This is a genomic window from Neomoorella sulfitireducens (assembly GCF_024733845.1).
GTDB classification, from domain to species: Bacteria; Bacillota; DSM-521; order Neomoorellales; family Neomoorellaceae; genus Neomoorella; species Neomoorella sulfitireducens.
Genome location: NZ_JANRHG010000002.1, coordinates 113,233 through 170,903 on the forward strand (window position 1 = coordinate 113,233; position 57,671 = coordinate 170,903).

The window sequence follows — 57,671 nt, forward strand, 5'->3', positions numbered from 1 at the left end:
TATTTATAATGGAGCTTGCTCGCCTGGGCAAGATGTTCGCGCATTGTGCGTATTTTTTGGGCAAACGATTTTATCTGCTCAAATAAAGTTTCATCTTCCAGTTCCTGCATTATTTCCTGGCGATAGACGATCGCGTCGATATCGTTTAACGGAGTGTAAAAAAACGGTTTTAAATTATATTCATCTTTCCCGGCCGTGATGGCGTCTATAATCTGGTCCAGATTTAAATCACCAAAGAAACCGGGCACCGTGACTGTTTCTTTTACATCTTCAGGATTTTTAAATAGTATGCTCTGGAAAGTCATGAGAAAACCCACCTCGATATTAAGAGGGGATTCAACGCATAGCCTTTTTACCGACATAAAGCATCAGTAACACGGAAAACAACTGGGTTGCTACTGAAAAGGCCACAACGTATCCCGCCGAAAAATCGTAAAGCATTCCCATCAATGCACTGCCCGCGAACCAGAATATACCATAAATGGTGTTAAAAACCCCGTATGCTGTACCCCGCCGGTCAATGGGGATCATATTGGCCACGGCGGCGCGTAAGACGGATTCCTGGGCCCCCATGCCAATGCCCCAAATTACCATGCCGACCAGGACCATGGCGAATCCCCCGAAAAATACCAGGGGGGCAAACATAGAGGAAACCATGGCAGCTATAGCCAGGACGTAAATACCTATAAGGTCATACAAATACCCAAAAATCAGGGCCGCGAGGGCATCCGCCCCCATGGCGACGGCATAAAGTACGGGGATCCAATTACTTGCTACCAGCGACCCCTTGCCTAAATGATAGGCAATCAAGGGATAATCAACATACCCTGCCGCTATGAAAGTAACTGCTACCAGGTAGAGCCAAAATGTTCTTGGTAATCCCTTGCCCGCAGGGATGGCTTGGGTCGCTTCAAGCTCCTTTGGAGTTGGGTATAAAAGCCTGGCAACAGCAAGGACTGTAATCGCTAGGAAAGCCGGAATAAATAAGATGGCAAACCCTGTTTTATAACCGCCTCTTAAATAAAGTACTAAAGCTATAATCAGAGGACCGGCAATGGCCCCGATTTGATCCATAGCCTCATGGAGGCCAAATCCCCATCCCCTTCCCACTTCCGAAGTAGCGTGGGAAAGCATGGCATCGCGGGCAGGAGTACGAATAGCTTTCCCCACGCGCTCAGTAATCATCAAGATTGCTGCTAGCTGCCAGTTACCTGCCAGGGCCAAAAGGGGTACCGCAAAAAGGTTGAGAATATATCCCAGAATAGTAATGGGCCAGTATTTCCCTGTACGGTCGCTTAAATAACCGGAAATCAACCGAACGCCGTAACCCAGCAATTCACCTAGCCCGGCAACGAACCCAACCACTGCCCCGCTGGCTCCCAGCACCGCCAGGAAAGGCCCGGTAATGCTGCGCGCCCCTTCATAGGTCATATCGGAAAAGAGGCTGACAATCCCGAGTAAGATAATAAATTTAAATACCTTTTTTTCCGCCATCAGTAAACCTCCGCTATTTCCATCAAGGAAATGGAGATCCCTGTCCAACCGGCCAATAAACCGCCTACTAAAGCTAAACCCAGCCACTCGGCCGCCACGAGCCACATGTTTTCCACTATAAATTCAAACCCCCTTTTTTATGCTAGACCAGGGATCGGTTTGAGCTTTCAAAAAAGCCCGTGGCAGAATAAAACACTAAAAAAGCTCCTACCGATCACTGGTCGCTTTCGGTAGGAGCTATTAGCTCACTGAGCATTAGGCGAGCTCCATCGCCGTTTTTTAATTTCAGGTTAAAAATATGTTTTATTTTACCCCACGTGTTTCGTCTAAAGAATATTATAGCAGCCGCGTCTAATATTACAAGTCTTTCTTTGTACATTAAGATTAACCGGCATCAAAGCCTACCTTCTGCCAACTTCAGCTTACCCAAAAGTTTGCTTATTTCCACAGCCACCAGGGGAACAAGACTCAGGCCCAGGACTACCGCCCAGTCGCCGGTACGCAGCAAAACCGTCTCAAAGATACCACGCAAAAAAGGAATGAAGACTACAGCGGCGCTTGAAGAGATATTGAGGCCAGGATAGCATATGTCAAACTGCGGTTGGTTCCCAATCCTATCGACAGGAGGGACTGTTCCATGCTCCGGACATTGAAGGAGTGAACCAGTTGCGACAGAGCCATAGTTACAAAAGCCATGGTACGGGCTTCCTCCAGGGTCCGTCCCCAGCTAAGGGCTAGCCAGTATGAAAACAGGGTTAGCAGCCCGATCATGGTCCCCTGCCAAACAATTTTTATGCCCATACCCCCGGCAAATACTCCTTCCCTAGGTTTACGAGGGGGGCGATCCATAACGCCTTTTTCCGGTGGCTCCAGGCCCAGGGCCAGGGCAGGAGGGCCGTCAGTAACCAGGTTTAACCACAGTATCTGGATAGGTGTCAGGGGACTACCCAAGCCCAGTAAAATGGCAGAAAAGATAGCAACAATCTCACCGGTGTTGCAGGAAAGGAGATACTGGATAGACTTGCGAATATTGTCGTAGATGGTTCTCCCTTCTTCAACCGCATTGATGATGGTGGCAAAATTATCGTCTAACAATACCATATCTGAGGCTTCTTTGGCCACCTCGGTACCGGTAATCCCCATAGCAGCACCAATATCGGCCCGTTTGAGGGCCGGGGCGTCATTAACGCCATCGCCGGTCATGGCCACAACATGTTTGTGTTCCTTTAGGGCTGCTACGATGCGGAGTTTATCCTCAGGGGATACCCTGGCGTAGACGGTGACGCGGTTTACCACCTCTTTCAGTTGTTGGTCGTCCATCTGGTCCAGTTGCGCACCGGTCAGGACGTCGTCACCCTGCTGCCAGATACCCAGTTCTTTCGCGATGGCCATGGCTGTTTCCTGGTGGTCACCGGTGATCATTACCGTCCGGATACCTGCCCGGCGGCTGACAGCCACCGCTTCCTTGACCTCGGGACGCGGTGGATCCTGCATGGCATAAAAACCGACAAAGGTAAGGTCCTGCTCGGCGATATCCGGTGAGAGGCCAGCCGGAATTTCAGGCCACCGGCGGACAGCCAGGGCCAGTACGCGTTGCCCCTGGGACGCCAACTGAGAGTTAATTTGCAAAAGCCGGGTACGCATTTCAGCAGTTAGAGGTTCAATTCCTTGCCTGGTCATTACTCTGGTAGAGCGGGCCAGCAATAGATCGGGGGCTCCCTTGGTAAAGGATTGAATTGAGCCATCTATATGGTGAAAGGTGGTCATCATTTTACGGGCGGAATCAAAAGGGATTTCGGCCAGCCGGGGGTAGGTCTTCTCTACCTTCTCCTTTATCAAACCTGATTTGGCTGCTACCACTACCAGGGCTCCCTCCGTTGGATCGCCGATTATGCGGTATCCCCTCTCTGTTGCCTCTAACCTGGCGTCATTATTTAACAATCCGCCCAGGAGCATTAATTGCAGGTTACGATCAGTTAAAGGAGCTATTTCATTCCCCTGCTGGTTCAGGAACCGGCCGTCAGTCTGGTAACCATTACCAGTTACCTGCAGGAAGTTACCGGCTGTATAAATTCGGGTAACAGTCATTTCATTTTTGGTAAGGGTACCCGTCTTGTCAGAACAAATAACAGTTGCCGTGCCCAGGGTTTCAACCGCCGGCAGTTTTCTAATAACAGCCTGCCGCCGGCTCATCCTGGTAACCCCCAGGGCAAGTACAATGGTCACTACGGCGGGCAGGCCTTCCGGAACTGCTGCTACTGCCAGGCTGATAGCAGTCATAAACATTTCCAGAACATCTTCGCCCCGCCATAACCCGGTGACAAACACCAGGGCCACAATTATTCCTGCAGCCATTCCCAAAAATTTACCAAGTTCAGTCAAGCGCCGTTGCAACGGTGTAGGTTCCAGCGGCGTTTCCTGAAGCAGCTGCGCGATACGGCCCAGTTGGGTGTTCATCCCTGTTTCCACCACCAGGGCCTTACCGCGTCCGCTGGTAATAATAGTACCCATAAAGAGCATGTTTTTCCGATCGCCCACCAGGACTTCACCGGCCGCTATCATGGCAGGGTCCTTTTCTACCGGTACCGACTCGCCCGTTAAGGCGGCTTCGTTTGCCCGTAGGGAAGCTGCCTCGATCAGCCTGGCATCAGCCGGTACAGAATCTCCTGCATCTAATAATACTATATCACCAGGGACCAGTTCGCCTGCGTCAACCTGCGTTACCATTCCATTCCGGACAACTTTGGCTGCAGGTTTGGTCATCTCCTTTAAAGCTTTAAGGGCCTGCTCAGCCTTATTCTCTTGATACACGCCCAGAACGGCATTCAACACTACGATCACAAGGATAACAATAGAATCTTCCCATTCGCCCAGTATACCAGAGATGATCGCCGCTCCTATCAGGATTAAAACCAGAATTTCCTTTAGCTGCCCTATAAACATGGAAAAAATGCTGCGTGGGGGCGGCTCCTTTAAAACATTGGGGCCGTAGATCTTTAATCGTTCGTTAGCCTCCTCTTGATTCAGCCCCTGATGCAGGTCTGAATTGAGTTCCCGGCAGACCTGCTGGATCTCCATGGCATACCATTTCTTCTCTGGCAAATTATAATCCTCCTCCCGGTTTGTGTTGAGCTTTAACATTACCATCACCCATAACCCGTTAGAAAATGTAAAATAAAAGACCTTTGTCCAGTGCAAAAAGCACCAAACAAAGGTCTTGCTCCCAAGTTAGCTCCTGGGACCAGGGCGGCTCTTACAGATGCGTACTGTCGCCCTGGTCAACAGGCTAAAAAGCCTACGAGCTACTCCCCTTTGATTTAGTTAAATTTTATACGAGAAAAACCTTGGTGTCAACTTCGGATTAAGCTAAATCAGCTTTTCTCCAGAAATTATCTTCCCCTTTTCCCCTTATCTAAAGTCCTGCAAGACTTACCAGGAAAGGAACGGCAACGGCTGTCAGGATAATAAGAAACAGTGTTGGCAACCACCCGGCCTTGAATAAATCCGTCGATGTATGGTATCCCTTGCTGTAAGTAATCAGCAACACCATATCTATTGGCAGTAAAAAAGTTATACTGGCCCATACAACTACTATAATTGCCATAACTACCGGGTTGACCCCTATGCTTAATGCCAGGGCGGCCATGGGAGGAACCGCCATTCCCACAATCGCGGGTCCGGCCGGCACCAGGAGGTGGAGTAATGCCATTATAGCCGAAGCCATTAGAAGTACTACGAAAGGATGCCATTGCTGGGCACCGGCCAGGGCATTGTTTACTACCCAGGTCGCGCCGCCGGATTTCAAGATGCCGGCAGTCACAGCCTGGATGCCTCCTATCATAAGGATTAAATCCCACCCGGCGTCCCGGTTGAATTCCTGCCAGGTTAGTAAATCCATCCCGGGCAGGAACATTACTATAAGGCCGCATATGGCAACCAGGGTAGTATCAAAAACCGGGTACCAGGTGCTGGCTATCCACAAAATAAACATCGCTGTAATAATAATAACTGCTTTCTTCTCTTCCATTGAAAAAGGACCCGTACTCGCAAATGTTTCATTGAAAGCAGCCATCGTTTGCGGGTTGACAGTCTCCGGCTTAAAGACCCTGATAATCCAGAGCCAGCAAAACAATACAGTGAGCAAACTAAGAGGAACACCGACGATCATCCATTGCAGGAAGGTAATCTTGATATGGATGGCTTCTTCTAAAAGATATATAGCCATAATGTTGTTCGGTGTCCCGGCGGGTGTCATAAGACCTCCCACTGCCGCGGCAAAGGGAACGCCTATCATTGTCGCCTTGACCAGGTTTGACTTATACATATCGGGTACACTTTTCTGAAGTGCGGAAATGGCAATTGCTGCAACCAGAGCTGTTGTCGGGACATTTGATAGAACTGAGGACAAAACGGCAGTAGCCATCATAAACCCCAGAACTATCTTCTTAGAATCACCCCTGGCAAAGCGAAAAAGTGTCGCAGTTAAACGATTGGCAAGGGGCGTTTTCATAATTATGGTTGTCAGGGCGAAAGTGGCGATTAGAAAAAAGATCGTAGGGCTTACGAAATCCTTGAAGACATCGGCCAGTTTTGGGGTAACCCCGTATAAAGGTAATAAGATCATTAGTAATAAGGCTGTAACGGCGATCGGAAATACATCCGTTATCCACAGAACGATGCCGCCCAGCAAAATTCCGAATGCGTTTTTACCGGCAGCGCTCATCCCGGCTGGCGGCGACAAGAAAAACGTAAGCAAAAATATTGATATTCCTATCAGGAGACCAATAATTCTTTTCCTGTTACTCATTTACTAGACCACCTTTTTTATATACGTCCTTAAAATTAAATAAAGCAGCCCTCCAGGGCTGCCGTTAATGGATTTTTACCTTATATTAAGGTTCTATATCCATAGTAGTAATTTTTTCGGCAAACAGCAACCTGGCCCCGGTACGCCTTTGAACTTCTTCTACAGTAGTGTTTGAGGCAATTTCTTTAAGAAGCAAGCCTTCAGGAGTAACCTCAATTACCGCCAGTTCCGTAACTATGAGGTTTACCTCGCCTGCGGCAGTAAGAGGTAGTGAACAGCGCTCGACAATTTTAGGACTGCCGTCTTTAAGGTTATGCTCGGTGGCCACAATTACTCTTCTGGCTCCTACCGTCAGGTCCATGGCACCGCCCATACCCGGCACCAGCTTGCCCGGGATCATCCAGTTGGCAAGATTACCTCTTTCATCAACCTCCAGGGCGCCAAGAACAGTAACATCAATATGCCCGCCCCTGATCATCCCGAAAGAAGTAGCGCTGTCAAAACACGCCCCCCCGGGAAGAATAGTTACCGGCCTGCCCCCGGCATCAACTATATCCCTGTCCTCTTTCCCTTCTTCAGGCGCCGGGCCCATCCCGATCAGGCCGTTTTCCGATTGTAACCAGACTTTTATCCCGGAAGGAATATAATTGGCTACCAGGGTTGGCAACCCTATACCAAGATTAACGACATCCCCGTCTTTTAGTTCACGGGCAACCCTTTTAGCTATAATGGCTTTGTTGTCATTGGCCATATAACCCACCCCCCATGATGTTTAGCTTCTTTGTACCAATAAGTCCACAAAAATTCCCGGCGTAATAATTTCATCCGGGTCAAGTTCCCCGATTTCAACAATTTCTTCTACTTCAGCGATTACCAGCCCGGCAGCCATGGCCATAATCGGGTTAAAGTTCCGCGCCGCCCGCCTGTACGTTAAGTTGCCCGCTTTATCGGCTTTGTAGGCTTTGAGTAGGGCTATATCCGCCTTGATGGGCAATTCCAGCAGGTACTGGTGCCCGTTGATTGCGATAACGCTTTTATTTTTTTCTACTTCAGTACCTACACCCGTAGGCGTCAATATGCCCCCCAACCCCACACCGGCCGCACGAATCTGTTCTGCCAGGGTACCCTGGGGAACAAGGGTAACTTCCAGCTCACCACTGGTCATCAACCTGCCCGTGACAGGATTGGTGCCAATATGGGAAGCAATTACTTTTTTAAGGCATCCTGCATCTACGAGTTTGCCGTTGCCCTTCCCCGGAAAGCATGTGTCATTGGATATGAGCACCAGATCACGGGCTCCTTTTTCTACCAGGGCATCTATAAGGCTTTCCGGTGTCCCTGCCCCCATAAAACCGCCGACCATCACGGACATGCCATCCTTAATGTTTGCTACTGCTTCTTTTGCTGTCATTATTTTAGGCATATAATCCACCTCCAGACATGTCTTCTATTGTAAATTCAGACCCGGTTCCTGTGGTACTGCCAGGGGATTAGATTTTTTCTATAACGGCGGTAACTCCCATTCCCCCTCCTACGCAAAGGGTTGCCAGGCCATAGCGGCTTGCGCGCTTCTGCATCTCGTGCAGGAGGGTTACCAGGATGCGGGTCCCGCTGGCACCTATGGGGTGTCCCAGGGCTATAGCTCCTCCGTTGACGTTGGTCCTGTTCATGTCCAGTCCCAGTTCCCTGGCTACTGCCAGGCACTGGGCCGCAAAAGCCTCATTGGCTTCTACCAGGTCAATATCGGCCAGGGTTAAACCGGCAATTTTCAAGGCCTTGCGGGTGGCTTCTACGGGCCCGATGCCCATGATGCTGGGGTCCACACCGGCAACACCCCAGCCACGCACCAGGGCAAGGGGTTTCAGGCCCAGGCTTTCCGCTTTCCAGGCGGAGCACAATACTACTGCTGCGGCAGCATCGTTAATACCCGAGGCGTTCCCGGCAGTGACTGTCCCGTCCTTTTTGAATGAAGGCCGCAGTTTTGCCAGGGATTCTATGGTGCTCCCAAAACGGGGATGCTCGTCCTGGTCAAATATAAGCTCTTCTCCTTTTGGCCGTGGTATGGTAACCGGTACGATCTCTTCACGGAAACGTCCTTCTTTAATCGCTTTTTCAGCCCTTCTCTGGCTTTCCAGGGCAAATATATCCTGTTCTTCCCTGCTGATGTTGTATTTTTCGGCCAGGTTCTCGGCAGTAATTCCCATATGGTAATTGTTAAAAGCGTCCCACAGGCCATCCTTGATCATGAGATCCACAACTTGCTGGTCACCCATTCGCATGCCCCATCGTCCCCCGGGCAGGGCGTAGGGTGCCTGGGACATGTTCTCCATACCCCCGGCAACAACAACATCGGCTTCGCCGCCGGCAATAAGGCTGGCTCCCATGGTTATCGCCCGCAGGCCGGAACCGCATACAATATTTACAGTCATGGCCGGGACCTCAACACCCAGGCCCGCTTTTAAGGTCGCCTGCCTGGCCGGGTTCTGGCCCTGGCCTGCCTGCAGTACGTTGCCCATAATCACTTCGTCAACCTGTGCCGGTTCAATCTTCGCCCGCTGCAAAGCCTCCTTAATTACCACGGCTCCCAGTTCGTAGGCCGGTATGTCTTTTAATGTACCCCCGAAACGGCCTATGGCTGTGCGTACGGCGCTTAAAATAACTACTTCGGTCATATGCCTTAAAACACTCCCTTAATTTTGTTGAGCCGGCTTTGCTGCTAGCAGTATACTTTGGCCTGCTCCTCACCGGTTAATACCCGGTAGCACCCTGAAGCCAGGGCTTCCAGTTCAAAAGCACCAGGGTATACTTGTACAGGGGCGATAAATGATACTCTCTCAATAATCCATCCCGTCAACAGCTTGGAGTGGGCCAGTCCTCCTGTTATCGCTATCCTGTCCACTTTACCTTTTACTACCGTAGCCAGTTCCCCGATTGCCTTGGCTATCTGGTAAGCCATTGCCTGATATACCAAACAGGCGTAATCATCGCCGTTTTTTATCCTTTCTTCTATTTCCGGGGCATTGCTTGTACCCAGATAGGCGATCAGGCCCCCGCGTCCCCTCAGTTTCTTACGCATGGTTTGATGGTCGTACTGGCCGCTGTAACAAAGATCTATTAATATGCGGCATGGTACACGGCCGGCCCTCTCCGGGGAAAAAGGCCCCTCATCATCAGAAACTACATCGATAATCCTCCCGCCCGAATGGATGGTGATAGTAATACCTCCACCTAAATGGGCCACGATAACGTTTACATCCCTGTACTCTTTATTGAGGCTACCGGCCACCTTCCTGGCTACTACCCGGCTGTTCAACACGTGGCTCAGGCTGGGGCGTTCTATCTCCGGCATTCCTGATATACGGGCTATTTCGTCCATTTCGTCTGTCGAGACGGCGTCATAGATCATGGCCGGGATCCCCAGGGGTGCGGCAATTTCATAAGCGATCAGGGCTGCCAGGTTAGAAGCATGTTCCGGTATCTTATCTGATCGCAGTACTTCAAGCATTCTGGCATTAACTGTATAAGCGCCCCCGGCTACCGGCGGGAGGGCCCCGCCCCGGGCGGCAATAGCCGATAGTTCTTTCACCTCAAAGTTATGCTCCGCCAGGACCTGTAATATCGTGTTCTTGCGGAATTCTATCTGGTCAATTACCCTCGGGAACCTGGCCAGTTCCTGAGCCGGGTGCTCGATCTCCCTGCGGAAAATTTCATTTTCGTTTTCAAACAGGCCGATCTTGGTAGAAGTCGAGCCTGGATTTATCACCAGAATCTTATATATCTTTTGGGTCACGCCAGTTGTCTACCTCCTTGCCTGCATAAGGGCGGCTAAAGCCAGGGCCAGGTATTTCTCTTCATGGGAGGCCGAACGGGATTGGATTACCAGGGGCACCCTGGCGCCAACAACGACTCCTGCCGTTTTGGCACCACAAAATTGTATTAAAGCTTTGGCCAGCATGTTGCCGGCTACAATTTCGGGGACAACCATAATGTCTACATCTCCGGCGACCTCGCTCTCAAAACCCTTAATCCTGGCGGCCTCTTTGCTGACGGCCAGATCCAACGATATAGGACCTTCGACGATGCAGCCTTGAATTAATCCCTGCTTATTCCATTCTTTCAGGGTGGCTGCGTCTATCGTCTCCGGCATTTTGGGATTTACTTCTTCTACCGCAGCCATTAAGCCTACCTTGGGATTGCTTATCCCCAGTGAGTGAAATACATCTACCGCGTTGGCTATTAGTTCCTTTTTCTGTTCTAACGTCGGGTAGGTCACTATGCCAACGTCGGTAATAGCAAATAATTTATGGTAGGCCGGTACTTCCATAAGAGCTACCAGGGATATAAGCCGTCCCGTCCTTAGATCGCTTTCCTTATCCAGCAGCACTTTCATTAAGGCACCCGTCTGAATCTTGCCCTTCATAATGCAGTCCGCCTGGCCTCTATTTACCATCCGGGCCGCTTCCCTGGCCCCCTCTTCAGGACTAGAGACCGCTATGATTTCAAAATCCCTTTCTTTTTGTCCATATGTTTCTAGTACCTTTTCAATCTCTATCCTGTTACCCAATAAAACGGGATGAATAAGGCCATCCTGCCAGGCGTTTATAACGGCATGCAAGGTATGGTCGTCTTCCGCCCCTACTACGGCAACTCTTCGCTTTTCCTTGTCTGCTTTTAGAGTATCAAGTATTTCTTGAAATCGCTTTACAACCATTTCCGGCACCTTCCGTTGCTATAAATAGGCAATTATTTCCCTTATTTCTCTATCTTGCCTTTTTATAAACTGTTTCGTTTCTCTTTTGGAGCCGGGGTTCTACATAGAAGCCGTTGTTCCCCCGTCAACGACAATGTATTGCCCGGTAATAAAATCAGAGGCAGCAGAACTTAGCAGCACAATCACGCCTTTCAGGTCATTTTCGCCGCCAAACCTTTTAAGCGGTATTCTATCCTGTAAAACCTCCCGGTTCTTATTTAAAGCTTTTTCGCTCATGTGGGTTGGAAACCAGCCGGGGCATATGGCGTTAACATAGATACCGTAACGCGCCCATTTTACGGCCAGGTCTCTGGTCAGGGTTATCACGGCGCCTTTACTGGTGCTGTAGGCTATGGCGTCGACGAATTCCGGTTTATCCCCGAGCAGGCCACCGATTGAAGCAATATTTATTATCTTACCGCCTCCCTGCTCTTTCATCACCCGGGCAGTAAGCATCGACAGGTAAAAAAGCCCGGTAACATTCGTTTCCATAACCTGGTGCCATTTGTCCATGGGGTAGTTCAAAGAATCGGCACCCCAGCTCATACCGGCATTGTTTACCAGGATATCTATACGGCCGAAATGGTCAGCAGCTTTTTTCACCAGGTTCTCACAATCTTCAGGTTTGCTTACGTCGCATGCTACTGCCAGGGTGCGGACGCCATATTTATCTTCAAGTTGTTTGCCCATATCAAGGCAGCGCTCGATTTTCCTGGCAGCAATTACTATATCGGCCCCTGCTTCAGCCAGGGCTTCTGAAATCTGGACGCCTATACCCGCCGCGCCGCCGGTAACGATTGCCGTTTTTCCCGCCAGGGAAAACAACTCGCGAATATGCAAGGTTAAGCCCCCTCCTACTAATAGAATTTTTCTACCGGGATGCCGGCAGGTGGACCGGCATCCCGGTATGGTAACTATTTCTTTTTCATTTGTTCAAATCGCTTCATAATTTCCCTCGGCGTCACGGTCGGCCGTTCATAGCGCGGCAGTTCCTGGGTTATGCCGGCCAGGTACTTGGCAATATCCTTAAGGCTTTCAAGATCATAACGGGACATCATGGTTATAGTCTCCATCTGGGGTGAGCCACCGCCGTGCAGGCCGGCTATAATCTGTGCCGCGCCAAAGTGAGAACACAGGTGCTCCTGGATCATTCGCAGGGTACGGTGGGTTTCCTCGGCAGTATATTTAGGGTTCCTCATGATATACTTGTTTGCCAGTTCCCTTGTCTCTTCGGCAAAAAACTCCTCTTCCAGTGGCAGGGTCGCGCTCAGGCCACCGGCCAGGTCGGCAAGGGTTTTATATTCCTCATAGATGTTTTTCCCTGCCAGGCGCCTGCCGGCGTTGGTCAGGATTTCGTCAGGTACATAGGCCCCGCTGGCGGACTTAACCGCGCGGTATGCCGAGGCCTGCCCGGCTGCAAAAACCAGCTCGGCGGTGGCAATAATATCGCATATTTTCTCCTTGACGTGATCTTCTTTTTCGATGCCGTTGACGTCCGCTACGAGGGCCGCCTGGCTGGCTATCACTTCGGAAACTGCGGTCTTGCAGCCGGTATAGGAATGGCGGTGGAAATGGGCAAACATCAAGGCAAGATAACCGGCATACGGTACAGCTCCTGGATTTTCCTTGCCGTTCATGAAAATCCTTTCATTTGGTACAAAAACGTCGTCGAAAACGGTCATGGACTCTACATCGCCGACTTCACCGATAGGCGATTTTAGATACTTGCGTTCGCCGTGATGGCCGGGCAATGCCAGCAGTTTTACGCCGGGCCAGTCACCCGGGATGGCAAAGGCTACGGCATAATCACCGTCATTGGGGGTCATGAAACGTGTGGGGACAACTATAATTTCATCGGCGTACGGCGCTATTGAATTGCAGCATTTCGCACCGCGGACAACAATCCCGTCCGGCCGGGTCTCAACTATCCTGACATACAGGTCTGGATCTGCCTGTTCATGGGGACGCAATTTCCGGTGGCCTTTAACGTCGGTCTGGGCACAGCAGGCAACCAGGTCATTGGCCTGGCTGTACTCTAAATATTTGAGCAGCCTTTTGTGATAGCTCGTTCCAAGTGCTTCATCCATTTCATGGGTTACCACGTAAAGTGCGTTTAAAGCGTCTATTCCCATGCAGCGCTGGATGCAGCCGCCTACCCGGTGGCACAGGAGCCGGGTCATCATTTGTTTCTTGAGCAGGTCTTCGACGCTCTGGTGAATATGGGTAAAACGGTTGATCTTTTCACCGGTTAAATGCGAGGTAGCCACACAGACATCCTGGTATGCCGGGTCATGGGCACAATCAAAGGTCTGTTTGATACAATAAATGCCGCCGTTGATCCAGTCCCCGGACCTGTCCAATTTCTGGCCGTTTATATAAACATTGGCCCGCATTTTTCTCAGCCGGTTTACATAAGCTTCAAAAGTGCCGATACCCATGATATAACCTCCTATTTTATTTTTTTATTATTTAAGCCTTCTGGGTAGTTGCCTAATTTTGAGATACATTTTTGCTGTTTTATTTCTGGTAATTGTACCACCCTGCGCCGGCCTTGCGCCCGGTACGTCCGGCTTTTACAAGGGATTTAAGGGTATGCGGGGGATTCCATCTCATATCCTTGGTTTCCCTGAAGAAATACTCCCCGATATATACCGCCAGGTCCAGACCGCCGAAATCCATTAACTGGAATGGTCCCATCGGGTAATTCAATCCCAGAGTAACCGCCGTGTCGATATCTTCCGGCGTGGCCACCCCTTCTTCCAGGATGCGAATGGCTTCAAAGAACTGGGCAAACAAGATCCTGTTTACTATAAATCCCGGTGTGTCTTTCTGGCAGACCACCGCCGTCTTGCCCAGCTTCCCGGCCAGCTCTTTTATTTCTCTTTTGGTGTCTTCGCTCGTCTGGTAACCGCAGACTACCTCTACCAGGCGCATTACCTGCGGCGGGTTAAAGAAATGCATGCCCGCCACTCTTTCCGGCCTGGATGTTGCTGAGGCTATATCCGTAACCGATAATGATGAGGTGTTGGTTGCTAATATTACTTCCGGCCGGCAGATCGCATCCAGCTTTTTGAACAGGTCTTTTTTTAGTTCCAGGTCTTCAGTTACTGCTTCGATGACGAAATCTACTGCGGCAAATTCTTCAATTGTGGTAGTAGTGGTAATCTTCCCGAGAACCTTCTCTTTATCTTCGGCAGTCATTTTCTGCCTGGCTATATCTTTGTCCATCTGGGCTCCTATACGTTGCCTGGCAGCGTCAAGAAAACGCTGGTCTACATCAGTGAGAATTACTTCAAATCCTTTCGTTGCTGCCAGGTGGGCTATCCCTCCTCCCATGGAACCTGCGCCTATGACGCCTATCTTTTCTATTTCCATTGTTCACACCCCCGTGTTGTACCTGCTGGCATGGTTTTATTTATGAACAAAACTGGGCTTCCTTTTTTCTACAAAAGCACGCATGCCTTCTTTTTGGTCCTGGGTGCAAAAGGCCAGGGCAAACTGCGCCATTTCAAACTTCTTGCTGCTTTCCAGGTCTTTATCGCGCCAGAAGTTTATGGCGTTCTTGGCCAGTTTAAGGGCTATCTTCGGGCGCTCGATTAGTTTCCCGGCCAGTTTCTTTGCTTCTTCTAATAGTTCCTGGTCGTTGACTATTCGGTCTACCAGGCCTATTTCCAGTGCTTTTTCGGCATTAACCAGACTGCCCAAAAAGATCATTTCTTTGGCCCGGGGCAGGCCGACCAGGCGCAGCAGCCTCTGGGTTCCCCCGGCACCGGGAATTATCCCCAGGGTGATTTCCGGTAATCCGATGCGCGCGCTTTCTGCCGCAATCCTGAAATCACAGCACAGGATTAACTCGCACCCCCCGCCCAGGGCCGGGCCGTTAATCGCTGCTATGGTGGGAATGGGAAGGGTTTCCAGGCGATCGAAAACCCGGTGGGCCCTGGTGCAGTTTTCCAGGGCTCCCCACGGATCGGCTTCCATCAACTCGGTAACGTCAGCCCCGGCAGCAAAAGCCTTGCCGCTTCCGGTTATGATAAGCACCCTTACCTTATCGTTATTTTCCAGTTCTGCTAATACCTTCTCTAATTCACCAATAAGCTCGCTGTTAAGGGCATTATAATATTTCGGCCTGTTTAGAGTAACTATGGCAATATTATCTTCCAGCGTGAAATTAAGGTTCTTGTATTCCACTTTCTTCACCTCACTTACGCCCTCGTCTAGTCAAATGAGTAAAACCTTTTATATCTCCAGGGCGTAATTGAACCCTTCGTGAATTGCTGCTTTCAAATTGCGAGGTTCTTTGCAATCACCTATAGCGTAAACGTCGGGAGCCAGGTCGATATATTTTTCTATAATTTCATCCCGTGGCACAAAACCCAGGGATAGGACCACAGTATCTGCAGGCACAACGCGCCTGTTCCATTTCTTGTCAATCACAAGAGCTCCCGCTTCGGTAATTCCCTCTAGTTTAACCTCGGTAATAAACTTGACATTGTGTTTTTCCAGCAGGAGCATCAAACCTATGCGGTTAATAATGGGGCAATCGCCCGCTATTTCCTGTTCATTTAGCATATCAATTATTGTTACCTTCTTGTTTTGCCCGGCCAGGTATAAAGCTGTCTCGCAACCGGTCAGCCCGCCTCCGGCCACTACCACGTTTTCGCCCACCGGTACCTTCCCCGCATCTACGTCACCGAACCAGACAACATTTTCCCTATCAATTCCAGGCATTTGGGGAATAAAAGGCTTTGCGCCGACGGCAATAAACAATACATCGGGCTTCTCGGCAGCGACCAGCTCCGGCGTTGCTTCCGTATTCAACTTTACTGTTACACCGCTGGCCTTCATGGTTTGCCTGATTAACCATTCAAGATACTTTTGCATATCTTCTTTAAAGGGGTAGGCAGCTGCCAGCCGCAGGTTGCCACCCAGGTTTTCGCTTTTCTCCAGGAGAATTACCTCGTGCCCTCGCTGTGATGCGGTAAGAGCCGCCTGCATACCAGCCGGGCCGCCCCCAATTATAACCACTTTCTTTTTTCTTTTTGCCGGGGCGATGTCGACAAACTCAGTCTCGCGCCCGACCATGGGATTTACCGCGCAAATTACCGGGTAAAAGCGGGCGGTGTTATGGGTACAGGTATTGCAACGTAAACACGGGCGCACATCCTCAATTTCGCCCCGCCGCATTTTTTCGACGTAGCGGTTGTCGGCAAGAACATTGCGCATCATGCCGACCATATCGGCTTTTCCCTCTTTGAGGATTTCTTCCGCCATCTCCATCGTTATTGAACCGACCGTTGTAACCGGTACTTTTACTTCTTTCTTAATCTTTTCTGCCCAGTGTACGTTGTGACCGCGAGGGTAATAGGTCGGCTGGATAATATCTGGGTTGGTCTCCGGCTCACATATAACCCCGGCCGAGACATGCAAAAGATCAATTTTGTCTTCAATCATTTTGATAAATTGGAGTGTTTCTTCAAGACGCATGCCTTCAGGCACCAGTTCATCGGCACTGATACGATACTCGATAATAATTTTATTGCCGACTTTTTTCCTGATGGCCTCCAATACCTGGATCGCAAATCTTGCCCGGTTTTCGAGACTGCCACCGTAAATATCCCTGCGCTTGTTGGATAAAGGCGAAAGAAATTGGGCCAGTAAATGTCCATGGGCACCATGCAGCATCACCATCTTAAAGCCGGCCTGGTAACAGTTATAGACGGCGTGGGCATACTGTTCTATTGCCCTGTCTATATCTTCCTGGGTCATCTCGCGTACCGGTACCGCCCGTCTCCCCTCGATCCCGGCGAACATTAATTCCGCCCGTGAGGGAATAGGTGAAGGCCCGATTGGATTTCTTCCTTCCAGGAGTCCAGGCGCAGAAAAACGACCGCCATGGTTAATTTCAATCGAAGCTACAGCCCCGTGCCTCTCAATAGCCTGCACCAGGCGGTATAGTCCCGGTAAAATCCGGTCGTCGCCCAGGTTAAGCTGCGCTTCGTGTTCTTTGCCTTGATAAAAATCGATGACACTGTCGCCTATGGTAACTATGGCCGCGCCGCTGCGGGCGAGTTGCTGGTGATAGGCTATCATGGCTTCGGTAACCATGCCGTTTTCCGACGCCAGGCATGCTACAGCCGGTGTAATCTCGATCCTGTTCTTAAAAACAATATTACGTATCTTGAAGGGAGTAAAAACATGTTTAAAAGCGCGCATCCGGTCTCGCTCCTTTGTTGAGCTATCTAATATAGTTCACGATGTTACTTTTCCTCGGCGCAGCCTGTGGTTTATCACCGCGGCGATAGCCTAAAGTCACTGAAAAAAGAGGTTTATACCCCCCGGGTATTCCTAACTTCTCCCGGTATATATCACCTTTGTATCCCTCGAATACCAGCAAGCCGAAATTAACCCAGCAAGCGCCCAGTCCCAGGAATTCTGCCGCCAGCAGCATATTCTGGGTAGCCGCCGCGCAGGCGGCGGTAGCAAAAGGTTCCCTGGCGTCACCTGATACTATGATTACGGTAGGAGCGTTATGGAAAGCATGAAATTCCGGATTATTACCTAAAGCCTTCAAAAACTCGATATCCTTATTCCTGGCAACTTCTTTGGATGCCTCGCTCAATTCTTTTATAAGTTCCCGGTTTTGAATTACCGTAAAAAACCAGGGCTGGCTTCCTCCAGGACTCGGTGCATACATGGCAGCTTCAAGAATAGCCTGCAGGTCACGCTCCTGGACCTGTTCTCCGGTATACGCCCTTATGCTTCGCCTGTCTTTAATGAGCTGTAGTTTTGCACTCACTATCATCGTCCCCTTTTGGAGAAGAAGGGGGTGAATAGCCCCCTTCACTATTCTCGTTCCAGGACAACGGATACTCCCTGCCCGCCGCCGACACAGAAGGATATCAACCCCGTTTGTAAGCCCCTGCGTTTAAGCTCGTAAACCATTTTCGTGGTCAGTATGGCACCGGTTCCCGCCAGGGGATGGCCCAGGGCTATAGCGCCGCCGTTTACATTTAATTTTTCCATGTCGATGTTCAACTCACGGATGCAGGCAATGGCTTGGGAAGCAAATGCTTCATTTAATTCAATTAGATCGATGTCTTTCATGGTCATGCCCGTCTTCTGGAACAGCTTCCTGGTTGCCGCTATCGGGCCGACCCCCATTATGCGCGGGTCAACCCCCGCAGCTGCATATGCCTTGAATTTGGCCAGGATTTCAAGACCCAGGGCTTTGGCCTTTCCCTTTTCCATAATTACTACTGCTCCGGCGCCGTCGCTCATGGGTGAGCTGTTGCCTGCCGTTACTATGCCGTCTTTCTTGAATACCGGCGGTAAGGCCGCCATTGCTTCAAGAGATGCATCCGGCCTGTAACACTCGTCTTTCTCTACTACAATTGATTTTTTCTTATCCTTCACTTCTACAGGTACTATCTGGCCATCAAATACTCCTGCTTCCCAGGCCCTGGTTGCCTTCTGGTGACTTAGCAGGGAAAACTCGTCACACTCGCGCCTGGTAATGCCGTACTTCTCGGCGACATTTTCCGCGGACATGCCCATGGTAACGTTTAATTCACCTGGCGCCGTATGAATCACAGCCCACTGGGGCGGCGCTACCTGGTACGGCTGCGTCGGTTTTTCCATCACGTAACAACGCCGGGAATCGCTTTCTACCCCGCCGGCCACGATGATATCGGCATAGCCCGCTTCAATTAAAATAGAAGCATAGGCAACGGCGTTCAGTGAGGCGGCACATTGCCTGTCCAGGGTTATCCCCGGTACGCTTATGGGGAGACCGGCACTGAGGGAAACCATTCGCGCCATATTGTTGATCTCATTATTCATCAGGTTGGCAAATATAACCTCGTCAATTTCTTCCGGGTTGATACCGGCTCTCCTTACTGCTTCTTTAACCGCCAGGGCTCCCAGTTCATGGGCGGGTACCGGGGCCAGCACCCCCCGGCACCTGCCTACCGGTGTCCTTACTGCCGCAACAATTACTGCTTCGCGCATTTTTTCCACCTCTCAGTTCGTTTCCTATTTTGCACCTTTGAGATTTAATATTCGCCTTGCTTCATCCGGTGTCGCTACTTCTTTATTGGCTTCTTTAACCAGCCTTACCGCTCTTTCTACCAGCTCGACATTGCTGGTCAAGCGACCTTTGGCATAATAGATGTTGTCTTCCAGGCCTACACGAATATGGCCTCCCATGGCTATAGTCGTGTACAATATTGGCAAGTGATCTTTGCCAATACCGAAAGCAGACCAGGTAGCATCAGCAGGTAGCAGGTTACGCAGGTAAACAAGGCTATCAACCGTTGCCCGCGCTCCTCCCAGCACACCAAGGCAAAGCTGGAAATGCGGGGGGCGTTTTATCAAGCCTTTTGCCATATAATACTCTGCTATATGGATCATGCCGGCATCAAATACTTCAATTTCGGGTTTTACTTCGTTTTCCAACATAACCCGCGCCAGTTTCTCCAGGAACTGCGGGGAATTCATAAATACTCCCGCCGGCATCCAGTTGAAACTTCCCGAATCAAAGGACGCTATTTCAGGTTTCAGCTCTATAATATGGGCCATACGTTCGTCATCAGTTGCCCGGTGATCACCGGAAGTGGTTAAGTTTATGACTACATCGCATCTCTTTTGGATTAATTCTACAGTCTTTTTAAACCTGGCTACGTCCATGGTGCCCATGGCATTTTCATCACGCATGTGCAGGTGTACCACGGCCGCACCTGCCTGCCAGCAAGCATAAGCATCGTCGGCTATTTCTTCAGGGGTAATCGGTATATTGGGATTTGAAGATTTTGGTGTAACGGCCCCGGTAAGGGCTGCTGTTATTATCACTTTATTGCTTAGATCCGGCAATTTGCACACCCTTTCAGATAAAATACTTATTTATTGCCAGGTTATATTTTCCGGTGCAGTTTCAATAATTCCAGAAGAACTGTGTCCCTGAATTCTGCAATCTCACCTACCGTCTTGCCCAGTTCAGGTGGCCTGTTTTCTATTTCCCGGAGTACACCCTCATAAGCTACATCAGGCCAGCCCTCCGGTTCCTTGCTCCAGGTCGCCATATCGCGCAGGCGCATCTCGGTAGATTCTTTCAGGGCACTCATCAGGCCTTTGATCCCTTTCTCGCCGCCGCCAAGATGGAAGGCCAAATTGGGTCCAAGGGCAGCATAGCGTAAACCGGGCCCGTACACCACCGCTTTATCAATATCTTCTACCGAGCATACGCCTTTGGTCACCAGGTCGACTGCTTCGCGATAAAGGGCCAGCTGTAAGCGGTTGGCAATAAAACCGGAAACTTCTTTATTTAAGACTACAGGTTCCTTGCCGATACGAACATAAAATTCATAGGCGGCCTGTACTACAGCATCGCTTGTCTTTTCTCCTTTAACAATTTCAACCAGGGGAATTAGATGAGGAGGATTATACGGGTGCCCACCTACCAATCTTTCCGGGTACCGCATGGGTTTCGCAATCTCTGTTATTAATAAACCGGAAGTGCTGGTGGCAATTATGGCGTCTGGTTCAGCATATTTTTCAACTTCAGCCATGACCGCGTGTTTTAAATCATATTCTTCAGGAAGGGACTCTTGAATGAACTGTACACCTGTAACTGCTGTCTTGAGATCAGTAGTATATTCAACCATTTCCAGGGCTCGATTTTTTACTTCTTCATGCAGGAAACCTTTCTTAACGAGAAAATCGAGGTTTTTCTCTACGGCATTTTTTACCCGCTGCAGGGATTCCTGCCGTCTTGTATATACTTTGGTAGGAATACCTTTCATCAGGAAGTTAGTTGCCCAGCCCGAACCTATTACCCCGGCTCCAAGGCAGGCTATTTTTTTTATCTCGTTAGTCATTTCTTTTCCCCCTCGCTTTAAAACCTGCCCAAGGCTTATCAGTCTTGGGCAGGTTTTATGGCTTTAATTTCTTCTTAATACGGGATCCAGCATTCAATAAGCTCGTCAATCGGGAAGCGCGATATTACCTCATTGCCGTTTTCTGTTATTACTACCATTTCTTCCAGGCGGACGCCGTCTTTCTCTCCTACTTTTCCTGCATAAGTTTCTATGGCTATAACCATACCGGGCTGGAATTCTATTTCAGGTTGACCAGAACGCACATAGCTCGGCGTGGCCAGCGGTTTGTCGTGCAAGCCCAGGCCAAGACCGTGGGCAATGCAGTAAGGATCTACCTGCCCCCAGTCGTTGGGACCCCAGCCCCAGACTTCGGGAGTTTGCGGGAATGCTTTCATCAGATCATAATTGGTCTTCCCGGGTCTTAAAACTTCAATACCGGAACGGAGAAAATCTAAAGCCTGGGCGTAAATTTCTTTTTGCCTGGGTGTGGCCTTGCCGCAGCAGAAGGTCCTGTACACGCATGTCTTGTATCCCTGATAGGAAGCCCCGTTGACATCGACGTAGACTAAATCGCCGGGACGGATCATTTTATCGGTAAAGCACCAGTTGTAGGGATTGGTGTTGTACCCGGACATGACTACCAGGGCTTCATTATGGTCAATTCCTTCTTCGTACAGGGCTTGCAGGGCCACACCCACCAGGTCGTGCTCTTTCACGCCTGGCCGGATGGCGTCTACTACCGCTGCGAAAGCTTTTTCCGTAAGTGCGGCCGCAATTTTAATCAACTCGATCTCGTCAACGGTTTTAATCATGCGGGCGTTGTCCAGGGTTTGCTTGGCATATACCGCTTTAACCCCGCGCCTGGCAAAAGCCTCGGCATAGAGCATCGACAGGGCGGTTCCCTCAATACCAATAGTTTCACCCTTAATACCAAATTCCTCCATCAATTTAATTACAGTATCTACATGAATTTGAACCGCAGGGCTATCCGCGCTGCTGGAAGAAATATAGGCATTGGGAAGGGAAGGGCGAATACGTCCTTTCATCCATGGCATCCTGCGTTCTACTTCACTCGGTGTTCCCCCGCCGAACAGGATCGGCTCGCCGTTGGCCGGGCAAAATACCATCTGGAATTCAGCCTGTCGCAACGGGGTTGTGACCCAATAAGAAGTTAAATAGCGTATGGTATCGGCACCAAAGGACATTATGGCCGCTATGCCGTCCTTTTTCATTTGTTCCTGGGCCCTTGCCAGTCTTTCCCGGCGCAAGCGGTCATAATCAATCCTCTGCTCGTAATCTACTGCACTCCTCCCGAAAGCACCGTAAACCATGAAAGAACCTCCTTGCGAAATATATCCTGTTTTCATTTTTTAATTATTACTGCCTTATCCTTAAATCTTTATGTTAATCTCTTCTCTCTAAATCATTTGTGTTTAACCTACCGCCGTGAGCCCCCCGTCGGGATATAAAACCTGGCCTGTTACAAAGTCCGAAGCAGGAGACGCCAGGTAAACGGCCGCGCCTATTACATCCTCGGGCAGGCCAATGCGCTTCAGGGGGATATTGCCGATATACTTTTCTTTTCCAGCCGGGTCTTTTCTTATCAAGTCGGCAACCATTTTTGTTTCGGTTAAAGCGGGCCCGATGGCATTAACAGTGATGTTGTAAGGTGCCAGCTCAACTGCCAGCATGCGTGTCATCATGTCCAGGGCTCCTTTGCTCGCGCCGTAAGCAGTATTCCCGCCCCCGCAAGCCCGGGCACCCCTTACCGAGGAAATGTTAATTATTTTTCCGTATTTCTGCTGGGCCATTAATTTAGCGAACTCTTTACAGCAAATCATCACGCCGCGTACATTTACTTTGAATACGTTGTCCCATTCCTCCATGGGAAATTCGAGGGCAGGGTACTTTACGTTATACCCCTGGGAATTTACCAGGATGTGTACTGTACCCATCTCCGCCACAACTTTAGCCACGAGTTCCTGGATGCTTTTCTCTTCGCCGGAATCGACCTGGAAGTATTTAATATCCTTGCCGATCTCGTTTTTAATTTCTTCAGCCGCCCTCTTTAGATTTTCCAGGTTCCTGCTGGCAATGCCTACACCGGCACCATAAAAGGCCAATCCTTTAGCAATAGCCTGCCCGATACCACCGGCCCCGCCGATAACGATGGCGTTTTTACCTTTTAAAGAAAATATGTCCTCCATCCTTTTTTCGCTCCTTTTACTTTTTTACTTCCCTTTGGCGGGAAGCCTTTTCCCTGTTTTTATTCGGCGATTATGACCAGCATGGTAGCCGGTTTGTTGGTTTCGTTAATGAGTTCTCGTTTCTCCCCGGGGCCAATGTAAACGGAATCCCATTCCTTTAATACCATCTTGCCGGACTCAGAAATAACCGTCATCTCACCCTCCAGGACAAAATAAACCCTTTCTACCGGGGCACTGTCATACTCTGCTCCACCACCCGGCAGAAAATGAGACATACCCATCCAGAACTTCTGGGCACCGCTTTCTTCCTTCCCGTGTAATTTCAGCGACACCATTTTGAAATGCCTGGGAGCCTCATACGGTTTTACATCTTTTAACTCGATCTTTTTCAAACCCGTTATCCTCCCATCAAAAAAATTTCCCGCCATAAACCAGGCTCTCTAAGTAAAATGTTAGAACAAACATTTTTAAATGTGAAATACAGTATTAAATCGCCGATTATGCACAAAATGCATAATAGCTACCTTTTTCTAAGGCTGCCCGTTGTTATTGCCTGGCTGGTATTCATAAAACCCCTTCCCTGTTTTACGCCCCCATTCACCCCGGACGAATTTTTCTACTACAGCCGGTGAAGGTTTATATGCCGGGTTGCCGGTTTCACGGTAACGGTTCATGCGGGCACGGTAAAGCAGGTCAATGCCTATAATATCCATTAGCCTGAATGGACCCAGGGGCTGGCCCAGGGCATGCCTTATGGCCAGGTCAATATCTTCATAAGAAGCGACACCCAGGTCGTATAAGTGTGCCGCCTCGTCCATCATGGCATCCATGATGCGATTGACAACGAACCCTTCGATTTCTTTTTTAATCAGGATGGGTATCTTATCCATACTTTTACTGATCTCCATTACCTGGTTAATGGTATGCTCCGATACATGCGGGCCTTTAACTACTTCCACAACCTTGACTACCAGGGGAGGGTTGAAGAAATGTAAATTGCACACCTTGTCCGGGCGGGAGGTGGCACTGGCTATTTTGGAACTGACAAAATTGGAGGTGTTGGTTACAAGAATGGCATGGGGAGGTGTTAGCCTGTCCAGTTCGGCAAAAAGCTGCCGTTTTAATTCCAGGTCCTCGGTAATTGATTCAATTACCAAATCGGCCTCCCGCGCCCCTTCCTCGAGGGACGAGGTAAAGGTTATACGAGCAAGGGCTTGCCCGGCAAATTCTTCCTCCATGCGCCCTTTTTTCACCCTGCCGGCAAGATAGTCTTCAACCAGTTTCCTGGCTTTATCAAGCATTGCCGTATCCTTGTCCATGCAAAAAGCCTCGTAACCTGCCATGGCCGCGCAGAGGGCGATCTGGTGCCCCATTACGCCGGCACCGACGACACAAATTTTTTTAACAGCCTGCATTCATATATCCCCCTTGAATGTAAACGATAACAGTAATAACCATTTATTCCGGGGCCGTCTTTAGCAACCGTACCTGCCTGACAATATTCCTGCCCAGGGTACGGCATTCGTGCAAGGCCAGGGTATCCTCGTCCACCCTGTTTTTCCAGGTTATTTTTTCGTTGACAAGCTCTTGAAATAGCGTGCCAATTGCTCCTCCATTATAAAGGCGTCCTTCCTGGTCGCGGCTGTCAACGACAATCATACCGTTACTTATCAGGAAGCGTTCCAGGATCACCTGGGTTATTTCCTGGCCGCCGTTGCGTAAACCCGCATGGACTACTGCCGCACCGACCTTACCACGGAGGACATTACAGCACATATGCAGCCACCGCGTGCGATCCATAAAAATTTTCATCAGGCCGGTAACATTAAAAACATATACCGGCGATCCTAATACTATTGCGTCGGCAGCCTTCATCTTCTCGGCAATAAAATCCATGTCATCATCTTTGATAGAACACCCTGTCACCTTTAAGCAATGGTTACAAGCCCGGCAGGGTTTTATGTGAAATTCACTCAGCTCAAGCAATTCTGCCCCGGCTCCCATGTTTTTGACTTCCTCCAGCACCGTCTCCAGCAACCTGGAGGTATTGTAACCCTTGCGATGGCTGCCATTTATAGCCAAAACTTTCATAACTTTACCATCACCTGTCAGCCCGTTATTTTCACCGGTCGTGTTGTTTTAAAATTACCCGCCTATCTGGACGGGTAAGCCGTAATTGCGGAAAAAGGCCAGTAACTCCTCTTGCCTTTCCCGGGATAAAGGTTTCACATTTAACGCGTAGTCCTTTTCCAGTTGTTCGTATTTCACCTTACCATACTCATGGTAAGGCATCAGATCCACTCTTTCGACACTCCTGAGTTGTGCCAGCAGTTCTGCCGTGGCCTGCAAATTTGCCGTGGAATCATTGTATCCAGGGATGACCGGCAACCTTATTATGATTGGTTTCCCTTTGGCGTTAAGGTTTTTGAGATTTTCCAATATCCTTTCATTGGAAACCCCTGTGGCTGCCACATGCCTGCGCGGGTCCAAACCTTTCAGGTCAAACAACAGCAAATCCGCTTCTTCGAGGACTTTTAACCCTTCCGCCGTGGTAGTATAGCCGCAGGTGTCAAGGGCTACATGGATATAATTATCCTTGCATTTTTTTATGAATTCCCGGGTAAAGGCCGCCTGGAAGGTCGGTTCTCCTCCCCCTACCGTTACCCCTCCCCCGGAGAGGCGATAAAACTGTTCATCCTTTTTTACGATCTCGAATAACTCATCGACTGTATAATACCTGCCAAAACAATCTAGCGCCCCGGTGGGACAGGTTGCGATACACTGCATACAACCTGTACAAAGCGACCTGTTAATTTGCACCCTTGATCCTGTTTCACCTGTTAAAAGGGTTATTGCATTTTCCGGGCATCCGGTGATGCAGGCGCCGCAGGCTTTGCACAACGCTGCATTAAGCTTGACTTCAGGATGCAGCAGCTGGCCCTCTGGATTGCAACACCATACACACCTCAGGGGACAGCCCTTCAAAAATACCGTCGTCCTTATACCCGGCCCGTCGACAAAGGAACCATGGATAATATGAAATACTATACCGCGGGTATTATTCACTTTTATCCTGCCTTTCCTGGAAACACTATTAAAAAGTAACTGCCGTCCCGCCATTCCAGGCAGTGGTATTGCCGGCTATGATCCAGGCTGGAACCCTGCGGGGCTCTTCCTCGCATTACAAATTTCTAATAGACTTCGCGGAACTCCATCCGGGCAATTATATCGTCCTGGAGTTCAGTGCTCAGCTCGACAAAGTAGGCGCTGTATGTGGCCACCCTGACCAGAAGATCCCGGTATTTCTCCGGATTTTTCTGCGCCTCCCTCAAGGTGTTGCTGCCGACAATATTGAACTGGACGAAGAACCCCCCGGCTTCAAGATAGGTCCTGATCATGGATACAAACTTCCGCATCTTCACTTCATCTTTTAAAGTATCCGGGTTAAACTTCATATTCAGTACCGACCCGTTTGTCGCCCGGATGTGATCCAGCTTGGCCACCGACATCAGCGTTGCCGTGGGGCCGCTTATATTCCTGCCGCGGTGGGGAGATATGCCGCCGTCGGCTACCGGTTCCCCGGCCTTTCTCCCATCCGGCAGGGCCCCCACCATAAATCCCATGGGAATGTTTGCCGTAATTGTAGCAAGGGCTACATTGGAGACCGCGCCGGCAAAACCCTTAAACTTTCCTACTTCATTGCTTAAAAGGAGGATCACTTCATTTACAATGGAATCAACATAATCATCATTGTTGCCAAATTTCGGTGCACCCTGGAGCAGGCGCCATGTATCTTCATAACCCTCAAAGTTATTATCCAGGGCATCGATCAAACGGGCCATGCTAATCTTCTTTTCCTCAAACACCAGCTTTTTAATGGCCGCAAGGGAATCGCCTACATTGGGTATGCCGCCCAGGGAGATAGCCGTGGTTATATACGGGGCGGTTCCACCGTTTATCACGTCACGGCCCTTTTCAATGCAGGCGTGGTACAGGGCCGACTGGATGGGACTGGGAAGAAATTCGGCAAAAAGCTGTTTGTCGACGTTTCTAAATAGCAGGCATGCCGGGATAAGGGCTTCTACCTGCTTTTTAAATGCCTCCCATACTTCCTGGTAGGATTTAAAATTTCGCGGGTCACCGGTCCGGGGGCCTATCTGTTCTCCCGTTACGCGGGACCTGCCGTCATTTAACGCCAGTTCCAGCATGAGGGGGATATTAGTCAACCCGCCGGGCAAGTCCAGGGAATAGCCGGGAACAGTAGGGCTGTTGCACCCGGTTATAGCGTAGTTACGAGCGTATTCAATGGGTTTGCCGTCGTGAAGCAGTTGCTGGATAACGGTTTCATCACCTACGAATTTCAACTTGCCGCGGAGGGCCCTGGCTACCTCGCACGCCTTCATCACAAAAGCATCCGGGGTCTTTTTATGGACCCTTATGATAATATCCTCGGAATTTAAAGCCACCTCTTTTTCCGCTTCCAGGAAAAGATAAGAGAGCTCGTTTACTGCATCCCTGCCGTCTCTGGTCAGCCCTCCAAGGGTAAAGTTGGCCGTCAAGGTAAAGCCACCAAAGACTTTAGCCGCTTCCATGGGATACGGTATAACAATCCCGTTAACCTTGATGTAAAGCAGGGCCAGGAGTTCAAGCGCGTCCTCTTTTGTAAGAATACCTTCTTCGATATCTTTCTTGTAATATGGATATAAATACTGGTCGATTCGCAAAAAGCCCAGGCCCGGCCCCGGAGACTCCATCATAATAGCTAGATACATGAACCATATAGACTGCAAAGCTTCATGGAAAGTCCTGGCCGGGTTTTCAGGAACCCGGCTGCATATTGCGGCAATCTTTTGCAGTTCGGATTTGCGCCCCGGATCTGGAGTTCTTTCTGCCATGCTGGCTGCAAGGGCGGCATATCTCCTGGCGAAGTATTTCGTGGCTTCCAGCTCAATATTCATGGCCGTCAGGAAGTGGTACTTCTCCACGTCTTCCAGCACTGCCATATTGAGCCCGGCCAGCTTATCCTCGATTTCTTTCTGGATGCCGTTAATCCCCTTGGAAAGGACTATTTCATAATCTATACTATTATGCCCGTAATACTGGTTATTGGCGCAGTAGGCACCACCAAACTGGACAATGCCGTGCAACTTCAACAGGTCTTTAGGTATGCGGGCACACCAGCGATCGTATAAAGCCTTCCCCTTCCAGTAAGGCAGGCATTGCCGCAGGGTTTCTTTCTCTGCCTCTGTCATCGGCGCAAACCTGTCCCACGGCCTGGTAGATAGGGTTTCCATTTCCTCCAGGTACCACCGGGAATTAATCTCCGGTGCGATGATACCACCGCGTTTCTTGCTCGTTCCCCGCCCTACGATAAGTTCGCCGTCTTCAATGCCGATAGTAATTTCTCTTAAAATTTTGTCCAGCGCTTTTGCCCTCCTGATAACTTCCGGCTCGCCCTCACTTTCTTTGTAGGCCTCGGTCATCAGGTAAGCCCTCTCTACGCATATCTCCGGTGGGGTTAACATGGTTTCCCGTAATTTTTTTATCTTTTCCAGCGCCCCTGGTTTCATTTCGGTTCCCCCCATTTATTAATTCGAGGAATTTAGGAAACGAGTTCTCAACCGTATATATTTAATAATAGAGCAGTGATTTATTATGGTGAAATACCATATATAACCGCCCTTTATACACAAAGAGTATAATTACTTTGTTACCCAACAAACATTATGCTTCCCGGTAGTTTGTACCCGGGGCTAATGTCAAGAAAATCGTCCCTGTATGAAAACTACTTTTTAATTCAAATTCAACCGTATTTTTCTCCCGGCCAGCAAAAATAACTTCGACAATGTACCTGCCGCTATTTCCCGGCAAGCCGTCAAACTTGAAATCACCGAAGCAGTCCGTTGTCGTTGCGGCGATTTCCTCTTGACCCTGACGCAGTATTACCTTCGCACCCCCGGCGCATTCGGTTTTTCCTTCTATTTCTACGGCTACGCTGCCGGTTATAAAGCATTTGTTGTAGAGGTACAAGTTCTTGTAATATACTCCCGGAATTGTATTGTGTTCGGGGTCCAGGACTTCCAGTTTTTCTTCGTTTATCATTAGTTCCATTTCTTCTTTAGTTAAATACTCCAGCCTGAGGGCGCCGGTGGGACAGGCCTGGACGCAGCGGGTCTTTTGCCATCCCTGGTCGATCAGGTGGGCGCAGAGGGTGCATTTCTGGGGTACTTCTCTTTCTTCGTTCCACAAGATCATGCCGTAGGGGCATGTTGCGGTTAGTTCTTTCTTTCCCATGGCTTTAACAGGGTCTATTATGACGATGCCGTCCGGCCTTTTATATATCGCGCCGCCGCCTGCTTTGATACAAGGTGCGTCATCACAGTGCCGGCAGAGCAGGGCTATATATTTGACGTCGATAAGGGGGTATTCCCCTCTTTCTATCCTGTGGATGTTTATCCATTTATGCCCGTGCCGCGGCTGGGGCAGGGAATACCCCGGCCATTCGTTGTCGACATGTTCGTCTTTGCAGGCCATCAGGCAGTTGTGGCAACCTATGCATTTTTCCAGGTCATGGATGAGGTAGTACCGTCTTGTCACGCTGCTTCTCCTCCTTCCCATTTGCTTACTTCGACCAGGCAGGAGTTGGCTGCCATGCCGTGGGACTTGGCGATGATCATCCGGCTGGGGGTAAGGAGGTTGACGCAACCGCCGCGGTCCGGGGCTTGCCCGGGTTCTCCTAAGGGTTCGTAGAGGGCCGATGATTCGTAGGCATGGACGGTGCCGGGGCGTACTCGTGCCGTCACCTGGGCCGCGCCTATTACCGCCCCGCGGTCGTTGTATACCTTTACCAGGTCGTTGTTTTTTATCCCGCGTGCTTCTGCGTCTTCCGGATTTATTCTTATTACCCAGTAGTAGTGCCCGTCTATTAGTACCCGGTGGTCTTCGATTTCATTTATGAAGCTGCCTTTGCCGTCTCCCATAGTGTGAAAACTATAGCGCGGGTGGGGGGTTATCAGCTGCAATGGGTATTTCTTGTATAGCTCACTCGTGTGCGGGCCTTCCCACGCCGGGATATATTTACAGATTACCGGCCGTTCCGGGTCGTCCGGGTCGAAGCGTTTCAGGCTGGAGCATTCAAATTCTATCTTGCCGGACTGGGTCTGCAATCCTTTGCCGTACTCTTCGGTATAGTCTGCCGGCAGCGGCGATATTTCCGGTGTGTCTTTGGGCCGGTCTTCGGCATACCAGCGGTAGGCTACCGGGTCTCTTAGCTCTTCCGGCGGGTTGGGTACGACAAAGTACCCTTTCTTGAGAAATTCTTTCCAGGTAATATATTTCGGTAAATCGCTGGCGTCAAACATCCTCTTGCACCAGTCTAATTCCGTCATGCCTTCGGAATATGGTATGGCCAGCCCCAGCCGCTTGGCCAGTTCTAAAAAGATTTGATAGTCGGATCTGGATTCGCCTAAGGGTTCGATGCACTTATGCTGCAGCACTACCACCCGGTGGTTGCACTGGGTGTAGGAGTGGTTGATATAGCCCCCGCAGTTGGCGAATTCGCCTATGTCCCAGCGCTCGAAGCTGGTGCAGGCCGGCAAAATTATGTCGGCAAATTTGGCTTCTCCTTCAAACCAGATGGACTGGTTGACGACGAATTCCAGTTCTCCGGAGCGGTAGGCCCTGGCGTAACGGTTGGTGTCTACCATGGTGCCGAAATGGGACCCGCCGTACTTGTAGTACATCCGGACTTTCGCATAACCGGGCGCCGGGTACTCGTATTTAAAGAACTGGCCTTCTATTGTCTTGGCGTCAGCCTGATAGGCCGAACAACTTCCTTCTAGAATGGCTTCGGGGATTTTCAGACGGGGGACCCTCTGGTACACCGTGTTTACAGTCGGCAACTGGGGCATGCGCTGGTACAGGCTCACTGCCATCCCCGTCCCTGCCAGGTCTCCCGAAAGCCCCCCTTCTGCATATCCCGGGAAATAAAATTTGGTGTTTACCGGTGTGCCCTGCTGCAGGCAGCCCATGTTGACGCCGGGCTTGCCCAGGCCCTGCATGGCCATGAGGCACACCATGGCCCGCGCCCACTGCGTCCCCGTGGCCGTGCGGCAGGCGCCGCCAAAGCCGATGATGCCCCCGGCCGCCAGGTAGGTCTTCTTTTTCCCCCATTCCCGCGCCAGCGCCCGCACGTCTTTGGCGGGGATACCTGTTTCTTGTTCCTGCCACTCCGGCGTCTTGGCAACCCCGTCTTCTTTTCCCAGGATATAGTCCTTCCATTTTTCAAATCCTACCGTGCGGGTCGCCACATATTCTTGATCGTACAGGTTTTCCGTTATCCAGACATAGGCTATGGCCAGGGCTAAAGCGCTGTCGGTCCCGGGCTTCGGGGCCAGCCATTTGCCTCCCAGCCATGCCGCTGTATGGTTATAGTAGGGGTCGATGTGCACCATCTTGATGCCGAGTTCTTTTAGCCACTGACGCCGTATCGTCCCTTCATGGGCTCCATATACGCCGCTGGTGGCCTCTGGATCGCTGGACCAGAATACTACCATCTCGCAGTTCTTCAGCAGGTCTTCTACCGTGCCGTAGGTTTCCGCCCCGCCCAGGCGCATGGTATGACCCCAGTGGTGCACCGCTCCCCAGAACCAGCCCTCCCAGCTGTCGGGGTTGTGGTCCACGGGGGTAAAACCGATTGAGTTAAAGAAGCGCAGCCTGGTACTGAGCCAGTAGCCCAGGTTCCCCCAGGTGTGGTGGGAACCGCTGCCGTTCATTATGGCTCCCGGTCCATACTGGCGCTTGACCCTCTTTATCTCGCCGGCGACGATGTCCAGGGCTTCGTCCCAGCTTATCCTTTCATACCCTGATATCCCGCGGTTCTGGGGGTTCCTGTTCCCGTTGGGGTCGAAATCCACCCGCTTCATGGGGTATAACAGCCGGTCCGGGGAGTATACCATGGACTTCCATGCCAGGGTATACGGGGATACCGTCGTTTTCCGCGGCGGGGTGAAGTTTTTTCCTCTCGCTGTTATCGTCCACGACCGGGCATCCTTTTCGTCGAATTCTATGGGGGTGATGCGTATGATTTTCCCGTCCTTTACATATACGAATACGGGCCCGCCGTTGGTATTGCTGGTATATCTCCTGACACCGTTACCCATATCCGTCCCGTACTCCAGCCCCAGGGTGAATAGCTGGTTTAATGTTTCTAAAAACCACATTACCAGGTCGTCGGGTCCCTGGATCGCCAACTGAAAATTTTTCCCGGCATTAATGAAATCCAGCTGGTTCCTGTTGGGTTTCAATATCCTGGCGGCTACTTCTGCGTCTTCAAAAGCCATACAGACGTCCGGGTTGGGATGGATCCCGCTTTTTGAGGTGACGTTGCCGTTTTTAAATATATAATACCTTCCTGCCGTGTTGTCCTTTAGTTTTACCTGCACTGTAACATCCTTCGTCGCTAAATGCCTTGCGTACGATGGGTGGCGCTTCGCTTTAAGGCGGATAAGCTTTTCTAACCAGTAAAGGGTTGCCGTAAAATGGTAATTTTTTAAGGACATATCTTTTCCTCCCCGCAGTTCCTGCTGGAAAAAGGAAAACGGTAAATCTCTTATAAAACATCCATCGCCGCGCAGAAGCCCTCGTATACTGCTTCTTTTACAGTGCGGGGTTTTACGCAATCCCCAACCGGGATAAACCAGGGCACAACACCGCGCAGGGATTCCACCACCGCTGTCCTGGGTTTCATACCGGCGGCATAAACTACCGTATCGGCTGCGATTAACCTTTCGTGGCCCCTCTTGTCCATTACTTTAATGCCGCCGCCGGTAACCCCTGTACATTTTACCCCCACTTCATAGGTAAGCATTTTTTTCATTAACGGAATGAGAGCACGCCGGTGACTGTCGTAGGCATCCTTGGCCACATCATCAAGCATCTCGACAATGTGCACCTTCTTGCCCAGGGATGCCAGGTACAGGCCGGTCTCGCAGCCGACCAGGCCGCCACCGATAATTACAATATCCCGGCCCACCTTTTCCGGTTGCGAATATACCCCGAGGGCCTGCAGGGCCTTTTCAATCCCGGGGATGGCAGGTACTATGGGTTCGGAACCCACAGCACAGATAACGGCATCCGGGTTCCGGAGCTTGATATAATCCCGGGTTACCTCAGTATTAAGTTCTACACATACACCCAGTCTTTTCAGCCGTGCGATTAAAGAATCTTTATAACGCCTCAAGTCGTCCTTGTGGGTATCTATATCTGTAAACCAGAGCAGGCCTCCCAGCCTGTCGCTCTTCTCCGCCAGGGTTACTTTGTGACCGCGTTCTGCTGCCGTAATGGCTGCATACATGCCACCGACGCCCCCACCCACAACCAGCACGTTCCTCGAAGCCATGGGTTTCGGCGCCCAGCGCCAGCGTAATTCACGTCCCGACCAGGGGTTTACCGTACAGCTAAAGGGAGCAGCGATAGGCCGCTTTTCATTACTGGATGGCAGGGGATTGAAACAGCTGCAGCGCAGGCAGGGGGCGATTTCGTCGGCACGCCCCAGGAGCGCTTTGTTGACAAAGTTGGGATCGGCAAACTGCTGCCGTCCCAGTGCCACAAAATCGCACTTGCCTTCGGCTATAACCTTTTCCGCCAGGGCCGGATCGTTAAACCCGCCCACCACTACAACCGGCACCCGGACAGCCGCCTTAATAGCAGCTGCCAGGTCAACGTTACAACCGTGAGGGTCGAATGACGAGGAAAAGGCTTTCGTCTCCACGTGTAAATAATAGACGCCGCGGGTAACGTGAATGAGATCTACTTTATCCTGGATCATCTTGCAAAACTCAATAGTGTCCGCCAGGGTCATCCCGCCCTCTACGCCTTCCTCGCCGGAAAGCCGGTATTCAATCAGGAAATCGTCACCGACAGCTTCCCGGACCTTGTCCAGCACCAGGAGAGCGAAACGGGCACGGTTTTCCAGGCTGCCGCCCCATTTATCAGTTCTTTTATTGGTCAGGGGTGAGGTAAACTGGGCCAGCAGCCACCCGTGGCCGCCGTGCAGCATAACCATATCAAAACCAAAAGCCCTGGCACGAGCAGCAGCCCTGGCATAATTATCGGCCACGCGGTTGATCATTTCCTCATCCATCTCGATTACTTCCACCCCGTCCGGGCGGACAAAGCCAGTGGGACCGATAGGGTTTTTGCCTCCCAGGCAATCAGGGTGATTGGCTGCGCCGGCATGGTTCAGCTGTATAGAGGCCACTGCGCCGTGGGCTTTAATGGCTTCTGTGAGAATACGAATGGATTCCATGTGGTGTACGGTCATATCAGAAGAAACCAGATCAAGACCGTGCTCGTGGCGGGCGGCATACTCAAAATCAACAAAAGACTCCGTGACAGTTACCTGGGCAAACCCCCCGCGGGCACGGGTTTCATAAGCGTCAATACCCTCCTGGGTAGGGACTCCCCCTAAAACAACGCGGTTAGCAGTTACCGGGGAGGCAAAAATGCGGTTCTTGAAGGTAATATTTTTTATTTTATAAGGGCTAAAGATGTGAGGATAGGAAGTCATAGGCTTCTCCTTTCTATAAATAAATATAAATAAATTTTACTCGCCGGTAATTGATATTTTTGGCACAAGAACGGGCACGGGCACGCTGGTACTTTCACCGGATAAAGAAAAAGAACTAAAGAAAAAGAAAAGCTCTTTTCTCGAATAATTTTAATCTTATTTTCAATGATAAAAGAAGGGGTAATAAAAGTAAAATGCCATATCAAACTCAAGGTTATGCATAAAAGGTATAATTAATTCAAGCCCGCGAGGGATCACGATATGGACTATTCAATCCCCTCCCGGTATACTAGGTTTATATGCAGTTTTCTTGAAGGCTATATACAACCTAAACCAATCAATATTTTACCTTGGAACTTGACTTTTATGGGAGCAAAAAAAATAACCTCCTGTAACCGCAGGTTAATAACTGGGGGCTTGTTCTCGTTGAAACATAAAGCATGGGCTGTTATGTGGGCTGTATACCTGTCAAGTGTAGTCGTTGTGATCAATCAATATAAAGTCCCGCCGGTAATGGCAGCCTTGATAGATAACCTGCAGGTAGACATGGGGACGGCGGGATGGTTGATGTCCCTTTTCTCCCTGACGGGGATACTGCTGGCATTACCGGCAATTATCCTTTTGAACAGGTTCAGCCCTAAAGGCAGTGGCCTTTTAGGCCTGGCGTGCGTCATACTCGGTTCCCTCACCGGGGCCTTCGCACCCAGCGCCCGGGTACTTCTCCTTAGCCGGGTAATCGAGGGTACCGGCATGGCGCTAATTGCCGTCATCGCGCCTGCCATTGTTGCCATGTGGTTTGACCCCGGGGAAGTGGGGTTGCCAATGGGTATATGGTCCACCTGGGTCCCGGTCGGCAGTACTATAGCCTATAACCTGGCCACGCCGGTACAGGCGGCGTACGGGTGGCGCGGCGTCTGGTGGTGCGGGGTTTTCCTCGGAGTAATTGCCTTTATTATCCATGCCCTGGTGGTAACCAAACCCGGCCAGGATGCCCCCCGGGACAGGGGGCATCATCCAGGAGGCACAGGGGTACATTATGCCCCGGTTTTCAAGAACCCTGACATATGGCTCTTAACAATAACTTTTTTCAGTTTTATGTTTGGCGCCGTGGGCTATTCTACCTGGGCTCCCACTTTTTATAAAGATGCACTGGGAGTAAATATAACCACAGCTAACTTCTATACCAGCCTTTTATATTTAACTAATATCGCCGGTGCCCTGGCGTGCGGGTGGATTCTCGGCAGGTTTAAGAAACCAAAGCCCGTCCTCGTCACGGCGTCTATCTTGTGTACAATCCTTTACTCCCTCGGCTTCAGCCTGCCATCGCCCGCATTAATTGCCCCCTATATGATGGCCAGGGGCTTCATAGCCGTTTTTATACCTACAACAATATTTTCCCTTGCACCCGCAACTATACCTCACCCCCAATTGAGCGGGGCGGTAATGGGGATATTAAGCATGGGGCAAAACCTTGGAATGCTGGCCGGCCCGCCGGTAGTAGGGCAGGTCCTGCATTACGGCGGTTCCTGGCAGGCAGGTAATTATCCCATGCTCCTGGGCATGCTCCTTTCTACCACAGCTACAATTATCTTTAGCATCCGGGGGCAGGTATTTCCAGCAGGCAAGCGCGCCGGCCTTGACCAGTAGCAACATAATACTGGCTGCCTGTGAGGGGTCGGTTTTTGCCCGGTTGCAAATTGCTATATACAGAACGGGCGGTTCTGGGTTATAATAATTATAATAAAAGTTATAGAAGACAGGCTAGAAGCCATTTTTTCAGGAGGTGTTTAGCCCTGTCTACCGATTTTCAACGCTTGCGGGAATTCATTACGGTGGCTGAATATTTGAATTTTAGCCAGGCTGCCAATCACCTGTTTATCACCCAGCCGGTACTTAGCCGGCATATTGCCGACCTGGAACGCATGCTTGGGGTCCAGCTCTTTTTCAGGAACAAACAAAAGGTACAGCTTACAGCCATGGGACAGCTTTTCCTCCAGGACGCCAGGGAAATAATCGCCAAATACGAGGAGGCCTGCCATAAGCTGCGCCTTGCATCCCACGGCATGGTCGGTCATCTAAAGATAGGTTTCCTCGAGAGAGCCGTACGAAGCTTTTTAGCAGATTTTATCCTCCACTTTAGCAAAACCCATGCCAATATCAGCCTGGAATTCTGTTGTTACAATGAATTGGAAGAGCTTACCGAAGCAATAAAACGTGACGAACTGGACGCCGGCTTTACCCTCTCCGTCGGCCTGCAATATACCAAAGAGCTAAGTTATGAACCTATTTGCCAGGACAATCTCTGTGTTATCGTCCGCAAGGAACACCCCCTGGTGGAGAAAGGCAGCGTCTCCCTGGCAGAGCTGGCTAAAGAGCCGTTCATCATGCTAAACCGGCAGCAGAATCTCACGGTTTTCAATCATACCATATCCCTGTGCGAGGCCCGGGGCTTCACCCCCAACATTGTCAAAGAAGCTCCCAACATTGATACGGCCCTGCTGATGGTCGAACTGGGTACGGGAATATTGATTGCTCCCCAGCATCACATCGTTAATGCCAGTTCAAAATTACGTTTTATTGTTCTGGAGGATGAAGATTGCAGGATCTACATCGCTGCCGTGTGGAAGCAAAATAATGTTAACCCTTCCCTTTTTCCCTTTATCAAAGAGCTCGATAATGCTCATGAACGCTTCGCCAATGAGCCGTCACGTAATTCCTGATCCCCAGGTGGGATCGCACGTGCCGGTTTCTTTTTCTTGCAGGGGGATAGAGATAAGGATATGAGTACCTTGGCCCCGGGCGGAGTTTATTTTCATCTCCCCGCTCAATAGTTGCACCCTCTCGCGCAGGCCAAGCAGGCCGTAGCCGGTGCGGTTTTTTTCACTCCAGAGGGTTTGGGGATCAAATCCCCTGCCCGTATCGCGTACAGAGATTGTAATCCTACCGGGCAGCATCTCCATTTTAACCCTGGCACTTTCAACCTGGGCATGTTTTTTAATGTTGTTAACCGCTTCTTGGATAATGCGGAAAATGGCTACTTCCACTCCTGTGTCCAGGCGGCGTTCCTGCCCTAAAAATTCAAATTCAATTTCCAGCCCGTATTTCTCTTTATAAACGGCAAAATAACGCTTAAGTGCCGGTACCAGGCCAAGGTCGTCAAGAACCATGGGCCTGAGATCAAAAATAATCTTACGGACTTCCTGCAGGTTTAACAAAACCATGTCTTGCAGGGCCAGCAACTCATCCTTTACTTTTCCAGGGTCTTTTTCTAACAGTTTCAAGCAATACTCGGCCCGCATAACCACGTTGGCCATAGACTGGGCCGGGCCGTCGTGAATCTCCCTGGCGACACGCTTGCGCTCTTCTTCCTGGGCGCGGATGATATTGAGGGCCATTTGCTGTGTTTGCTGCAGTTCCCCGAGTTTTGAACTCAAATCATGGAGCCCGCCGTTTAGATAGGTTAGGACCACCCCTACATGGGATATAAGCTTTTCGGCCTTTTGGATAGTTGTTTGTAACCGGCGCAGGCTCGTCTCCAGATGATTGCGCCGGTATTGCAGTACTTTTTCCCTTTCCCTGAGTTTAATCAGTTCAATTTGCAAATTATAGGCAGTATCATAGGCTTTTTTGATGTCCTGTTCCGTATACCGGTTAAAATCCTTACTTACTTCCGCCAGGCGAACCCGGGCCCTTTTTTCTGCCCGCTCCATTTTATCGACTTCCGTTATAATGGCGTCCAGCTCACTCTTTACCCCTGCCAATTCACTGCTCACCAAGCTTGCCTCGGCCCGGGTATTTTCGGCAATATCATAGATCTGGGCCTGGCTGCGCTCAATGGCTTCAATAGTTTCTTTAACGATGCGATCAAGGGCACTGATGTCCAGCACCTGGTTCACCTCGTGCCGTAAAATCAAGTTTTATACTGCCAAGCCAGGGCTTTAACGCGCTCAATCATCCGTAACAGCTTGCGGGCCAGAGAATCGATTTTTTCCCAGTCCACTAAAGGCAGACGCTCGTCGCTTAAACCATCCTGTAGCAATTTATCCAAGGCGGGCAAATAAATTCCAATATCCCTGGTGAGGGCTTGAGATGTAGTTATCGCCATTTCTATTTCTTCTTGTATTAAGCTTTCGGTGTCTTTTTTTTCCTTCACAAACCTTTCGAGCTTTACCCACACCGAATTAAAGGCTGCCAGATCCTCGTATAACGTCCCGGCATGACTCAAACTTTTTTCCAGGGCCTCCCGGTTAGCCCCGCAAACGTCCATCAATTCTTCCAGCTCCTGTTTTAGTTCCCGTAAATAATTGTATACATCCTGCAGTGAGCGGCTTAATTTTCCGGCAGCCTCTGTTAAGCCTTTGTTTTCGGTTTTTGCCGCCTCCAAAGCCACCTCAACAATAAAGGGAGCCAGGTCCTCGCTTAGGTTAGCAAAGCCGTTTATAATCCCTGACCACTTCTTGCCCTTGTCTAGAACTACTACCATAAATTTTTGGTTTTCATCCAGGTCCTGGCAAAAGGTCTTTACTTTTTCGATTGCCGCTTCAACGGAAGCAGCCCCCTCTTCCCCCGTTTGCGCGGCATTGCCTGTCAATGCCAAAGACGCTTCTTGCTGCTCCCCGATTTGCCGCAGGCTTTTTGTCAATTGTTCGGCCTGGGAAGTCGCGGGTAACAGAGCCTTTAACTGTTCCCCGGCACTTTCCTTAAAGTATTTCAGGTTGCGCAGGAAACGACTATCGGTGCGACACGCCGTTTGCAGAGAACTATGGAGATGTTCTATTCCCTTCTGCACATCATTAATACTAATTTTAACTGTTTGGATAAAGTTTGCCAGATGAAAAGACATGGTATTAAAGGCACCGGCCAGGTCGGCGAGTTCATCCCCTCCCGCAACGCTGGTCTGGTAAGAGAAATCGCCAGCAGAAACCATTTCGGCAGCAGTCATCAACTCACCTAAAGGACCTTGTAGAATGCGCCCGGCAACTATGCCCGTCAAAAAAGTTCCTGCCAGGACTACGACCAGGGCAAACAAAGCCCAATCGACAATGACGCCCTGTGGATAATTGGTCCTATGTTCCGGCTCGAGACCCAGGCGGACATAACCAATCGTCCCGCCCGTATAAGACTTTATAGGAGCCGTAAATTCATTTACGGCCGCTGCCGTACCGGCGCCATTTTCCATCCCCGTCGCGAAAGAATTGTTAGGGCTTGCAGCAAGCAACCTGCCGCCGGCATCAGTAACTATTACATAACTTATGTTACCATATCCGTGGAGCTTTTGAATAATACCACTTAATAAACCCAGGTTGTCCGATAAAATATAATCGGCAGCAATCAAGGCAACTGTACTGGTAATTTCCCTGCCTTTATCCTGATATTCCCGTCGAAACTGGAGCTGTTCACGAAAAAATAGGAGGGAACCAGCCATCACTGTTACAATAATTAACATTATACTTATTTTTATCTGTAGTTTCCTTATTATTGGTTTTCGCCTGGGGCCGCCGGCCGGATTAATTCCTTTAATCATAAAGCTCCTCCCTATCTACAAACACTAACCTGTCTCCCGGAGCGGTGCCGGTTTGTTCAAGCCGCCCGGCAGGAAGTTCGATCACCGCCCGGGCATTACGGATGAAGGGACTAAAACGAAAGGGCGGTAGATCGGCAAGGGTAAAAAGAACCCGGCCTTCAGCATCGACAAAGACCACATCCAGGTGAAATTTAAGAAAACAGGTATGGATTACCTGGCAGGGAAACAATACCAGGGCTTCTTCCATGCCCGTTGCCCGGCGTCCCATCCAGCCAGAAAAGCGCTGAAAAAAGGTACGGGCCAGGCGCGCTTTTTTAGCCAGTACGGCCTGTCTGGTAACATTTAATATAATTATTGCCATCACCCCAAACTGTAACGGGTTTGTCCTTTCGCCCCTTATTTGCTAAAAAAACTCGATATCCGGATCACCGCCGGGCCAAGTAAAACCACAAAAATGGCCGGGAATATGAAAAATACCAGAGGAATCAGCATCTTTACCGGTGCTTTCATTGCCAGTTCTTCAGCCCTCTGGCGTCGTTTGAGGCGAATTTGTTCCGCCTGCAAGCGGAGAACTTTACCTATACTGAAGCCGAGCTGGTCGGCAAGAATTATTGCTCCTGTAAAAGTAGCCAAATCATGTACCCCGGTACGAGCCGCCAGGTCGCGCAGGGCTTCGGACCTTGGCTTACCTATTTTAATTTCCTGCAGGACAAGGCCAAATTCCTCCGCCAGGGGACCCTTGCTTTTCTCCACTACCTTGAGCAAAGCCCCGTCAAAACCCAGGCCTGCCTCCATGCTAACCGTCAAAAGGTCCAGGACATCAGGCAAGCTTTTTTCTATAGCCTGTTGCCGCTGCCGGCCCTTTACTTGCAGGTAAAAATCCGGCCCGTACCAGCCGGCCAGCAACCCCAGGAAACCAAGGAAAAATAGAGTATGAGCTTGATGTAAAAGCGTTCCTGCCAGTGCACCTAAGACAGCAACTAGGCCGCCGGCCAGGTATTTTATCACCAGGAGTTCCCGCGGCGCAATTTTGCCCTGGAGATGGGCGTAGTTTATCCTGCGTCCCAGTTCGGCTTCTTTTTCTACCGGTAGCATTTTAATTAATTTCTCGCTCCACCTGCCGAGCAAGGGCTTGACGGCGCGCTGGTAAAAAGGGGCTTTGAGTTCCCGTGCCCTTACCGTCGGCAGTGACTGTTCCCCCAGCACTTCGTTTAACCACCGGTTTTCCCGCCGGTTATCACGGGCAAATTGTGAATAAAGGGATAGGTTTAACAGCAAAAATAGCCAGAAAACCAAAACGGCAATCATCAGCGGCATAAGCGTCACTCCTTATATTTCAATGCTGATGATCCGTCGGATTATCATAACACCCATGAGTTGTCCCAGTATGGCGCCGGTCAGCATAAAAACTCCGGTTCTGGTGGAAAAGAGAAGGCTTAAATAGCCCGGATTTAGTAAAAAAATTACCGTACCAAGGACTACAGGTAATAAACCGATAATCAGGCCAGATATCCTTCCCTGGGCAGTGAGGGTTTTAATCTCTCCCTTGATGCGTACACGCTCCTTGATGGTATGGGCGATATTATCCAGGATTTCAGCAAGGTTACCTCCCACCTGGCGCTGGATTAGCACTGCCGTAATTAACAGGTCCAAATCGTCGCTCTTTATTCGCCCGGCAAGATCGAGGAGCGCCGTCTCGGTAGAATTGCCCCAATTCATTTCCAACAATACGATGCCGAATTCCCGGGCAATGGGATCAGGCATTTCCCTTCGCACCATATCCATGGCCTGCAAAAAGCTGAAACCCGATCGTAAAGCGTTGGCCATAATCAACAGGGCGTCGCCAATTTGCGCGTTAAATTTTAACCGGCGTTTGTTTTGCTTAACTTTTATAACATAAAATGGCAGGAAGCCGCCCAAACACGCCGTCATAACAGCAAAAGGCAAGTTGGCAGTTAACGCTAAAGATATAATTCCCGGCCCAAAAAACGTCAAAATAGTCAACCCCACGAATTCTTCCCCTTTAAGGAGAATATCCGCCCTGGACAACTCCTCTTCCAGCTTTTTCTTCAGGCCCCCGGGCGCCAGGGTTTTACCAATTAATTCTAATATTTTCCGGCTGCCATTGCCTTTCTTTTCCTGCAGGCTGCTTCCCGTTTTTTCCTTTTGCTTCCCCAGGAATTTTTCCAGCTTGACCTGCACCTGTTCCTGGTACGTTGAGCCGGTTATATAAATGGTAAAAAGAAATACTCCAGCAAAAATCATATAAGCCGTTAACACGAGCAGGGACAATACTATCTCCGCCTTTCAAAAACCATTGAATGCCCGCGGGTCTAAAAAATTGAGGGACTAAAAATTTCCGGTGGTAAAACCATGCCGTTGGCTTCCAGTTTGCTTAAAAACTTGGGCCTGATGCCGGTGGCTATAAAGCGCCCTTTTACCTTACCTCCCTGGTCATAGCCTTCCTGTCGAAAAAGAAAAATGTCCTGCAGGGTAATAATCTCGCCCTCCATGCCCTGGACCTCGGTAAGGTGGGTAATCTTCCGGGAACCGTCTTTTAGACGACTCTGGTGAATAATCAGGTCTATTGCCGAAGCGATTTGCTCCCGGATGGCCCTGACCGGCAGGTCCATCCCGGCCATAAGGACCATAGTTTCCAAACGGGAAAGCATATCCCGGGGCGAATTGGCATGACCGGTCGTCAGGGAGCCGTCGTGGCCGGTATTCATCGCCTGGAGCATATCCAGGGCTTCGCCGCTCCGTACCTCACCCACTACAATGCGATCAGGCCGCATGCGGAGGGCATTCCGTACCAGGTCCCGGATGGTAATGGCACCTCTTCCTTCAATATTTGGTGGCCGGCTTTCAAGGGTAATAACATGCTCCTGGCGTAACTGGAGCTCGGCTGCATCTTCAATTGTAATTATCCGCTCATCCCCGGGTATAAAAGAAGAAAGGATGTTCAAGGTGGTAGTTTTCCCACTACCGGTACCGCCGGAAACAATTATGTTCAGACGCCCTTTAACGCACATTTCCAGGAACCTGGCTATCTGGGGTGTTAAAGTGCCCAGTTGAATTAAGTCTTCAATGGTCAAAGGATCTTTAAAGAACTTGCGAATAGTAAGGGTGGGTCCGTTCAAGGCTACCGGGGGGATAATAGCGTTAACCCGGGAACCGTCCGGCAGGCGCGCATCAACCATGGGCATGCTCTCATCAATCCGCCTGCCGAGGGGAGCCACTATTTTTTCAATAATGTGCATCACATGGTCATTATCGCGAAACCTGACATCCGTAAGCTGTAATTTACCCCTGAGCTCTATGTACACTTGATGCGGCCCGTTGACCATAACCTCAGAGATATCAGGATCATTTAGCAGGGGCGTAATGGGACCAAACGCAACGGCATCATCGGTAATTTCCCGCGCCATGCGCTCGCGTTCCGCCCGCGCCAGAGGGGACGCCTCACCGGACAAAATCTCAAAAACCCGTTGTTTAATCCTGGCAGCCAGGTCCACGCTATCGCCATTGTATTCCGGCGTCTGGGCTTTCAGTTCTTCAATTATTTTTTTGTGCACCAGGAGTTTCAGCCGGTCATAGTGTTCCTCCCGCCTGCCACCGTTTTGCCTGTTATCCTCTATTTGCTGTTCGAGGCGAGCCAGTAGGGACATGGTCAAAAACCTCCTGAAACTTGCCGTCACCTTTAGGTTAAGAACCGTACCGACCCTCTCTGGGATTTATTTCCTAATTTTTCTACGGATGGCGACAAAAGCTAGAATACCTTGCTTAAAAAAAGAAATCTTTTTTGTCTTCCCCTGTTACCCTGGTCCTTCGCCGCAGGAATAAAACTTTGTACCAGCTCTACAATTTTCCGGGCTATGACACTCCCCGGGTGAGTCAGGACAAAGGGACGTCCCCGGTTAACCGAAGCCAGTACTATCTTTTCTGCCTGCGGCAATACCGCCAGGGGAGTAATCCCTATGCTTTCCTTGATTTCAGTCATGGAAATATCATTTCCCCGGTGCGCTTTATTCACTACCATTTTAACCTTGTGGGCCTGATGCATGCGTTCCAGGACTTCCAGATCTGTCATGGCACATTTCAATGCCGGCAAATCAGGAGTTAAAACAAGCATAATATCGTCGGCCATTTCAAAGGCGCTTAAGGTAAAGTCATTAAAAGCAGCTGCAGTATCTATAATCGTATAAGCATAATTTTCCTTCAGCAGTTTAAGAATGGCCTCCACGTCCTTAACGGCCACTAATTCAGCCTGTTCCGGCTTAAGCGGTGCCGGCAAAACCTTCAGCCCGGAAAGGTGCGGATAAAGATAGTTGTTTACCAGGGATATCTCACCCCGATCTTCTTCCTGGACGAGTTCGGCCAGGGTACCCTGGGGAAGAATATTCAGCATTAAAGCCACGTTGCCACTTTGCAGGTTCAAATCGACCAGGGCCACGTTCTGCCTCGTCTCCCGTGCCAGGCTGACGGCCAGGTTGCAGGCCAGGGTTGTCTTGCCGACGCCGCCTTTACTGGAAAACAGGATTAACACCCGGTTGGCCAGGGGCTGCGATTGAGGTTTTTCCCTGGGCGCCTGGCTCTGTAGCTGCAGCAGGTGCTGTTGACGGGTTCGCCCCACCCTACGAATCGTTTCGGCCAGTTCACTGCTGGTAAAGGGTTTTACCAGGTAATCCCTCGCCCCTGCCGCCATAGCCTTGCGCAGGTATTCCGATTCCTTCTGGATTGAGATAATTACTATCGCCGTTTCCGGCACCCTGTTGCTAATGGCTTCAGAAGCGGCAATTCCGTCCATTCCCGGTAAATTGATATCCATTAAAACCACATCAGGGCGCAGGCTCTCAACGGCGCGAACGGCCTCTTCACCGTCACCGGCTTCACCGATCACCTTGATATCCTCTTCAAAATAAAGCAGGCGCTTGATATCTTCCCGGGTCGTAGAAATATCGTCAACTATCAAGACGCTGGTCTGGCTCATCGCAACCTTTGCCGGCCTCCTTAACGGATTAACTGCTGCATTTGTATGGACGGCAGCGCAATTATTTCCCGGTCGACAGGTGCCCTTAAGAGGAGCCTGACACTGCCTTTTTCCGCGCAAAGAACCAGGGGTTGGGCCTGCCCGGGAGTAACCATAAGGGTCACATTGCGGTATCCGATTTGCTTTTTCCCGTCGCTTATCGCCTGGCCGTTTTCTGCTGCCAGGTCCTGATCTACAGAGAGAACTTCAACATCCTGGACCAGCAGGGAGGTAAGGCTTGTTCTGTCCTGGCCGCCTGCCGCCGGTAAATCAAAGGTACCCAGGACATCGACCCGATCCCCGGGGCGTAACAGGCCGGCCAGGCCGGATACATCATTTACCGCTATCGTTACCGCCCTTTTACCCGGTTCTATGAGAAAAGCCAGGCCGTCGGCGGCGTCTTTGCCGCTGGCCAGTTTTTCCTGGCGCAGGATCTCGCCGGGGAGGATTTCCGACTTAACCGTTTTTCCCACGGCGTCTCCCGGTTTCGTGATGGCGCCTGCATTGACATACCGGGCAGGCAGCTCTTTGACCTCGAGCATCTGGGAGGTAATTTGCGCCCGGGCCGGGATATGCACCCGCGCCACTACAACCTCGATAAAATTTCCTTTTTGCTGGTACGTTATCTTCAGGTTATAAAGGTAATAGTAAGCCATGGAGGCTGCCACCAGCGCTATTACCAGGGATAAAACCAGGAGCAATTTATTGCGCATGAATACACCTCATTCGTTACCGGACCAGTTTTACGCCCTGCAGGCCGTAGTTTTGCTGGGCCGGGTCCCCTTCACCGGCTACAACAGTACGAATAAAATATCCCTCAATAAAGTTTTCATTGCCCTGCCCGCGCACCCTCTCTACTAAAAAAGCGGCAAAACCGCTAACGATTATGGATTTTACCTGGCCGTCCTGGATTGAAGCAGTTTCATAAACGGGTATAATCAGGATGCGGGGACAGCCAGGAACATAATGTTCTGGAGTACATGGGGGTGAATGCTGGGATAGCTCAAGTTCTATGCGGTACTCAATGGCCCTCCTGGTAGGGTTGGAGATATTCCCTGTCTCGGTATTAATAACGTCACCCGCTGCCAGCCTCCCCTGATAGCCGTTCTTTAGATTTTCCTCGTAGTTGCTGGCGCCGGTGCCGCCCAGGGAAAGGGCAGAAAAAGTACCCGGTCCCAGAGGTGAATCCTGGCCGGCACCCAGCTTAAGAATATACTTTATCCCGAACTGGAATTCTTGTTCGGGAACCGCCAGGGGGGCTGCACCCCTCACCGCCTTAATTCCTGCCACTACCGCCACGGCCTCGGCCCTGGCCTCTCCCCTTGTAAAACCCATCAAGCGGGCTAAAAAATAATTCACTTCTTTCCCGGCGCTTACGGCCAGGGAATTCCCATCAGCCCTTACTTCCGCCTCCACCGGTCCTGTGGCCCCGTTCATCCGGGCGTAATCGATGGCTGTATTTCTCGCCCTCTCGGGATTATCCGGCAGTTCCATGGCCCCGGCCAGGGCGGCGGCATCGACGGCATTAATCAACTGCTGGCGGTTTAAAGCCAGGAGCCCCAGATCAATAACCAGGGCAGCAAAGGATAACATGGCCACCAGGCTTAAGGCCAACATGACAGATGCGAAACCCCTCTCTTCCCGTAAAAATATGCCGGGCTTTAACCTGTCTACCATAGTATCCTACTCCACTCGCATGGTAGTTACGGCGGTTAAAGGGAAGGGACTGGGAAGTAAACCATCGAGGAACGGTGTAATAAATTCAATGCGGCAGGTCACCTTGACCGTAAGGGGAGTACCCGGGTTACGCAATCCCTGTTCCGGAATAACGCTAATATCGCTTTCCGTAAGGTTAAGGGTAGGAGCTACTTCCATGACCCGCTCCCGGATCTCGGCATCATCCCCGCCGACGCTCCCAACCCGTGCTCCTTCCCTGCCGGCGCTGGACAAAACCAGATAGCTATGCAAGATCCGGCCGGTATCCAGGCTACCCATGACAATAAGAAGCAATAGCGGCAGGATTAAGGCCAGTTCTACAAGAGCCTGGGCCCGGCGGCTTCCGAAAATTTTTCCCCAAAGCAATTCTTTCACCGGCTCACATAGGTTAAGAAAGTACCCAGGGCTAAAACAGCCCCGTAAGGTAATGTCCCCTCAATGCCTGCGTTAAAGCTATTACTCAACCCTTTGAGCGGAAAACCTTGTAACAGGAGATAGACATTCCAGAAAAAAGTCTTCAGGATAACAAGAACCTTCCCCCGGCGGGCCAGATAAGCAAAAGCCCATACGCCCCCGACCAGGGCGCTTATGAAAAAGGCGTGGAGGGTAAAATACGGCCCCTCTATGGCACCGATAGCCGCTAGCATTTTAACATCGCCGGCCCCAACCCCCCCTAAATAAAAGGGCAACAATAATAGCACAACTCCCAAAAGCATACCTTCTAAACTTAACCGTACACCATCAATCCCGTCGCTAAGAAAAGCATAGAGCAGCCCGAAGACAACCGCCGGGAGTATTACCCGGTTATAAACCAGGCGCTCTTTTAAATCAGTACCGGCGCAAATTAGCAGAAAAATAATTAACACCACATCTTTGACCACCGGTATCCGCCCTCCTGGCTTCTCCCGGATTATTTAAAAACCGGCCCTACTTAAGTAATGCAACCCAAGTAGGGCCGTTTCGAGTTATTGGATTGGCTGGCCGGAAAGCTTATTGCCTACTCCTTCAAAAATATGTTGAATACCGCCGCTTAAAATTCCAAGAGCACCAATCAGGACAATTGCCACCAGCGCAATTATTAAACCGTATTCAGCCATTCCCTGCCCCTTCTCCTCACGGACCAGTCTCTTAAGTAATTGCATTATTCCGCCTCCTTTCGCTATTATTAGCTTAAATTTTAGCAATTTAGAGGCGAATTTCCATCGGGCTTCAGTTTTATTTTAAGTTCTGACTATCGTCCCGTATTGTTCTAGGACGGGGCCTAAACTTCGCCTGCTTTATTTGAGACTTAGGTCCTTTCGTTCCTATAATTGCATAGCATTTTATTCCGGGGGACCCAGGACAAACATGGCCAGGGGTTCAAACAACTTTATCAGTGCCTCCGAAGGAAAGAATATTTTATGCCCCAGGGACCAGGGAACCCCCAGGGCCAGCCCCATGAGGGAGAGGACGGCAAAAGCGAGTAATTCCCGCCAGGCCCGGCGCCGGACCAGGGGCGGGACATCCAGGATGAAGATAATGGTATATACAACCACTAAAATGAACAAACCTGCCATTAAGGCACTCCTTACATAGCAAGTCTCAGAAGGGAGCCGGTTGCTTTAACTACTAGCGCGCCCCGGGCTGCCAGGGACGACCTGTCATCCCAGTACGTCTTAATTTAGCTTCGACATTGATGGTAACAGGCAGCTTTTTAAATTCTTCGTTCCAGCGTCCTTGTAGCTGGCGCCACAGTTCAGGTTGTTGGCGATGGAGGGCGCTGCCAAAGCCGAAAACATCAGTTCCCACCATCTTAGCCTGATTCAGGGCACTGCTAATTTCAGCCGTAATCTGAGCTGCCATCTGGCTTTCTAGCGATTTAATGGCCTCTTCCCTGGTAAAGTCCAGGTTGCACTGCTGTTCCAGAAGCTCGCCCTCCACCCTTAGCTTGATCTTACCCCGGAGCTGGCCCCCTTGCATGTCGACACTGACTTCTGCATGGGCTTCAGTTATATCTACGGCAACCTTGGTATTATTTTCCTGGCAACGTAACGCCAGTACGGCCCGTCTCACTTTATTGCGCACCCAGGCCCAGCCGCGGGCCTGATCTTTATCCAGCCACTCCACCAGTTTGTCGTGGTAAAAAAGGCCGGCGCCGTTGAGGCGCACCGTTCTTACCGTTCTAGGTTCCTCTACCCGTCCAGTTGTCCCTCCAGTTTCCAGGGAACCACCGCTGCTTGACGATGCACCCGTGCCAATAAGGGGCGGGAACGGCTGGGGACTGAGCTCCAGTACCGGCAGGACAGTGGTTCCCGCTCCATTGGTTAAATCAAAAAAAACGTCGTTAACATTAGGAATAAAACCGTAACCACTGCTCTGCACCCACTTGCGGAGACCGCTTATTTCCTTGCCCAGGGTTGTTTCTATGTCCCCCTGGGCTTTTATTAATACCTCCCGTGCCGGCCCCCGGGTAAGCAGGATCAAGGTCGTGCGGCGCAATTCCGGATGCCGGTCAATAAAATCGAGTAACTCTCTCAGGCCCTGGCGGGCCATTTCTTCTCCTACCAGTACCGCGTTAGTATGGGCAAGATAAACCCGGCGGGGGAGGCCGGTGGTAATTTGCCGGCAGGCGGATATAAGGGTTTCTCCCCTGCCACTGCGGAGGGTGGCCTGGCGATGAGGTAAAGTTCCCCCTCCCCCCCTTTCACCCCCACCGGTAGCACCTGGCCGGACGAATTCATAGGTTAAAAGACGCTGCTCTCCTGCCAGGTCTACCGCCATGCTGGACAGGAAGGCCAGTTCATTTATCTCCCGGCGATCCCAGCAGCCGCTCAAGAACAGGGCCATCAAAAGGGCTACCAGGCCAAGGGTTACGTATAAAAAATAATTGCTCCCGGCTTTAGAAACCAATATACCACTTCCCAGTCGATCTCGCCATTAAACGCCATAAGGCCTCTCTGGCAGTTAATTTATCTCTTCCTCGCCAGCTTCCCCATCTTTTTTCTCCTCTTTTTCCTGCCTGTAACGCTTTTCCCATTGCCTTCACCCAACTGCGTTTCCAGTTCATCACGGGCATTTTTATCTCTAGCTGTAATAAAAGGGTGCAGGCCTGGTTTTATACGCCGCAAATCTCGCCAGCCGGTTAGTACGGGCCGCCAGAGCATGGCCCACCAGGGCACCCTGACCACCAGGTCTTTTTGCGCTTCCCAAATAAATGGTGCCAGGGGGCTGAGATAAGGCTCACCAAAACTCCTCAGGCTCACCAGGTGGATTAAAATTACCAGCAAGCCGGCAAAAATGCCAAGCAGGCCCAAAAAACCGGCTAAAAAAACCATCGGCAAGCGGAGCATCCTCACGGCCTGGCTGAGGCCAAAAGTAGGTATAGTAAACGAAGCGATGGCTGTAGCGGCAATAACAATAACCATTGCCGCCGACATCAACCCTGCCCGGACGGCTGCTTCACCGATAACAAGGGCTCCTACGATGCTGATCGCCGGGCCAATGGCCCGGGGCAACCTTATGCCGGCTTCAATGAGAATTTCAAAGAGTACCTGCATGATTAAAGCTTCAACAACGGCCGGGTACGGCACCAGTTCACGCTGGGCAGCGATAGAAATTGCCAGGGGAGTAGGAATCATTTCCTGGTGAAAGGTAGTCAAAGCTACATAAAGGGACGGCAGTAGCAGGGCGATAAATATTCCTAAAAAGCGGAACAGGCGAACCCCTATACTTAAAGGCCAGCGCTCATAATAATCGTCCGGGGCATGCAACTGGGATACCAGGCTGCCCGGGAGGATCAGGGCAAAGGGTGTACCATCAGTCAGGACGGCTATCCTGCCTTCTAATAAATCGGCAACCAGTTTATCCGGCCTCTCCGTGCGGTTAAGCTGGGGAAAGGGAGAATGGGGAGCGTCTTCAATAAGTTCCTCAATATAGCCGCTTTCCAGGATACCGTCAATATCAATGCGCTGCAAACGGCGGCGGAGTTCTTCAAGAATTCCCCTTAATACCAGTCCTTCCAGGTAACAGATAACCACCTTGGTGTGGGTGCGCCGGCCCAGGTTCATAGATTCAAAACGGAGTTCGGGCGTGCGCAGCCGCCGCCTGATGAGAGAGATATTCGTTGCTAAATTTTCAGCAAATCCCTCGCGGGGGCCACGGATACTAACTTCATTGACAGGTTCTTCTACCGGCCTTTTTTCCCAACCTTCTATACTGAGCAGCAGGCATCGGTTGTAACCTTCAACTATTAAAACTGCCTTGCCGTCCAGCAAGCCGGCGATTATCTTTGACCACAGCCGCTCTTCTTGAAGATCGCCGATGGTTAACCTGGCACGGATCAACCGGCTAAATTTTGCCTCGTCCCCCGGTAGCGATACTGCCTGCAAGGCTAACAGGGAACGCAGGATATCCCGCTGGACTACATCCCGGTCGATCAGGGTTTCCAGGTAAACCAGCGCCAGTTTGTTACCTGGCAGTTCTATCTCTCTAATCACCAGATCTTCACTCTGGCCAAAGGTTTTTTTAAGGTAATCAATGTTAGCTTCAAGCCTGGTAGTTATCAGCAGGGCGTGTTCGTTTGAAGTTTGCTTGCCGGGGGTGGCTTGGCGCCATAAACGGTGCCATATCCAGAGCAAAGCCAGCACCTTCTCTAGCCAAAATTGTGGAACTTGATGGAACTAGTATGAAACCCGGTATGGCTTTATATACCAAGAGCAGTTGTATATTTTCCCTTTAAGTGGAAATATTAGTTAGGAAATACTGGCTGGTCGTCAGGAGGAATAACCGTGGGTGAAAAAGGCAGGATATCTCTCTGGCAATTTTTTATGCTGGTTACCGGGTTCCTTATTGGTACCTCTACCCTGATCGTCCCTGTCGGGCCGGCCAAACAGGACGCCTGGATATCTTATCTTCTAGCGGGAACCCTGGGCCTGGGTGCGGCCTATTGCTATACTGCCCTCGGCCGGCGTTTCCCGCGAGAATCACCGGTGCAATATGCCTCCCGGGTTTTGGGGCGATGGCTGGGAACCTGCTTGAATATTATTTTTCTCTGGTACGCCCTGCACCTGGCGGCCCTGGTTTTGCGTAACGTTGTTGATTTATACAAGCTGATCGTTTTGCCCCAAACGCCAATGGAAATTGTTGCCGGGGTTTTTGCCGGCCTGGCTGCCTACGCCGTTCGCCTGGGGATAGAAGTCCCGGCCCGGATTGGTGAACTGCTACTTCCTTTTATTATCGTTGCCATTTTAGTTCTCACCGCCCTGGCTGTATCGGTCCCGGGACTGGTTCACTGGGAAGCCCTCCTCCCGGTTATGGAAAGGGGGCCGCTGCCTGTCCTGCGCGGGGTCTACCCGGCCTTTGTCTTTCCCTTTGGCGAGACCGTTTTCTTTTTGGTTCTTTTACCTTTTTTAACCGAACCCAAAAAAAGCTTTGCTCCCTTCGCCCGGGCCGTAATCATAGCGTCATTGCTCACCACGCTGGTACTGGTGCGTAACATCATCGTCCTGGGCGCTTCCGAAACGGCACGCATTAATTTCCCCAGCCTTATAGCCATCCAGATGATTAATATTGGCGACTTTTTGCAACGCCTGGAACCGGTCATCATTTTCGTCTGGAGCTTTACCATTTTATTGAAACTAGCTATTGTCTACTATACCTTTACCCTGGGCACGGCCCAGCTTTTAGGCCTCCGGGATTACCGCCCCCTTGTGCTGCCGGCAGGCCTTCTGCTAACCTTTTTAACTATGAGCCTCTATGAAAATTTTTCCCAAATGTTAATCTTTGCCGGTCGCGCCTTCCCGTTTTATTTCCTCCCTGCTTACCTGATCTACCCGGCCTCGCTGCTCCTGGTAGCTAAAATACGCAACATTAAAGGGTAAGACTACTGCTAGCAAGTACATAATTCCCTGCTTGTAACGGCACAATATTGCGGGGTGATTAAAATGAGCCACAAAAAGGATAATGACCGGCTGCGGACGGAAAGACAGCTCGACAAATTGAAGTGGGAAACGGCCAAAGAATTGGGCCTGGAAGATGACCTGGGCAACGCTGGCGATGAGTTGACCACCGGGGAAGCCGGTAAAATCGGCGGCAATATGGTGCGCAAACTGGTGAAGGCGGGGGAAAAGGCCCTGGCGGAAGAAGGCGAGCGTAAAGCCCGTTTAAACCTGCAGGATGAGCTGTAGCCGGCCAAGCCGGCTTTTTTTGTCATGTGCCATCAGGTAAAAAAAATATGCCTCCCGGCATAAAGTTTAGAAGGAAGCAAACTTCCGGGAGGGATGGCCATGCTCACGGAAAGCATGGAAGATTACCTGGAGATGATCTACAGGTTAATCCAGGAAAAAGGTTATGTCCGGGCCGTCGACCTGGCGGAAGCCCTGAACGTCCAACCCTCATCGGTGACCAGGATGATCCAGAAACTCCACGAAGAAGGCTTTATCCACTACGAAAAGTACCGCCACATCGCCCTTACGGATAAAGGTAAGCGGCTGGGGTATTTCCTGGTCTGGCGCGATGCCGTGCTGAAAGAGTTTTTAACCCTCCTCAACGCCCGGGTAGGGGTTGAAGAACAGGTAGAAGGCATCGAGCATTACATCACGCCGCCTACCATGTGCCTGTTTCGTAACCTGGTCCTGTATTTCCGCGCCCATCCCGAAAGCCTGGAAGAGGTCCAGGCCATGAGCAGGCTTAACAAGTACCCGGAAGGAGAAAAGCTGGAGGATCTCAGGGCCTGGCTGTTTCGCCACAGCAGCGACTAGGGAGCGTTAACCCCCAAGCTTGGCTCCTAATAGACCTGCCAGCAGCTTTACCAGGAAGCAGGCAGCAAGGCCCATGGCCGTCGGAATTACAGCCGCCAGGAGGGGCCACTTAAGGCTTTTTGTTTCTTTATAAATAGTCAGCAGGGTGGTTCCGCAGGGCCAGTGCAGCAGGGAAAAGAGCATAACATTCAGGGCGGTAACCCAGGTCCACCCGTTTCCCACCAGGATTTCTCCCAAAGCGGCCAGGCTATCCACCTCGGTGAGCATGCCTGTTGAGAGGTAACTCATCAACAGGATGGGAAGGACGATCTCATTAGCCGGCAGGCCCAGGACAAAAGCCAGGAGAATGTAGCCATCCAGGCCCACAGTTTTTCCTAAGGGCTGGAGCCAACCGGTAAGATGGGCGATAATGCTTAAATCATCCAGATGGACATTGGCCAGCACCCAGGTCAAAGCGCCGGCCGGCGCAGCCACCAGGGCTGCTCTGGCCAGCACATAGATGGTCCGGTCCAGGATAGAGCGGGCAATTACCTGTAACACCTGGGGCGGCCGGTAAGGGGGCAGTTCCAGGACAAAGAAGGAAGGCACCCCTTTCAGGATGGTGCGGGAGAGCAGCCATGATGTGAAAAACATCAGTATAATTCCCAGCCCGACAATGCCGGTGACGGTGAGGGCGGCCAGTACTGTCCCGGATACCGTGGTGAGGAAACCGCCCATAAAGATGCCGGCCAGGGTAATCAGCGTGGGAAAACGGCCGTTGCAGGGGGAAAAATTATTGGTCAGGATGGCAAGGAGCCGTTCCCGGGGAGAATCAATGATGCGACAGCCGACGACGCCGGCAGCATTGCAGCCAAAGCCCATACACATGGTCAGGGCCTGCTTGCCGTGGGCGCCGGCCTTTTTAAAGAAATTATCCAGGTTAAAGGCGATGCGCGGGAGATAACCCAGGTCCTCCAGCAAGGTAAACATAGGAAAGAAGATGGCCATGGGCGGTAGCATAACTGCAACTACCCAGGCCAGGGTACGGTACATGCCTAGGACCACAATGCCATGTAGCCATTCAGGGGCGCCCAGGCGGTAAAATAATCCAGAAAGCATATCCTGGAAAGCAAAGAATAAATTGGCCAAAAGGGTAGAGGGATAATCGGCGCCCTCCAGCGTCAGCCAGAAAACAAAGGCCAGTAAGGCCAGCATGATGGGGTAGCCCCAGACCCTGGAGGTTAAAATGGCATCTAGCCGCTGGTCAAGATCCCAACGCGCCTTCGCGTTTTTTTCGACGGCCCGGAAAGCAATGGCTTCCGCCCGGGCATAGAGGACCGTTACCATCCGGTCGCGGTAAGACGCCGTCATACCACCGGCCAGGTGCCGGGCCGCATCAAAAACCTGATTTGTTTTCCGGCCGGGCATTAGGCCAGCACCTCTTTTAACTGCAACTTTACCCCAGGATCATCTAACTCCCTACCTAAAAACTCCTGGATTCCCTCGATCAGGGTAGCGTCGCCTTCCAGCAGGCGCAGGGCCACCCAGCGGGCATTGAGCCGGCCCCTTAATAGAGGTTGCAATTGCCTTGCCAGGCGGCCGGCAGCCGCTTCAATAGCGGCATCATAAACTATGGGAGTGGGAACCGGATGCAGGGTGCCCGTAGCCACGGCGGCGATTACATCTTTCAGCCGGGCCAGGCCTTCCCCCTTCCTGGCTGCCGTCGGCACCACCGGTAGTCCCAGCTCGCCAGCCAGAGCCGGGACGTCAATAACTATTTTTTTCCGCCGGGCTTCATCCATAAGATTCAGGCAGACTACCACTTTACTCGTTACTTCCGTAACCTGGAGGACCAGGTTGAGGTGGCGTTCCAGGCAGGTGGCGTCGACCACCACCACCGTAACGTCGGGCCTGCCGAAGCAGATAAAATCCCGGGCTACCTGTTCCTCTACGGAACTGGCCAATAAGGAATAGGTGCCGGGAAGGTCCACCAGGGTAAAGCTATGCCCCTGGTGGGTAAATTTACCCCGGGCCTGGAGAACAGTTTTTCCCGGCCAGTTGCCGGTATGCTGTTTTAAGCCCGTCAGGGCATTGAAAACCGTACTTTTGCCGGCATTGGGATTACCGGCCAGGGCAACTACGTAGCCGTTACTCCCGTCCGGGAGAAAGTTTTCCTGTAATGTAGAAAAACCAGTCGCCTGTCTTGTGAGCCCCATGCCAGTCATTCTCCTTTTATACCGGCCGCACCAAAACCTGCCGGCTTTCTTCCCGCCGCAGGGCAATGGCAGCCCCGCGGATGAAAAAGGCGGTAGGATCACCGCTGGGACTGCGGCGTAAGGCTACCACCCTGGTACCCGGTACCAGCCCAAGATCCATGAGGCGGCGCCGGGTCAGGCCCCGTGCCTGCAAGGAAACAACTTCCCCGGTACTGCCCGGCTTGAGGTCGCTGAGGCTGGTAACTGCCCCCATTGTTATTTTCCTCTTCTTACCTGAGTATTCTGCGCCTATCTCCTCGATGGGAAACTCCCTGTTGCCAGGAGCACACATTTTTGCCTGCCTCCCAAACCCTTGCCGTTCGGCAAGTTTCTGATATCAGGCTATGCCGCCTGCAGGCCAGGTGTTCCCCCTTTGCTTAAAATCGATAACAACAGCCACAAAAAGCTTAAACAAAAAGCCCCCGGGATTACCCGAAGGCCGGATTACTTTAAGAAAGTTATTTTCCCGTCTTATTTCCTGTAATTACCTCTATTACCAGGAGACGACCGCGGTCTTTGAGGACCTTCACTTCTTTATCCGGTTTAACGCCTGCCGCCAGCAGGAGGTCCAGGGCGCGGCCGCTTATTCCCGGCTCCAGCTCCAGGGCCAAACCGCACAGGGAACTAACTTCCCTTGGCATGGGTATGAGCCGCCCTTGCAGCCCTGCTCCCTGGACGATTTTTTCCGCCTTCAGGGCATAATAGGTGGAAGGAAAAGTTAACAATACCACCAGGTCAGGCATCTCGCACCACCTCTATCAATTCCCGTATCGCGGCCAGGGTGGCCTCGATTTCGGCCGGGGTATTAAAGTAACCCGGGCTTAGCCGCAAGGTACCTGTGGCCAGGGTACCGATGGTCCGGTGTGCCAGGGGGGCGCAGTGGAGCCCCGAACGGGTTACAATTTCATAATGCTCGGCCAGCCAGGCGCCGGCCTCCCCCGCCCCAATGCCGCGAATATTGATTGATACCACCGCCACCCGTCTTTCCGCCGCCGGGCCGTAAACAGTTACTTCCGGCATTTGCCGCAAACCTTCTAAAAGCATGCCGGTAAGCATCAGGGTGTGCCGGCGGATCTCTTCCAGGCCGGTTTCTTGGATAAATTTTACCCCCGCCCCAAGGGCGGCAATGGCCGGGGCATTTATAGTACCGCTTTCATATTTATCGGGCATTATTTCCGGCTGGCCCGGCAATTCCGAATTGCTTCCCGTTCCGCCGTAAATGAGGGGGTTAACGGTATCCGGGTAGCGGATATAAAGGCCGCCGGTCCCAGGAGGGCCCAGGAGCCCCTTGTGGCCGGTAAAGGCCAGCAGGGTAATACCTGCTGCCTCGACATCAATGGGAATTTCCCCGGCCGTCTGGGCCGTATCTACCAGGTACTGGAGGTGATGGCGGCGGGCGATCTCCCCCACTTCAAAAATGGGCATGATGGTACCGGTGACATTAGAGGCATGGGTGAGGCAGATGAGCCTGGTGCGCGGTTCAACGGCTTTTTCTACCGCCCGGGGATCCAGGGTGCCATCGGCGGCACACGGTATGATGGTAAAATCGACGCCCATCTTTTTCAGGGCATATAAGGGGCGGACCACAGCGTTATGCTCCATACTGCTGATAATGACATGATCGCCCGCTTCCAGCAGTCCCTGGAGGGCCAGGTTCAAAGCTGCAGTAGCATTGCATGTAAAAACTACGTTTTCCGGTTCGCGGATGTTAAAAAAGGAAGCCAGCAAT

Annotated in this window: 54 protein-coding genes and 1 riboswitch (2 of these 55 only partly in view); of the genes, 5 read left to right on the forward strand and 49 right to left on the reverse strand. The window is 50.9% G+C overall.

What is annotated here, in order from left to right; all coding sequences use genetic code 11:
• The 29 genes from NWF31_RS03440 to NWF31_RS03580 all read right to left on the reverse strand — a co-directional run.
• Positions 1-305 carry the start of a MutS-related protein gene (locus NWF31_RS03440; RefSeq protein ID WP_258359111.1) on the reverse strand. It extends 1,225 nt beyond the left edge of the window, so only the first 305 of its 1,530 coding nucleotides appear in the window; the start codon lies at positions 303-305; its stop codon lies off the left edge, out of view.
• A gap of 31 nt (positions 306-336) precedes the next feature.
• Positions 337-1,494, reverse strand: coding sequence for an MFS transporter (locus tag NWF31_RS03445; RefSeq protein WP_258359112.1), 1,158 nt, complete (start codon positions 1,492-1,494; stop codon positions 337-339).
• Between the two features lie 224 nt (positions 1,495-1,718).
• A riboswitch (Fluoride riboswitch) is annotated at positions 1,719-1,777 on the reverse strand.
• A 111-nt stretch (positions 1,778-1,888) separates the two neighbouring features.
• The gene (locus NWF31_RS14885) at positions 1,889-2,026 is read right to left on the reverse strand and encodes a hypothetical protein (RefSeq protein WP_422880237.1); all 138 of its coding nucleotides are present in this window, start codon (positions 2,024-2,026) and stop codon (positions 1,889-1,891) included.
• A gap of 14 nt (positions 2,027-2,040) precedes the next feature.
• Positions 2,041-4,596, reverse strand: a complete 2,556-nt coding sequence (locus tag NWF31_RS03455; RefSeq protein ID WP_258359113.1) for a cation-translocating P-type ATPase — start codon at positions 4,594-4,596, stop codon at positions 2,041-2,043.
• Between the two features lie 310 nt (positions 4,597-4,906).
• The gene (locus NWF31_RS03460) at positions 4,907-6,301 is read right to left on the reverse strand and encodes an SLC13 family permease (protein ID WP_258359114.1); all 1,395 of its coding nucleotides are present in this window, start codon (positions 6,299-6,301) and stop codon (positions 4,907-4,909) included.
• 85 nt (positions 6,302-6,386) lie between these two features.
• Positions 6,387-7,052, reverse strand: a complete 666-nt coding sequence (locus NWF31_RS03465; RefSeq protein ID WP_258359115.1) for a CoA transferase subunit B — start codon at positions 7,050-7,052, stop codon at positions 6,387-6,389.
• A 21-nt stretch (positions 7,053-7,073) separates the two neighbouring features.
• A complete protein-coding gene (locus NWF31_RS03470; protein ID WP_258359116.1) occupies positions 7,074-7,724 on the reverse strand; it encodes a CoA transferase subunit A in 651 nt (216 codons plus the stop codon).
• A gap of 67 nt (positions 7,725-7,791) precedes the next feature.
• Entirely contained in the window at positions 7,792-8,973 is a 1,182-nt protein-coding gene (locus tag NWF31_RS03475) for an acetyl-CoA C-acetyltransferase (RefSeq protein WP_258359117.1), read from the reverse strand.
• 44 nt (positions 8,974-9,017) lie between these two features.
• Positions 9,018-10,091, reverse strand: a complete 1,074-nt coding sequence (buk, locus tag NWF31_RS03480; RefSeq protein ID WP_340674343.1) for a butyrate kinase — start codon at positions 10,089-10,091, stop codon at positions 9,018-9,020.
• Positions 10,092-10,100: 9 nt separating this feature from the next.
• A complete protein-coding gene (locus NWF31_RS03485; protein ID WP_258359118.1) occupies positions 10,101-11,012 on the reverse strand; it encodes a bifunctional enoyl-CoA hydratase/phosphate acetyltransferase in 912 nt (303 codons plus the stop codon).
• A 99-nt stretch (positions 11,013-11,111) separates the two neighbouring features.
• Positions 11,112-11,891: an SDR family oxidoreductase gene (locus NWF31_RS03490; protein ID WP_258359119.1), complete on the reverse strand. Its 780-nt coding sequence runs from the start codon at positions 11,889-11,891 to the stop codon at positions 11,112-11,114.
• Positions 11,892-11,965: 74 nt separating this feature from the next.
• Positions 11,966-13,489 carry a 4-hydroxyphenylacetate 3-hydroxylase family protein gene (locus tag NWF31_RS03495; protein ID WP_258359120.1) on the reverse strand — a complete coding sequence of 508 codons (1,524 nt, stop codon included), beginning with the start codon at positions 13,487-13,489 and terminating at the stop codon, positions 11,966-11,968.
• 79 nt (positions 13,490-13,568) lie between these two features.
• Complete coding sequence (locus NWF31_RS03500) at positions 13,569-14,426, reverse strand: 3-hydroxyacyl-CoA dehydrogenase family protein (protein WP_258359121.1); 858 nt, start codon at positions 14,424-14,426, stop codon at positions 13,569-13,571.
• 36 nt (positions 14,427-14,462) lie between these two features.
• Positions 14,463-15,251, reverse strand: coding sequence for an enoyl-CoA hydratase/isomerase family protein (locus NWF31_RS03505; protein ID WP_258359122.1), 789 nt, complete (start codon positions 15,249-15,251; stop codon positions 14,463-14,465).
• Between the two features lie 39 nt (positions 15,252-15,290).
• A complete protein-coding gene (locus NWF31_RS03510) occupies positions 15,291-17,267 on the reverse strand; it encodes an oxidoreductase (protein ID WP_258359123.1) in 1,977 nt (658 codons plus the stop codon).
• A 22-nt stretch (positions 17,268-17,289) separates the two neighbouring features.
• A complete protein-coding gene (locus NWF31_RS03515) occupies positions 17,290-17,850 on the reverse strand; it encodes a nitroreductase family protein (protein WP_258359124.1) in 561 nt (186 codons plus the stop codon).
• 47 nt (positions 17,851-17,897) lie between these two features.
• Positions 17,898-19,061, reverse strand: coding sequence for a thiolase family protein (locus NWF31_RS03520; protein WP_258359125.1), 1,164 nt, complete (start codon positions 19,059-19,061; stop codon positions 17,898-17,900).
• Positions 19,062-19,085: 24 nt separating this feature from the next.
• The gene (locus tag NWF31_RS03525; RefSeq protein WP_258359126.1) at positions 19,086-19,922 is read right to left on the reverse strand and encodes a beta-keto acid cleavage family enzyme; all 837 of its coding nucleotides are present in this window, start codon (positions 19,920-19,922) and stop codon (positions 19,086-19,088) included.
• A 41-nt stretch (positions 19,923-19,963) separates the two neighbouring features.
• Positions 19,964-20,926, reverse strand: a complete 963-nt coding sequence (locus NWF31_RS03530; protein WP_258359127.1) for a 3-hydroxyacyl-CoA dehydrogenase family protein — start codon at positions 20,924-20,926, stop codon at positions 19,964-19,966.
• Between the two features lie 74 nt (positions 20,927-21,000).
• A complete protein-coding gene (locus NWF31_RS03535; protein WP_258359128.1) occupies positions 21,001-22,257 on the reverse strand; it encodes a M24 family metallopeptidase in 1,257 nt (418 codons plus the stop codon).
• Positions 22,258-22,359: 102 nt separating this feature from the next.
• On the reverse strand, positions 22,360-23,133 hold the full coding sequence (locus NWF31_RS03540) for an SDR family NAD(P)-dependent oxidoreductase (protein WP_258359129.1): 774 nt from the start codon (positions 23,131-23,133) through the stop codon (positions 22,360-22,362).
• 59 nt (positions 23,134-23,192) lie between these two features.
• Positions 23,193-23,525, reverse strand: coding sequence for a cupin domain-containing protein (locus NWF31_RS03545; RefSeq protein ID WP_258359130.1), 333 nt, complete (start codon positions 23,523-23,525; stop codon positions 23,193-23,195).
• Between the two features lie 138 nt (positions 23,526-23,663).
• Positions 23,664-24,548, reverse strand: a complete 885-nt coding sequence (locus NWF31_RS03550) for a 3-hydroxyacyl-CoA dehydrogenase family protein (RefSeq protein WP_258359131.1) — start codon at positions 24,546-24,548, stop codon at positions 23,664-23,666.
• 43 nt (positions 24,549-24,591) lie between these two features.
• On the reverse strand, positions 24,592-25,224 hold the full coding sequence (locus NWF31_RS03555) for a flavodoxin family protein (protein ID WP_258359132.1): 633 nt from the start codon (positions 25,222-25,224) through the stop codon (positions 24,592-24,594).
• Positions 25,225-25,278: 54 nt separating this feature from the next.
• Positions 25,279-26,199 (reverse strand): glycyl-radical enzyme activating protein, encoded by a 921-nt coding sequence (locus NWF31_RS03560; protein ID WP_340674344.1) that lies wholly within the window; start codon positions 26,197-26,199, stop codon positions 25,279-25,281.
• A gap of 125 nt (positions 26,200-26,324) precedes the next feature.
• Positions 26,325-28,703, reverse strand: coding sequence for a glycyl radical protein (locus NWF31_RS03565; protein WP_258359133.1), 2,379 nt, complete (start codon positions 28,701-28,703; stop codon positions 26,325-26,327).
• A 154-nt stretch (positions 28,704-28,857) separates the two neighbouring features.
• On the reverse strand, positions 28,858-29,730 hold the full coding sequence (locus tag NWF31_RS03570; protein ID WP_258359134.1) for a 4Fe-4S dicluster domain-containing protein: 873 nt from the start codon (positions 29,728-29,730) through the stop codon (positions 28,858-28,860).
• Positions 29,727-32,693, reverse strand: coding sequence for a molybdopterin-dependent oxidoreductase (locus NWF31_RS03575; protein WP_258359135.1), 2,967 nt, complete (start codon positions 32,691-32,693; stop codon positions 29,727-29,729). Before NWF31_RS03575 ends, NWF31_RS03570 begins: the two co-directional genes overlap by 4 nt.
• Positions 32,694-32,743: 50 nt before the next feature.
• The gene (locus NWF31_RS03580; RefSeq protein ID WP_258359136.1) at positions 32,744-34,702 is read right to left on the reverse strand and encodes an NAD(P)/FAD-dependent oxidoreductase; all 1,959 of its coding nucleotides are present in this window, start codon (positions 34,700-34,702) and stop codon (positions 32,744-32,746) included.
• Positions 34,703-35,128: 426 nt separating this feature from the next.
• On the opposite strand from NWF31_RS03580, the gene NWF31_RS03585 reads away from it, so the two are divergent.
• The gene (locus tag NWF31_RS03585) at positions 35,129-36,349 is read left to right on the forward strand and encodes an MFS transporter (protein ID WP_258359137.1); all 1,221 of its coding nucleotides are present in this window, start codon (positions 35,129-35,131) and stop codon (positions 36,347-36,349) included.
• 20 nt (positions 36,350-36,369) lie between these two features.
• Positions 36,370-37,422 (forward strand): LysR family transcriptional regulator, encoded by a 1,053-nt coding sequence (locus NWF31_RS03590; RefSeq protein WP_258359138.1) that lies wholly within the window; start codon positions 36,370-36,372, stop codon positions 37,420-37,422.
• On the opposite strand, the gene NWF31_RS03595 is transcribed toward NWF31_RS03590, so the two are convergent.
• The 15 genes from NWF31_RS03595 to NWF31_RS03665 all read right to left on the reverse strand — a co-directional run bounded on the left by NWF31_RS03595 (position 37,408) and on the right by NWF31_RS03665 (position 51,587).
• Complete coding sequence (locus NWF31_RS03595) at positions 37,408-38,589, reverse strand: sensor histidine kinase (RefSeq protein WP_258359139.1); 1,182 nt, start codon at positions 38,587-38,589, stop codon at positions 37,408-37,410. The genes NWF31_RS03590 and NWF31_RS03595 overlap by 15 nt on opposite strands.
• Positions 38,590-38,612: 23 nt before the next feature.
• Positions 38,613-40,226, reverse strand: coding sequence for a HAMP domain-containing protein (locus NWF31_RS03600; protein WP_258359140.1), 1,614 nt, complete (start codon positions 40,224-40,226; stop codon positions 38,613-38,615).
• Entirely contained in the window at positions 40,219-40,587 is a 369-nt protein-coding gene (locus NWF31_RS03605) for a DUF192 domain-containing protein (protein WP_258359141.1), read from the reverse strand. Before NWF31_RS03605 ends, NWF31_RS03600 begins: the two co-directional genes overlap by 8 nt.
• 35 nt (positions 40,588-40,622) lie before the next feature.
• Positions 40,623-41,543, reverse strand: a complete 921-nt coding sequence (locus NWF31_RS03610) for a type II secretion system F family protein (protein WP_258359142.1) — start codon at positions 41,541-41,543, stop codon at positions 40,623-40,625.
• A 12-nt stretch (positions 41,544-41,555) separates the two neighbouring features.
• On the reverse strand, positions 41,556-42,518 hold the full coding sequence (locus NWF31_RS03615; protein ID WP_258359143.1) for a type II secretion system F family protein: 963 nt from the start codon (positions 42,516-42,518) through the stop codon (positions 41,556-41,558).
• 41 nt (positions 42,519-42,559) lie between these two features.
• Entirely contained in the window at positions 42,560-43,894 is a 1,335-nt protein-coding gene (locus tag NWF31_RS03620; protein ID WP_258359144.1) for a TadA family conjugal transfer-associated ATPase, read from the reverse strand.
• Positions 43,895-43,995: 101 nt separating this feature from the next.
• A complete protein-coding gene (locus NWF31_RS03625; protein WP_258359145.1) occupies positions 43,996-45,216 on the reverse strand; it encodes a CpaE/TadZ family protein in 1,221 nt (406 codons plus the stop codon).
• Positions 45,217-45,236: 20 nt separating this feature from the next.
• Entirely contained in the window at positions 45,237-45,968 is a 732-nt protein-coding gene (gene cpaB / locus NWF31_RS03630; protein WP_258359146.1) for a Flp pilus assembly protein CpaB, read from the reverse strand.
• Between the two features lie 16 nt (positions 45,969-45,984).
• The gene (locus tag NWF31_RS03635) at positions 45,985-46,932 is read right to left on the reverse strand and encodes a pilus assembly protein TadG-related protein (RefSeq protein ID WP_258359147.1); all 948 of its coding nucleotides are present in this window, start codon (positions 46,930-46,932) and stop codon (positions 45,985-45,987) included.
• A 6-nt stretch (positions 46,933-46,938) separates the two neighbouring features.
• Positions 46,939-47,337 carry a TadE/TadG family type IV pilus assembly protein gene (locus tag NWF31_RS03640; protein WP_258359148.1) on the reverse strand — a complete coding sequence of 133 codons (399 nt, stop codon included), beginning with the start codon at positions 47,335-47,337 and terminating at the stop codon, positions 46,939-46,941.
• Positions 47,338-47,342: 5 nt separating this feature from the next.
• Positions 47,343-47,852 carry an A24 family peptidase gene (locus tag NWF31_RS03645; RefSeq protein WP_258359149.1) on the reverse strand — a complete coding sequence of 170 codons (510 nt, stop codon included), beginning with the start codon at positions 47,850-47,852 and terminating at the stop codon, positions 47,343-47,345.
• 84 nt (positions 47,853-47,936) lie between these two features.
• Positions 47,937-48,113: a Flp family type IVb pilin gene (locus NWF31_RS03650; RefSeq protein ID WP_258359150.1), complete on the reverse strand. Its 177-nt coding sequence runs from the start codon at positions 48,111-48,113 to the stop codon at positions 47,937-47,939.
• Between the two features lie 180 nt (positions 48,114-48,293).
• Entirely contained in the window at positions 48,294-48,527 is a 234-nt protein-coding gene (locus NWF31_RS03655) for a hypothetical protein (protein WP_258359151.1), read from the reverse strand.
• A gap of 52 nt (positions 48,528-48,579) precedes the next feature.
• Complete coding sequence (locus tag NWF31_RS03660) at positions 48,580-49,860, reverse strand: Ger(x)C family spore germination protein (protein WP_258359152.1); 1,281 nt, start codon at positions 49,858-49,860, stop codon at positions 48,580-48,582.
• 59 nt (positions 49,861-49,919) lie between these two features.
• A complete protein-coding gene (locus NWF31_RS03665; protein ID WP_258359153.1) occupies positions 49,920-51,587 on the reverse strand; it encodes a spore germination protein in 1,668 nt (555 codons plus the stop codon).
• Positions 51,588-51,737: 150 nt separating this feature from the next.
• On the opposite strand from NWF31_RS03665, the gene NWF31_RS03670 reads away from it, so the two are divergent.
• The 3 genes from NWF31_RS03670 to mntR all read left to right on the forward strand — a co-directional run bounded on the left by NWF31_RS03670 (position 51,738) and on the right by mntR (position 53,708).
• On the forward strand, positions 51,738-52,829 hold the full coding sequence (locus tag NWF31_RS03670; protein ID WP_258359154.1) for a GerAB/ArcD/ProY family transporter: 1,092 nt from the start codon (positions 51,738-51,740) through the stop codon (positions 52,827-52,829).
• Between the two features lie 63 nt (positions 52,830-52,892).
• Positions 52,893-53,135, forward strand: coding sequence for an alpha/beta-type small acid-soluble spore protein (locus tag NWF31_RS03675; protein WP_258359155.1), 243 nt, complete (start codon positions 52,893-52,895; stop codon positions 53,133-53,135).
• 99 nt (positions 53,136-53,234) lie between these two features.
• A complete protein-coding gene (gene mntR / locus NWF31_RS03680; protein WP_258359156.1) occupies positions 53,235-53,708 on the forward strand; it encodes a transcriptional regulator MntR in 474 nt (157 codons plus the stop codon).
• Positions 53,709-53,714: 6 nt separating this feature from the next.
• Here mntR and NWF31_RS03685 read toward each other — a convergent pair whose 3' ends face one another.
• The 5 genes from NWF31_RS03685 to NWF31_RS03705 form a co-directional block, all read right to left on the reverse strand.
• A complete protein-coding gene (locus NWF31_RS03685; protein ID WP_258359157.1) occupies positions 53,715-55,115 on the reverse strand; it encodes a nucleoside recognition domain-containing protein in 1,401 nt (466 codons plus the stop codon).
• Positions 55,115-55,903: a FeoB small GTPase domain-containing protein gene (locus tag NWF31_RS03690; RefSeq protein WP_258359158.1), complete on the reverse strand. Its 789-nt coding sequence runs from the start codon at positions 55,901-55,903 to the stop codon at positions 55,115-55,117. Before NWF31_RS03690 ends, NWF31_RS03685 begins: the two co-directional genes overlap by 1 nt.
• A gap of 16 nt (positions 55,904-55,919) precedes the next feature.
• Positions 55,920-56,234 (reverse strand): FeoA family protein, encoded by a 315-nt coding sequence (locus tag NWF31_RS03695; RefSeq protein ID WP_258359159.1) that lies wholly within the window; start codon positions 56,232-56,234, stop codon positions 55,920-55,922.
• Positions 56,235-56,400: 166 nt separating this feature from the next.
• On the reverse strand, positions 56,401-56,685 hold the full coding sequence (locus tag NWF31_RS03700) for a putative Se/S carrier protein (RefSeq protein ID WP_258359160.1): 285 nt from the start codon (positions 56,683-56,685) through the stop codon (positions 56,401-56,403).
• Positions 56,678-57,671, reverse strand: partial view of an aminotransferase class V-fold PLP-dependent enzyme gene (locus NWF31_RS03705; protein ID WP_258359161.1) — the 3' portion only. It continues 155 nt past the right edge of the window; only the last 994 of its 1,149 coding nucleotides appear in the window; the start codon falls outside the window, past its right edge; the stop codon is at positions 56,678-56,680. The genes NWF31_RS03700 and NWF31_RS03705 overlap by 8 nt, the downstream gene beginning before the upstream one ends.

Excerpts from the sequence above, each read along its gene's own strand:
- NWF31_RS03685 (WP_258359157.1), bottom strand. The coding sequence starts at position 55,115 with ATGCCCGGCCGGAAAACAAATCAGGTTTTTGATGCGGCCCGGCACCTG.
- NWF31_RS03535 (WP_258359128.1), bottom strand. The coding sequence starts at position 22,257 with ATGGTTTACGGTGCTTTCGGGAGGAGTGCAGTAGATTACGAGCAGAGG.
- NWF31_RS03620 (WP_258359144.1), bottom strand. The coding sequence starts at position 43,894 with ATGTCCCTACTGGCTCGCCTCGAACAGCAAATAGAGGATAACAGGCAA.
- mntR (WP_258359156.1), top strand. The coding sequence starts at position 53,235 with ATGCTCACGGAAAGCATGGAAGATTACCTGGAGATGATCTACAGGTTA.
- NWF31_RS03580 (WP_258359136.1), bottom strand. The coding sequence starts at position 34,702 with ATGACTTCCTATCCTCACATCTTTAGCCCTTATAAAATAAAAAATATT.
- NWF31_RS03475 (WP_258359117.1), bottom strand. The coding sequence starts at position 8,973 with ATGACCGAAGTAGTTATTTTAAGCGCCGTACGCACAGCCATAGGCCGT.
- NWF31_RS03605 (WP_258359141.1), bottom strand. The coding sequence starts at position 40,587 with ATGGCAATAATTATATTAAATGTTACCAGACAGGCCGTACTGGCTAAA.
- NWF31_RS03625 (WP_258359145.1), bottom strand. The coding sequence starts at position 45,216 with ATGAGCCAGACCAGCGTCTTGATAGTTGACGATATTTCTACGACCCGG.
- NWF31_RS03485 (WP_258359118.1), bottom strand. The coding sequence starts at position 11,012 with ATGGTTGTAAAGCGATTTCAAGAAATACTTGATACTCTAAAAGCAGAC.
- NWF31_RS03565 (WP_258359133.1), bottom strand. The coding sequence starts at position 28,703 with ATGAAACCAGGGGCGCTGGAAAAGATAAAAAAATTACGGGAAACCATG.
- NWF31_RS03655 (WP_258359151.1), bottom strand. The coding sequence starts at position 48,527 with ATGGCAGGTTTGTTCATTTTAGTGGTTGTATATACCATTATCTTCATC.
- NWF31_RS03530 (WP_258359127.1), bottom strand. The coding sequence starts at position 20,926 with ATGACTAACGAGATAAAAAAAATAGCCTGCCTTGGAGCCGGGGTAATA.
- NWF31_RS03700 (WP_258359160.1), bottom strand. The coding sequence starts at position 56,685 with ATGCCTGACCTGGTGGTATTGTTAACTTTTCCTTCCACCTATTATGCC.
- NWF31_RS03510 (WP_258359123.1), bottom strand. The coding sequence starts at position 17,267 with ATGCGCGCTTTTAAACATGTTTTTACTCCCTTCAAGATACGTAATATT.
- NWF31_RS03550 (WP_258359131.1), bottom strand. The coding sequence starts at position 24,548 with ATGCAGGCTGTTAAAAAAATTTGTGTCGTCGGTGCCGGCGTAATGGGG.
- NWF31_RS03500 (WP_258359121.1), bottom strand. The coding sequence starts at position 14,426 with ATGGAAATAGAAAAGATAGGCGTCATAGGCGCAGGTTCCATGGGAGGA.
- NWF31_RS03540 (WP_258359129.1), bottom strand. The coding sequence starts at position 23,133 with ATGGAGGACATATTTTCTTTAAAAGGTAAAAACGCCATCGTTATCGGC.
- NWF31_RS03470 (WP_258359116.1), bottom strand. The coding sequence starts at position 7,724 with ATGCCTAAAATAATGACAGCAAAAGAAGCAGTAGCAAACATTAAGGAT.
- NWF31_RS03495 (WP_258359120.1), bottom strand. The coding sequence starts at position 13,489 with ATGGGTATCGGCACTTTTGAAGCTTATGTAAACCGGCTGAGAAAAATG.
- NWF31_RS03600 (WP_258359140.1), bottom strand. The coding sequence starts at position 40,226 with ATGATTAAAGGAATTAATCCGGCCGGCGGCCCCAGGCGAAAACCAATA.
- NWF31_RS03650 (WP_258359150.1), bottom strand. The coding sequence starts at position 48,113 with ATGCAATTACTTAAGAGACTGGTCCGTGAGGAGAAGGGGCAGGGAATG.
- NWF31_RS03520 (WP_258359125.1), bottom strand. The coding sequence starts at position 19,061 with ATGCGCGAAGCAGTAATTGTTGCGGCAGTAAGGACACCGGTAGGCAGG.
- NWF31_RS03555 (WP_258359132.1), bottom strand. The coding sequence starts at position 25,224 with ATGAAAGTTTTGGCTATAAATGGCAGCCATCGCAAGGGTTACAATACC.
- NWF31_RS03460 (WP_258359114.1), bottom strand. The coding sequence starts at position 6,301 with ATGAGTAACAGGAAAAGAATTATTGGTCTCCTGATAGGAATATCAATA.
- NWF31_RS03695 (WP_258359159.1), bottom strand. The coding sequence starts at position 56,234 with ATGTGTGCTCCTGGCAACAGGGAGTTTCCCATCGAGGAGATAGGCGCA.
- NWF31_RS03575 (WP_258359135.1), bottom strand. The coding sequence starts at position 32,693 with ATGTCCTTAAAAAATTACCATTTTACGGCAACCCTTTACTGGTTAGAA.
- cpaB (WP_258359146.1), bottom strand. The coding sequence starts at position 45,968 with ATGCGCAATAAATTGCTCCTGGTTTTATCCCTGGTAATAGCGCTGGTG.
- NWF31_RS03675 (WP_258359155.1), top strand. The coding sequence starts at position 52,893 with ATGAGCCACAAAAAGGATAATGACCGGCTGCGGACGGAAAGACAGCTC.
- NWF31_RS03445 (WP_258359112.1), bottom strand. The coding sequence starts at position 1,494 with ATGGCGGAAAAAAAGGTATTTAAATTTATTATCTTACTCGGGATTGTC.
- NWF31_RS03635 (WP_258359147.1), bottom strand. The coding sequence starts at position 46,932 with ATGGTAGACAGGTTAAAGCCCGGCATATTTTTACGGGAAGAGAGGGGT.
- NWF31_RS03690 (WP_258359158.1), bottom strand. The coding sequence starts at position 55,903 with ATGGGGCTCACAAGACAGGCGACTGGTTTTTCTACATTACAGGAAAAC.
- NWF31_RS03465 (WP_258359115.1), bottom strand. The coding sequence starts at position 7,052 with ATGGCCAATGACAACAAAGCCATTATAGCTAAAAGGGTTGCCCGTGAA.
- NWF31_RS03610 (WP_258359142.1), bottom strand. The coding sequence starts at position 41,543 with ATGCCGCTGATGATTGCCGTTTTGGTTTTCTGGCTATTTTTGCTGTTA.